The organism is Kribbella sindirgiensis (assembly GCF_004331435.1).
GTDB lineage: Bacteria > Actinomycetota > Actinomycetes > Propionibacteriales > Kribbellaceae > Kribbella > Kribbella sindirgiensis.
Genome location: NZ_SJKA01000003.1, coordinates 1 through 55687, shown reverse-complemented (window position 1 = coordinate 55687; position 55687 = coordinate 1). Strand labels below are relative to the sequence as shown.

The window sequence follows — 55687 nt, the reverse complement described above, 5'->3', positions numbered from 1 at the left end:
GGAACACGCGGGTGGTCGAGGCGCTCGGTTGGCAGGAGCACCTGCGGTTCCTGGACGCGACCATCGAGGGTGCGGAGCTGGACGTCCGGCCGGACGTCGTGCTGGCGCTGCACGCCTGCGACACCGCGACCGACGACGCGCTCGCGCGGGCCGTCGGCTGGGAGGCCTCACTGGTGCTCGCGGCCCCATGTTGTCATCACGACATCCAAAAGCAGCTGAAGAGCGTCACACCACCGGCGCCTTATGCGCTGATGACGAGATATGGCATCGTTCGTGAGCGGTTCGCCGACGTCCTGACGGACTCCCTGCGGGCGGCGGTGCTCCGACAGGTCGGTTACCGGGTGGAGGTCGTGCAGTTCGTGGACAGTCAGCACACGCCGCGCAATCTGTTGCTCCGCGCTGCGCGGACCGGTGCCAAGCCGACCGCGGACCTGCAGGCCGAGTACCGGTCGATGGTCACCGAATGGCAGGTGACGCCGCGGCTGGCCGAACTCCTCCTGCCGGCCGGGGAGCCCTCGGCCGCCGAGGTGGTCTCGTGAGACACGTCCGGACGGCGCTCGCTCTGCTGGGGGCGACGCTGTTCACGCTGGCGGGCGTGGCGCTGCCCGCGTCGACGGCCGCGGCGAGCCCGGACGCGGGGCCGACGACACCGGCGCCGAAGAAGCTGTTCACGATCCGCGACGAGCGGATCCAGGAGTCCTCGGGGCTGGCGAAGAGCGTCAAGCACTCGGGGATCTACTGGACCGTGAACGACTCCGGTGACACCGGGCGGGTGTTCGCCGTGGACGGCACTACCGGCAAGGTGAAGGCCGTCCTGCGGTTCGGCGCGAAGGTCACCGACGTCGAGGCGCTCGGCGTGGACCGCGACGGCACGATCTACATCGCGGACATCGGCGACAACAGGCAGAACCGGGAGCAGATCGAGATCTACACGATCCCGGAGCCGGAAACGCTCGAGGACGAGTCGAACGTCAAGTACCACCGGTTCGACTTCAAGTACCCCGACGGTGCGCACGACGCCGAGACCCTGCTGATCGAGCCGGGGACCAGCCAGCTCTACATCGTGACGAAGGCGCTCAAGGGCACCGGCGCGATCTATGCGGCCCCACCCGCACCGTCTCGCGAGGGGACGAACGACCTCACCAAGCTCGCCGCGGCGCCGACCGGGGTGATCACCGACGGGACGTTCCTGCCGGACGGGCAACGGGTGGTGCTGCGTACGTACGCCGACGTGACGACGGTCGCCTGGAGCGAAACGCCCAACGCCATCGCCCGCGGCACCGCGCCGCTGGGCCAGGGCGAGACCGTCGCCGTCGGCCCCACCGACGGGACCGTCCTGGTCGGCAGCGAGGGCGCGAACTCGGGCGTCTACCAGGTCCAGGTGCCCGCCAAGGCGGCCGCCTCCACGCCCCCCAAAGCCAGCGCCACCCCCAAGCCTGCCACCACCGGCGACAGCAGCAACGCCGACTCCGGCAAGAGCCACAACTTCCGCTGGATCATCATCGGCGCCGCCCTGTTCGCGCTCATCATCACCGTCATCACCTTCCCCCCAGGCCGCCGCGAACGCCAAGACCGCCAGGCGGAAAACGACCGCCTAACCGGCCAATCCCCACCCACCCCCCACCGCCGCCAACACTCCTAACCACACCGCACCAGCCCAATTGCTGGGTGGGCCAGGCAATTTGGTGGGTGGGCCAGGCAATTTGGTGGGTGGGCCAGGCAATTTGGTGGGTGGGCCAGGCAATTTGGTGGGTGGGCCAGGCAAATTGGTGGGTGGGCCAGGCAAATGCGGGGTTCCGGACCCTCGTTCTGGGTGGGGAACCCCGCATTTCGCTGGCTGACCCACCAGATGCGTGGGTACGAGACAGCCGCCGGCCCCGGGGTGGGGACGGCGGCTGTCGGTGGGGTTACTTGAGGTTTTCGACGACGTAGTCGATGGATTGGGTCAGCTTCTCGACGTCGTCGGGGTCTACCGCGGGGAACATGGCGACGCGGAGCTGGTTGCGGCCGAGTTTGCGGTAGGGCTCGGTGTCGACGATGCCGTTGGCGCGCAGGGTCTTGGCGACGGCGGTGGCGTCGATCGCGTCGTCGAGGTCGATGGTGCCGACGACGAGCGAGCGGGCGTCGGGGTCGGTGACGTATGGCGTGGCGTAGTCGGACTTCTCGGCCCACGTGTACAGGCGGGTGCTCGAGTCCGTCGTACGCGCGACGCTCCAGTCCAGACCGCCCTGGTTGTTGATCCAGTCGGTCTGCTCCGCCATCAGGAAGAGTGTGGCGAGCGACGGCGTGTTGTACGTCTGGTTCTTGCTGGAGTTGTCGACCGCCGTCGCCAGGTCCAGGAACGCCGGGATCCACCGGCCGGAGGCGGCGATCTCCTCGACCCGCGCAAGCGCGGCCGGGCTCATCAGCGCGATCCAGAGGCCGCCGTCGGACGCGAAGCCCTTCTGCGGAGCGAAGTAGTAGACGTCGGCCTCGTTGAGGTCGACCGGCAGTCCGGCCGCGCCCGAGGTGGCGTCGATCGCGACCAGCGCGCCCTCGTCGGCGCCCTCGACCCGCTTGACCGGCGCCATCACGCCGGTGGAGGTCTCGTTGTGCGGCCACGCGTACAGGTCGACGCCGGCCTCCGCGACCGCGACCGAGCGGGTGCCGGGCTCGGCCTTCACGATCGACGGGTCGCCGAGGTGCGGCGCCAGCTGCGAAGCCTTCGCGAACTTCGAGGAGAACTCACCGAAACTCAGGTGCTGGCTCTTCTCGCGGATCAGCCCGAACGTCGCGACGTCCCAGAACGCGGTCGAGCCGCCGTTGCCGAGCACCACCTGGTACCCGTCCGGCAGCTGGAAGAGCTCGGCGACGCCTTCCTGAACCCGCTTCACCAGGTTCTTCACCGGCGCCTGCCGGTGGGAGGTGCCGAGCAGCTTCGCGCCCTCGGTCGCCAGGGCGGCGACGGCTTCCGGGCGGACCTTCGACGGCCCGGCGCCGAAGCGGCCGTCGGCGGGCTTGAGCTCTTCAGGAATCCGAATTTCGCTGGTCACCAGCGTGTCCCCTTCGTCGTCTGCAACTAGAAGGCCGACGACGCTGTCAGCGCGCTCCATCTTCGCACATCCCGCCCAACCACCCACGCGGGGTCCACTTTGAGCACCCACCAACCAGTTTTCCGCGAGGAACGTGGTTGGTGGGTGCTCAAAGTGTGGCTACTCGTGTTTGCGGGTGGTGCGCTCGGTGCCGGTGAGGAGGGCGACCGGGCCGTCGGGGGTGTCGGTCCATTCGCCGCAGGCACCGCCGCCCTCGGCGACCTCGAGGGTGAGTTCGGTCCCGTCCATCCGCAGCGCCGGGTGGTAGTACTGCGCGACCCGCTCCGCCTCGCCCTCGATGTAGTGGCCGATGAGCGCCCGCCGGAACCGGTCGGTCGTGACGTTCGGGTTGCTGCCGTGGACCAGTGCGCCGTGGAAGAACAGCACGTCACCCGGCTCCATCTCGACGGGTACGGCGCCACCGTCCGATGGGAGCGGGACCGTGACATCGGTGAAGCTGACCGTGGTGTCGGCCTTCTCGGTGCAGAGGATCGGCCAGCGGTGCGACCCCGGGACGACCTCGAGGCATCCGTTCGCCTCATCGACCCGGTCGAGCGCCATCCACGCCGCGATGCAGGTCCCCGGATCGGCCTTCAGGTAGAAGTTGTCCTGGTGCAGCGCCTGCCCGCGGGAGCCCGGCGGCTTGAAGTAGAGCATCGTCTGTACGGCGTACGGCGACCTGCCGAGCAGTGCCGTCATCACCCGATCGATCCGCGGGTCGGTCAGCCACTGCCGCGACGTGTCGTCCCACCGGTGCATCTGCGCCAGCCGCGGGTACCGCTTGAGCGGGTCGCGGTCGGTCGACGAGTGGCCCGCGAACTCGTGCGCCTGCGGCCCGCGGCGCCGTACGTCCATGTAGTGGTCCCGCAGGCGCTCGGCCTCGTCCGTGGAGAACAGCCCCCGCACCAATGTGTACCCGGTGCGCTCGAACTCTTCCTGGTGTACGGCGACAACATTGGATGAAACGCTCATGCACGGCTCCCGCGAATCTGCCCTATTCTTCCGGTGAACCCCATTTTCCTGCGGATGCACCGCAACGGACCACGGACGATCCACGCGAGGACTTGAACTTTTGTTGCACCGACTCCGGCTCGAGCGAATGTCCGCCCCGACCTTCTGGCGCTGCGAACCCAGCTGGTCCTGGACATCGCCCGTGCTGCAGGATCACCTGCTCTGGTGCGTCGTCGACGGCCGCGGCGCCCTCGAACTCGACGGGGCCCGCCAGGAACTGCGCCCCGGTGTCTGCGCGGTCTTCCAGCCCGGCGACACCCCACGAGCCACCCATGACCCGCACCGAAGGCTCCTGGTCTTCGGCATGCACTTCGAAACCGGTACGACGGCCGCACCCGATCCGCGCTGGGGCGAGGTACTCGATCGCGAGCTGCTCGGCGTCCTCGCGCGGACGAGCGACGCGTCGTACCGCCGCGGTGACGCCCTCGGCCGGTACCAGGCCGAACTGTGCCTCGAGCAACTGGTCGCCCTGATCTGGGACGCAGTCCACCATCCGGGCCGCAGCGTCACCGACACCGCGGTCGACGAGATCGCCCGGCAACTCCGACAGGACCCCGGCCGGGACTGGACCGTGGCGGAGATGGCCTCCAACGCGTCCCTGAGCCGGGCCCAGTTCACCCGTCGCTTCGTCGCGCAGTTCGGGATGTCGCCCGCGCAGTACCTGATCCAGGCGCGGATCGACCGCGCACACCAGTTGCTCACCGAGAGCGGCATGACCGTCACCGCAACGGCCGCCGCCCTCGGCTACACCGACGTCCCGTACTTCAGCCGCCAGTACAAACAACGCACCGGCCGCTCGCCAAGTCAGGACCGTTAGGCGCTAAGCCCAGTTGGGGTTCCAGCCCTCGACGGAGTCGGCCGGGCGCGAGGCAGGACCGGAGTAGATCGCCGACGGGCGGATCAGGCGGCCGGTGCGTTTCTGCTCCAGGACGTGGGCGCTCCAGCCGGCGGTCCGGGCGCAGGTGAACATCGACGTGAACATCGGCGGCGGCACCTCCGCGAAGTCCAGGACGATCGCCGCCCAGAACTCCACGTTCGTCTCCAGCGCCCGGTCGGGGCGCCGCTCCCGCAGCTCGGCCAGTGCGGCCTGCTCCAGCGCCTCGGCCACCTCGTACCGCGGGGCGGCCAGTTCACGCGCCGTACGGCGAAGTACCCGGGCGCGCGGGTCCTCGGCCCGGTACACGCGGTGCCCGAAGCCCATCAGCCGCTCGCCGCCGTCCAGCAGACCCTTCACGTACGAACGCGCGTCACCGCTGCGCTCGACGCCCTCGATCATCGTCAGCACCCGCGCCGGTGCGCCGCCGTGCAGCGGCCCGGACATCGCACCGACCGCACCGGACAGCGCCGCCGCGACATCCGCCCCGGTCGATGCGATCACCCGTGCGGTGAACGTCGACGCGTTCATGCCGTGTTCGGCCGCGGACGTCCAGTACGCGTCGACCGCCCGCACGTGCTTCGGGTCCGGCTCGCCGCGCCAGCGGGTCATGAACCGCTCGGTGATCGTCGTGGCCTTGTCCACCTCGCGTTGCGGCACCATCGGCTGCCCGATCCCGCGCGCCGCCTGCGCGACGTACGACAGCGCCATCACGGCCGCCCGGGACAGGTCCTCACGGGCCTGCACGTCGTCGATGTCGTACAGCGGCCGCAGACCCCAGGCGGGTGCGAGCATCGCGAGCGCGGACTGTACGTCGACCCGCACGTCGCCGGTGTGCACGGGCAGCGGGAACGGTTCCGCGGGCGGCAGGCCCGGCGTGAAGGCGCCGTCGACGAGCAGGCCCCAGACGTTCTCGAACGGCGCGCGGCCGACCAGGTCCTCGATGTCCACGCCGCGGTAGCGGAGCGCCGAACCTTCCTTGTCCGGCTCGGCGATCTGCGTGTCGAACGCGACCACACCCTCCAGCCCGTGCTGCACCTCGGTCCTCGGATCAGACATGCGACTCCCTCGTCCTCGTGTCAGGACGCGAGCCCACCAGGAGAGCCCGCGCACCCTGGGCGCTCAGGCAGCATATGTCTCAGTGTCGACGCTCGGACAGCTTTGTGACCGGTTCGGAGGTTCGGGGGGTGGACCGCACGCAGGTCTAGTCTCGGTGCATGACAAAGCCTCTCCCCGCCCTCGGGCTCGTGATCGGCGTCATCGTCACCTATGTCGCCGTGGGTACCTCGTCCTATGCGACGCCCCGGTTGATCCGGCGCCTGCAAACGTTCCGCGAGGACCTCGGCGATTCGCTGCCCTGGCTCGCGCTGCTGGTCGTCATCGCGGTCGTGCTCGGCCTGCTGATGATGGCGCCCGCCATCGGCGCGGGGGTGACCACCGGGTCCGGGCTGCTGCTGACCGCGGTCGGCGTGGCCACGATGGTGCTGCCGATGCGGCAGTCGTTCGACCTGATGAAGCTCTTCGAGTTCCCGGGGGCGCCGCGTTTCGGCGCGTCGTACTTCCTGTTCGACGGGTCGATGATCCTGCTCGGCATACCGCTGTTGCTGGTCGGTATCCGGCGCTGGGGCCAGGAGGCCAAGCTGGCCAAGCTTCCGCAGCCGCCGGGGTTGGGGCAGGGCGGCAGCGGCTACCAGTCCACCTACCCGCAGCAGACCCAGCAGTGGGGAGGCTACCCGGGCCAGCAGCCCTACCAGCCACCCCAGACACACAGCCAGCCACCCCAGACACACAGCCAGCCGCAGGACCGGCCGCAGTCCGGCCAGCCCCCGCAGTACCCGGGCCAACAGCAATAACTTTCCCAGCGGAGCCTGCATCAGGCTCTGCATGGAAACGCTGATCGCCTACAACTTCGCGCACGAGAGCACCGCGCGGGCCGCCGCCGGCCGTGCCCGTGTGGAGGCGTACTACGGCGGTCTCTGGGGACACGAGGCCAAGCACCAGGGGTACGACGGCCGCACGGTCGGACTGCACATGTGGGACCGCCACGACGGCACGTGTCTCTGGCCGTCCTGGCACGACGACGGCGACGTCCGCGTGGCCAGCGTGCACGCGCCGCTCGGCTACCAGCGCGTGATCGGCGACATCAAGCCGGCCGATGCCCCAGCCCAGCTGGCAAAGGCAGTACGGCGTACCCCGGCAAGCTTCCTCGAACTGGCGCCGCCGTTCACGATGGCGCTCCTGGACCCACAACAGGAACGCCTGGACCTGTTCACCGACTCGATCGGTGTCGGACGGCTGTTCCAGCTGCGTCTGCCGGACGGGTGGGTTTGGACCAATCGTCCCGCGGCTGCCCTCCTCTTCGCGGGCGTTCCCGCTGTGGCAGCGCCGCGTGGCTGGAACTTCGCCGCGGCGTGCGGCTGGTTCATGGACGACACCACGCCGTACGACGGGGTTCTGACGGTGCCCGGTGCGACGCATGTCGTTGCCGACGGCCACCGTCAGCAGCGGACCGTCAGCCGGATCGAGACGACCAGCGTGTGGTCGACGGACAACGCGGACACCGCAGAGGAGACCGCCGCCGCACTACAGGACGTAGCGCGGTCGGTGGGCCGCTTGTGGCCGGGACAGCCGACTGTCGACCTGAGTGGCGGCCGCGACTCACGCGTCGTCGCAGGTGCCTTTCTCGCCGCAGGTGTCGATCTGAAGCTCAACAGCTACGACGCGGTCCCTGGTGAGGTGGAGGTCGCGGAGTCGCTGGTGCAACTGCTGGAGCAACCAGTCGAGCACGTGGTGAGTCGGAAGACCCCAGGCAAGCCGGTCGTGGCCAAGCCGACCATCAAGCCGCAGCCGCTGGAAATGGTCAACCGAGCACTCCGCTGGCACCGGTACGCCGAGGGCCTGCGCCCGGCCAGCTACCTCTTCCACACACCGCCCGCAACGCTCGCTGGTGTTGCGCACCTCGCGATCGGAGGCGCCGGCGGTGAGGTGGCACACGGCCACTTCTACCCGCGCGACGTGCTGCAACTCGACGCGCTACCGCTGCCGAGCAAGCTGAATGCCTTCAGCAACCACCTCCAGACCCGTCTGGTCGCAGCGGCGGGACCCGCGGACGAGGCCCGCGCCGCTGTCGGTGAGCAGGTCGAGCGCGTACTGCGGACCGCGGTCCACGGCGGCATCGAGAACGCGACCATGCTCGACTACTTCTACGTCGTCGAACGCCTCCGCCGCTGGGGTACGACGGGGGAGCGCGCCGGCGTCGTCTCGCCCCTCCTGATCCCAGCATTCGTTCGGTCGGCGTTCGCCCTCGACCCCGCGCAGCGCGTCGACAACGCACTGCACCGCGAGCTGGTCCGGCGGCTGGTGCCCGCGTGGGGCGACGTACCGTTCTTCAAGCCCAGTCCGACCGTCAGCACGCGCAGGAGCCCGGCGAAGGTCCGCTGTCTGGCCGACGCCGCCGACCGCGACCTGATCGAGCAGCTCCTCCGAGACGTCGAAGGCTTCGAGTCCCTCGACACCCTGTGGGCGGCCTCCGTCGCCGGCGCCAGCTCGGCCGCAGGTGAAGCCACGCTCCGTCAGGCGCTGTGGCGAGCCACCTTCGATCAGCACCTCGACGAGATCAACCAGCACCTCCCGAGCGCACCGGCTCCCAAACCTCAACAGCAACCAGCCCCTAAGCCGCCAATAGCACGCCGCAGCCCACTGGTTCGCAGGATCGGGCGTACCAAGGTGTGGCGGGCCTATCGGCGGAGCAGGTTCGGACGTAAGTAGGCTCGAAGCGTGGACCTTGCGGAGATGCGGCGTACGTACGGGCTCGGTGAGCTGCTGGAGAGCCAGGTGGCTTCCGACCCGGTCGTGCAGTTCCAGACCTGGCTCGAGCAGGCGAGGGGAGCCGGCCTGGCCGAGCCCAACGCCATGGTGCTCGCAACAGCCGACCAGCACGGGCGTCCGTCGGCGCGGACCGTGCTGCTGAAGCGCGTGGACGAGCGTGGGCTCGTCTTCTACACCAACCAGCAGTCCCGCAAGGCCGACGACCTCGCTGCCAACCCGCACTGCGCCCTGGTGTTCCCGTGGCACGCGATGGAACGGCAGGTCCGCATCGAAGGCACGGTTGCGAAGCTGCCCGGCGACGAGGTCGACGAGTACTTCGCCAGCCGTCCGCGGGAGTCACAGCTCGGCGCGTGGGCGTCGCAGCAGAGCCAACCGGTGGAGTCCCGCGAGGAGCTGGACCTGCAGTACGAGTCGTACGAGCGGCAGTGGCCGGACGGCACCGAGATCTCCACGCCGTACTTCTGGGGCGGCTACCTGGTGGCCCCGGAGGCGTTCGAGTTCTGGCAGGGCCGCACCGGCCGTCTGCACGACCGCTTGGCCTACCGCCGGACCAGCTCCGGCGGCGACTGGGAGCTCTCGCGGCTCCAGCCCTGAGGCTCCTCCCGGAAGCCGTGTGACTTCCACCAGCGCGCCAGCGGCGCCGGCGCCCACCAGTTCGCGCGACCCAGGAGCCGCATCGTCGCCGGCACCAGCAACGCCCGGACGATCGTCGCGTCCAGCGCGATCGCGATCACCAGCCCGACGCCGATCATCTTCACGAACACGATGCCCGACGTGGAGAACGCCGCGACCACGATGATCAGCAGCAACGCCGCGCTGGTGATGATGCCGCCGGTCCGCTGCAGCCCGAGCGCGACGGCCTGGGTGTTGTCGCCGGTCCTGTCGTACTCCTCCCGGATCCGGCTGAGCAGGAACACCTCGTAGTCCATCGACAGCCCGAACAGGACGGCGAACAGCAGCACCGGGTTGGTCGCGTCGAGGAACCCGGCCGGCGTGAAGTCCAGCAGCCCGGACAGGTGCCCGTCCTGGAAGATCCACACCATCGCGCCGAACGCCGCCGACAGCGACAGCACGTTCATCAGCAGCGCCTTCGCCGGCAGCACGAACGAGCCGAAGGCAACGAACAGCAGCAGGAACGTCACCACCACGATGAATCCGGCCATGTACGGCGCCCGCTCCTTCAGCACATCGAGCAGGTCGATCACCGCCGCCGTCTCACCCCCGACCTGTACGTCGGTCCCGGACGGCGCAGGCACCGCACGCACCCCGTGGACGACGTCCCGCGCCGGCAACTCCTGTGCGGTGAAGCGAGTGTGTACGACGACCGATGCGACGCCGTTCTCGTACCCACCGAGCCGCACGTTCTCGACGTCGCGCACCTGCTGCAGTCCGGCGATGTACGGCGCCAACGCCGCCGAAGGATCACCCGGGGCAGAGGAGAACCGCACCGCCGCGTAGATGTCCGACCCGCCCGCTCCCGGGAAGTCGCGCTGCAGCGTTTCGGTCACCGTCCGCGAGGTGGCGCCGGAGGGCAACGACCGGTGGTCGACCCCGCCGAGTTGCGCGCTCAGGAACGGAATGCCGAGCACGAGCAGCACCGGGACGAGGACGACGACGTACCGCACCGGGCGTTTCATCACACTGTGCGCCAGCCGATACCAGGCACCGTGCTCAGCAGCCGAACGCCGGGGCTTGAAGATCCGCAGGTTGTTCACCCGGTGGCCGAGGACCGCGAGCAACGCCGGCAGCGCGGTCAGGGCCGCGATCATCGCGATCGCCACCGCGGCGGCGCCGCCGTACGCCATCGACTTCAGGAACATCACGGGGAACAGCACCAGGCTGGTGATCGCCACCCCGACCGTCACGCCGGAGAACGCCACCGTCCGCCCGGCCGTCGCCATCGTGGTCGCCAGCGCCGTCTCGACGTCGTTGCCGCGGGCAAGTTCTTCGCGGAACCGGGTGACGATGAACAAGGCGTAGTCGATGGCCAGCCCGAGACCGATCATCGTGACGATGTTGATCGAGAAGATCGACACGTCGGTGATCGCCGACAGGCCGCGCAGCAGCACGAACGAGCCGAGGATCGCGAGCGCCCCGACGAACAGCGGCAGCGAGGCGGCGACCAGGCCGCCGAACACCACCACCAGCAGGATCAGCACGATCGGCGTCGAGATCGTCTCGGCCTTCACGATGTCGTGCTCGGTCTGCGTGTTCACCTCGTCGAAGACCGCGACCTCGCCGCCGACCTTCGTGTCCAGACCGGCCGGCCCGGAACGGACCTGTGAGGCGATCTTGTGGAACGTGTCCAGCCGGTCCTCGGGCGTCGCACCGGCGAGCGTGAGGACGGCGTACGTGCTGTGCTGGTCCTTCGAGACGAACACCGGCGACTTGGTGCTCCAGTACGTCGACACAGCGGTCACGTCGGCGGTCGGCAACGCGGCCAGGTCGCCCTCGACCGCTTGCCGGAACGACGGATCGGCCACGGTCCCAGACGGGTTGCGGTAGAGCACGATCACGTCGGTGCCGGTGCGGCCGACGTTCTGCTCGATGGTCTTGACGGCGTTCGCTGCCTCGGTGTCCGGCGCGTCGAAGCCGCCGTTGGCCAGCGAGCCGAACACGCCGGTGCCCCAGACGACGCCGAGGGCGACGAAGACACCGGTCAGGGCGAGCACCAGACGGCGCCGCCGGTAGGCGAAACGGCCGAGCGTCTCGAACACGAAACTGTCCCCCAGGGCGTAGATTGAGCGGCAGGAGCTGGAGTGAACAGCGTTAACTGTTAACGGTGTTCACTCTACGGTCGTGCCCCGTGGCAATGTCAAGGAGAGTTTTCGGTGGAGTTCGGTGGGAGCCGGGACAGGCGGCGAGCGGCCACGGTCGCGGAGATCAAGTCGGCGGCCCGCCGGCTGCTGGTTTCCGGCGGTACGGCGGCCGTCGGTCTGCGGGCCGTCGCGCGGGAACTCGGCCTCACGCCGCCGGCCCTCTACCGGTACTTCCCGAGCCACGAGGCCCTGATCGGCGCCCTGATCGCGGACCTGTACGACGAACTCACCGCGGCCCTGATGGACCTGCAGACCACCGACGACGAGGACGTGGATCTCGGCGCCCGGCTGTACCTGCTCGCCAACGGACTGCGGGACTGGGGACTGACGCACCCGGCGGAGTTCGCGCTGCTGTTCGGTACGGCGGTGCCGAGCCCGGACGCGGCGGACCACGAGGAGACCCCGGGCCATCAGGCGGCGATGCGCTTCGGGTCGGTGTTCAAGGAACTGGTGGCGCAGATCTGGCACTGGAAGCCGTTCCCGTACCCGCCCGACGAGGTCCTCGGGTCCGAGCTGGTGGCCCAGCTCACCCAGGAGTCGGAGCACTTCGGCGGGATGCCGGCCGGTGCGATCTACCTGTCGCTCACGTACTGGACCCGGCTCTACGGTCTGATCTGCATGGAGATCTTCGGCCAGCTGCACTGGGTCCTGCCCGACGCCGCGGCGTACTTCGAGGCACAGCTCTACGAGATCGGCCAGGCGCTCGGGCTCGACTGCCCGGCGCCGGAATAAGAGAAGCCTGCGGGCGCTTCCAGAGACACGACCGGGTGGCCGAACTCAGGGTCAGGCGGACTACCTGACTGCCCGCAGGCCCGGTGGCTGGCGTTGGTTTCGGCCGACCACTTGCCCACTTAACTGTGGTTGGCGGTTAGCCCGCCGCCACCTCACGAGTCCGATAGCAATTCATGCGTTGGACCACCTCCCTTCGCGTGTACTGCGAACTTACTGCCACTCGCTGGAGCCTTCAACAGAATTTCGCGCTGAGATGAACCACAATCGACGGCATGATCAGACTCGGACTGCCGGCGATCGTGTTGCTGATCGGTGCCGCCTGGTTCGCGTGGTCCTCGTACCGCCGGGCCGTCAGCGCGGAGCGGGCACTGGCCACGCTGAACGCCGAACATCGGGCGCTGATGCAGGAGGTCAGGGCACTGGAGCGGGCAGTCGCGGCTGCGGAGCAGGGTCTACGTACGCTCAGCTCGCATCCGTCGGTGCCGCGGGACGTCGCGGTCACCGCCGACCTGACCCTCGCCGACGTACGGCGACTGGTGGAGAAGCACAAGGAGCTCGACGACTGATGGCAAAGCTGGGGAACGCTGCTGCGGCGCTCAAGCCCAAGGGGGGCGGCAAGGCGAAGGTGATCGGGATCCTGGTCCTGATCGTGATCGGGATCATCATCCTGTTCAACATCTTCAACTTCGCGAACACCGACGCCAACCGGATCGGGCTGCACTACGGCGGCGGCGTGATCGAGGACAAGAAGTTCAAGTCGGTGATCCCGCCCGGCTCGACGAACAAGCTGATCGGGCCCGGCGACACGCTGTACACGTACCCGACCGACCAGCGCTCGTACATCATCGGCGGCGACGGCGCCGACACGGACGCCGCCGACGAGGTCACCGTGGTCAGCAAGGACAACGTCCGGCTCGGGGTCCGCGTCCAGGTCTACTTCACGCTGAACCGCAACAAGGACGTGCTGAAGTCGTTCCACGAGCGGATCGGTCTCAAGACCGAGGCGTACGAGGAGAGCGGCTGGAACGAGATGCTGCAGAGCTACTTCCGCCCGCAGATCGACCGGGCGCTGTCCGCGGTCGCCACCAACTACGGCTGGGCGGAGCTCTACAACAACGAGAAGATGAAGTCGGCGTTCCAGTCCGCGGCGGCCAAGGAGTTCACCCGGCTGCTGCCGGCCGCGGTCGGCGGCGACTACTTCTGCGGCCCGGGCTACAACGGCAACAACGACTGCGGCGAGCTGTCCTTCACGGTCCAGAAGCCGATGCCGCTGGACAAGGGCATCATCGACGGCCTGGAGGCCAAGCAGCGCGCGGAGCTCGCGAAGGCGACGCAGGAGCAGAAGAACCAGCAGGTCAACGTCGAGCTGCAGTCGGTCAAGCAGCAGGTCGCGATGCTCGGGGCGCAGGGTTACCTGCTGAAGACCGCGATCGAGTCGGGCAAGATCCAGTTCATGGTCATCCCGCAGAACGGCAATGTCAGCATCCCGGTGCCGACCACAGCCACCACCCAGCCCACGACACCGGCCCGGTAGCTGGATGAGCGCGTTGCCGTCCCACCTCGAGCTGGTGCAGGGCGTCGTCCTGCCCAAGCCGGTCGGCGCGCATCCGGTGCTCGACTTCGTCAACACCCGGTCCGAGTGGACCACCCGCGGCGCCGCCCGGACCGAGTGGCTGACGTCGTACGAGGCCTTCCTGATCTGGAGCTCGTACGTCGGCCTGGTGCCGCCGGCGACCGTGTTCCGGCTGATCGAGCGGGCCGGGAGCAGCCCGGCCGAGGTGGGACGGCGGCTGCGGACCACGCTCGATTTCCGCTCCGAGCTGTACGACGTACTCACCGGGCAGGCGACTGATCACACCTTCGAGGCGGCGGCCCGGCTGATCGAGAAGGCCTCCGCGCGGCGGCACCTCGTGCGCGCGGCGGAGGGGCCGGTCTGGGAGCTGCCGGAGGATCCGGAGCTCCCATTGCACAAACTCGCGTTGCTCGCGGGCGAGCTACTGACCGGCTCGTCACGCGAGCACGTGCGGACCTGTCCGTCGTGCGGCTGGCTGTTCCTCGACGCCCGGGGCCGGCGTCGCTGGTGCTCGATGGCCACCTGCGGCAACCGCGCCAAGGTCCGCGCCCACGCCGCCCGCGCCCGCTAGTTGAAGGCTGCCGGGTCGACCGTGATCCAGGTGTGCTTCGCGCGGGCGAGGACCCGGCCGTCGGCGTCGTACAGGGTGCTCGCGGTGAACGTCTTGCGGCCGTCCTCGCCGAGGTAGCGGCCGAGCGCGACGCATTCCTCGCCGGCCTCCGGGCGCGCGTCGACACACGCGGTCAGCTGGCCGAGCACCGACGGGCGTCCTTCGAGGTCGATCGTCCAGCCGCCGGGGCAGTCGAGCGCGGCCCACAGGAACACCTCGTCGACCAGCCCATCGGTCGCGAGGTCCGCGGCCGGCGTCCAGGTGCACGCAGTACGGCCGCCGCCGATCGGGCCGGGTTGCAGGCGCAGACCGTGCTGGTTCGCCGGCCCGCACACGAAGCAGCTCGGGAACGGGTGGTCGTGCAGCCCGCGGTACGACGCCTCGGCCGCGCGAGCCTCCTCGGGCAGCACCGGATCGATCGTCGCGTCGGCGAGGAACTCACTGTCGACGGGCACCGCCTCTGCCACCACAGCGTCACCGTCCGTCAACCGGCCGGCGGCCAGTTCGAGGTCCTTCTCCAGCGGCGGAGGCATCCGCAGAGTCACCTTCGGCACCGCCTCCGGCCCGAGACCGGCAGCCAGCGCGGTCCCGACCAGACCGGCGACGTACCCGCCGTTGCCCGACCTCTCCGGCCCCTGAAATCGCCGCTCGACCCGCACGAAAGTCATGGCCCAAGACCCTAAAGCACTCACGGGAATCACTCGTTTGCGTACGGGCTGTGGCGGAGGTGTGAACGCGCAGGGTGATGGGAAGAAAGGGGTTTCAGAGAAATCTGAGGATTTCTCGGAGACAACTGAGCTGAGCCCTCCAGTTCAAACGACCGTTTGAACTATGCTGACTGCAGGCTACTGCGCGTGAGCAGGTGGGGTGCCTGCGCGAGCAGTAGCTGGGGGGAAGGAGAACTCTGTGGAGACACCGGTCGAAACGACCCGGGAGAGGTTGCTCAACGTCGCCGAGCAACGATTCGGAGAAGGGGGTTACGAGGGGACATCGCTGCGCGCCATCACGGTCGCCGCGGCAGCCAACATCGCGGCGGTCAACTATCACTTCGGCTCGAAAGAAGCCCTGCTCCGCGCCGCCGTGGCGCGGGCGATGGCGCCGGTCAACGCCGAAAGGCGGCGCCGGCTGGACCAGTTGGAGGCGGGCGCTCCGCCGACGCCGGAGGCGCTGATCCGGGCCTTCGTCGAGCCCGGACTGGATCTCGTACTGCGCCGCGGTGAACGCGGCGCGCTGATCGCACGGTTCATCGGCCGGATCGCGTTCGATCCGAGCCGCCGGATCCGTGAGTTGTACGCGGTCGAGTCCGAACCGATCGAGAGTAGGTACCTGGCGGCGCTGCAGAAGGCGCTGCCGCAGGCGTCACCGGACGCGGTCGCGTTCGGGTACGTGAACATGCTCGGGCTGCTCGCGCTGCATCAGTCGCAGGCACTGTCCCCGACGCCGGGTGCCGCCGGCGTTCAGGACACGGCGGACCCGAGCGAGCTGGCCGAGAACCTGGTCACCTTCCTGGTGGCCGCGTTCGACCACGGCCTGCGTTCCTGACAGCTGGGAACCGTGGATTCCCTGCCCACGGTTACCGGTCAGCGGCTGGGACCAGATCGGACCAGATTGCGCACTGGGCCGTGTGAGTTTGTCCGGATTCTGCTCATGGATGTTCGGACTGCCAGGTAACGCTGCATAATGGCGCTCCGTGGACCCCTGTGAAGTCGTGGTTGCCGTCGACCTCGGTGGAACCCGGATGAAGTGCGGCCTGGTCGCCGCCGACGGTGCCGTGCTGCACCGCGAGACCAGGCCGACGCCCCGGGCCGACGCCCGGGACGGTGGCCGTGCCGTGCTCGACGCCCTGCTGGAGACCGTCGTCGAGCTCAGCCAGAAGGCGACCGCGGAGGGTCATCGCGTGCGTGCGATCGGTGTCGTCGTCCCCGGTGTCATCGACGCCGAGCACGGCACGGTCGGCGCCGAGAACCTCGAATGGACCGGTACGCCGGTGCTCGCCGAGCTGAAGGCCGCGGTCGGCGACGGGGAACCGATCGTGCTCGCCCACGACGTCCGCGCCGGCGGGTACGCGGAACTGCGGCACGGCGCGCTGGCCGGCACCACGAACTCGATGTTCCTCCCGCTCGGCACCGGAATCGCGGCCGCGATGATCGTCGACGGCTCGCTGGTCAGCGGCGACGGGTACGCCGGTGAGCTCGGCCACTCCAAGTTCATCCACGGCGACGCCGCCGAACTCTGCGCCTGCGGCCAGTGGGGCTGCCTCGAGACGGTCGCGTCCGCTGCAGCGCTGGCCAGGCGGTACGCCGCCCGCACCGGACGGACCGTCGACGGCGCCCGCGAGGTGATGGAACTGCTCGCGGCCGGGGACCCGGACGCTGCCCAGGTCTGGCACGACGCGCTGGCCGCCCTGGTCGACGCGCTGGTGCTCTACACGACCCTGGTCGCCCCGACCCGGATCGCGATCGGCGGCGGTCTGGTGGGTGCCGGCGAGACCCTGCTGCAGCCGCTGCGCGAGGGCGTCCACGCGCGCCTGACGTTCCAGCGCGAACCTGAGATCGTGGCGGCGGTGCTCGGCGAGGAGGCAGGCATGCTCGGCGCCGCGCAGATGGCCTGGGACCGTGCAGAGGAGGATCAGTGACCACGTACCGCGTGGGCCGGGTGGTGACACCCGACGAAGTGCTGGAGAACGCCTGGATCCAGGTGGAGGGCGAGGACATCCGCGCGTTCGGGCGGCGCTCCGAGGGGATGCCGGCCGACGGCAAGCGCCCCGAGGACCTCGGTGACGTGACCGTCGTACCGGGCTTCGTCGACGTCCACACGCACGGCGGCGGCGGGTCGTCGTACTCGACCACCGATCCGGACGAGGCGCGCAAGGTCGCGGCCTTCCACGCCAAGCACGGTACGACGACCTCGCTCGCCAGTCTGGTGACAGCGTCGCTCGACGAACTGGTCGACCAGACCGCATGTCTGACGGAGCTGATCGCCGACGGCGTCATCGCGGGCGTGCACCTCGAAGGACCCTTCCTGTCCGAGGCGCGCTGCGGCGCGCACGAGCCGTCGTTGCTGCGGCCGCCGCTCAAGGACGATGTCGCCAAGGTGCTGAGCGACGCGGTCAAGATGGTGACGATCGCGCCGGAGCTCGAGAACGGGCTGGACGCGATCCGCCAGGTCGTCGACGCCGGCGCCATCGCCGCGCTCGGGCACACGGATGCGACGTACGAGCAGATGATCGCGGGCGCCGACGCCGGCGCGACCGTGGCGACGCACCTGTTCAACGGGATGCGGCCGTTCCACCACCGCGACCCGGGTCCGGTCGGCGCCGCGCTGAACGACGAGCGGCTGCTGCTCGAGGTGATCAACGACGGCATGCACCTGGATCCGCAGGTGGTCCGGGTCGCGCTCGCGGCGGCCGGAGTGAACCGGATCGCGCTGATCACCGACGCGATGGCCGCGACCGGGATGCCGAACGGGCGGTACCTGATCGGGAGCCTCGAGGTCGATGTCACGGACGGTCTCGCGACGCTCGTCCACGGCTCCCACTCGATCGCGGGCAGCACGCTCACCATGGATGTCGCGTTCCGGAACGCGGTGACCGCCGGGACGTCGCTGGTGGACGCGTCGCGGATGGCGTCGACGACGCCGGCGCAGACGTTCGGCTGGTACGACGTGGGCTCGATCGAGACCGGGAAGCGGGCGGACCTGGTGCTGCTCGACGACGAGTACGCCGTCCAGAAGGTGATGCGGGCCGGGTCGTGGCTGGACTGATCGGGACCGTCACGCTCAACCTCGCGCTGGACGTCACGTACGAGGTCGACGAGCTGCGGGTCGGCGGGAGTCATCGCGTCGACCGGATCCGGCGGCGCGCGGGCGGGAAGGGCGTGAACGTCGCGCGGGTGGCGGCGACGCTCGGTCACCAGGTGCTGGTGCTCGGATTCGTCGGCGGGGTCACCGGTGAACTCGTTGCCGAGGAACTGTTCGACGCCGGGCTGACCGCGCTGCTCACCCCGATCGTCGGCGAGACCCGCCGTACCGTTGCCATCGTCAACGATGTGGACGGGGACGCGACGATCTTCAACGAGGCCGGGCCGACGGTGACCGCGGACGAGTGGCGTGCGTTCGGCGACCGGATGCCGTGGGGCCGGCTCGGCGTGCTCGCGTGCTCGGGCAGCCTGCCGCCGGGACTGCCGGCCGACGCGTACGCCGAGATCGCGGTCCGCGCCCGCCACCACGACGTACTGACGGTGATCGATGCGGGCGGTGCTGCGCTGAACGCCGCCGCGCGAGCTGGTGCGATCGTGCGTGCGAACTCCGCCGAACTGCGGGCCGCCGTTGGCGACGTAGAGGTCGAGGAGGGCGCGTCGGAGCTGGTCGCGCTCGGTGCGACCGCGGCGGTGATCACCGACGGCGCGCGCGGAATGGTTGCCGCTAGCAAGAAGGGTGTCTGGCGGGCGTCGCCGGTCGAGACTGTCCGCGGCAATCCGACCGGGGCGGGCGATGCGTGTACGGCGGTCGTCGCCGCGGCGATCGCGGAGGCACCGGAGCCGGACTGGTCCGTCGTACTCAAGTCCGCTGTCGCCGCGTCCGCTGCCGCTGTGCTGACACCCGTTGCCGGAGACATCGACCTGGCCGCTTACCGACGGTGGCAGCCTCAAGTGACTGTGAACTAGGAGGACTCATGCCGTTGGTATCCGGTGCCGAGGTCGTGCTGGCCGCGGCCAAGGCCGGTCGTGGAGTCGGCGCGTTCAACGTGATCCAGCTGGAGCACGCGATCGCGCTGATCGCCGGTGCCGAGCAGGCCGGCGCGCCGGTGATCCTGCAGATCAGCGAGAACGCGGTGAAGTACCACGGCGCGCTCAAGCCGATCGGCGTCGCGACCCTCGCCGCGGCGGCCGCCGCCACGGTGCCGGTCGTCGTCCACCTCGACCACGCGATGGATCGGGACCTGGTCACCGAGGCTGTCACGCTCGGGTTCACGTCGGTGATGTACGACGCGTCCAAGCTCGAGTACGCCGACAACGTCGCGGCGACCACCGAGGTGACGGCGTTCTGCCACGATCACGGTGTGTTCGTCGAGGCCGAGATCGGCGAGGTCGGCGGTAAGGACGGCGTCCACGCGCCCGGCGCGCGTACCCGTCCCGACGAGGCCGTCGCCTTCGCCGAGGCGACCGGTGTGGACGCGCTCGCCGTCGCGGTCGGGTCCTCGCACGCGATGACCGAGCGTACGGCGACGCTCGACTTCGACCTCATCACCCGCCTCCACGAGGCCGTCGCCGTACCGCTGGTCCTGCACGGCTCCTCCGGCGTCGCGGACCCCGACCTGACCCGCGCGGTCGAGGCCGGCATGACCAAGGTCAACATCGCCACCCACCTCAACAACGTCTTCACCGACAAGGTCCGCCAGATCCTCGCCGACAACCCCAAGTTGGTCGACACCCGCAAGTACCTAGGCCCAGCCCGCGACGCCGTAGCCACCGAGGTCGCGCGCCTCCTCACCGTCCTGAAGGCGGTCTAAGGCTGGGAGACATCGCGCGGGTGCAGGTCTATCGTTGGGGCGACGGTTCGGCCCACTTCCACGTCTGACTCCCCGAAGCCCCCAAGGAGAACGTCGCCAATGCCGAAGCCAAGATCGCGACGTCCATGGCGCAAACCAACTGACATGAACACACAACAAGCGCAGTTGGCGCGGCGGTTGGGCGTGGCGGATGCGGTGGTCATTGGGGTTGGGTCGATGGTTGGGGCCGGCGTGTTTGCCGTGTGGGCGCCGGCTGCGCAGGTGGCTGGGTCTTGGCTGTTGGTCGGTCTGCTGATAGCGGCGATCGTTGCCTACTGCAACGCAGCGTCGTCCGCGCAGCTGGCTGCGGTCTACCCCGTGTCGGGCGGCACCTATGTCTACGGGCGTGAGCGCCTAGGCGAGTGGTGGGGCTTCGCAGCCGGCTGGTGTTTCGTGATCGGCAAGACTGCTTCCTGCGCCGCGATGGCACTGACCTTCGCAACCTACGTCACCGACATCAACTGGCTGCGGCGCCTCATCGCCCTCGCAGCGGTCCTCGCACTGGCAGCCGTCAACTACCGAGGCGTGACCAGGACGGCACGCCTCACCAGAATCCTCGTCACCTGCACCCTCGTCGTACTGGCCCTAGTGCTAATCGTCCTCTTCACAGCCACCCCGCAGCACCACGAGACGGCAAGCACCTCGCCGTACGGCGTTCTGCAGTCGGCCGGACTGTTGTTCTTCGCGTTCGCCGGCTACGCGCGGATCGCCACCATGGGCGAGGAGGTCCGGGAGCCGGCGAAGACCATCCCGCGGGCGATCCTGATCGCCCTGGTCATTGCCATTGGCATCTATCTAGCGGTCGCGCTGGCGCTGCTGCGGACCGGCGACCCCGCGTCGACCACGGCGCCCCTCGCGTCCGCGGTCGACGGGGTCGGTGCGGTCTGGGCGGTACCGGTCGTCCGGATCGGTGCCGCCCTCGCCAGCCTCGGCGCCCTGCTCGCCCTGATCGCCGGCATCGGCCGCACCGCGCTCGCCATGGCCCGCAATCGCGACCTGCCCACCTGGCTGGCCGCCGTACATCCCCGCTACCAGGTCCCGCACCACGCCGAGCTCGCGCTCGCCGCGGTGGTCGGGATCCTCGTGCTCACTACCGATCTGCGCAGTGTGATCGGCTTCTCGTCGTTCGGTGTCCTGCTGTACTACGCGATCGCGAACGCGTCCGCCTTCACGCAGCCGGCCGATCAGCGTCGCTGGCCGCGCGCCGTCAACGTGATCGGCCTGACCGGATGCGTCGTCCTCGCGGTCACTCTCCCGTGGACGTCGGCGGTCGTCGCCGCGGCCGTCCTCGCCGTAGCCCTGCTGGTACGGCGTCTTACGAGAGGTCGCGCCGGATCCGCCAGAAGCTGAATCCGCTGAGCAGCACCGCGAGCGCCAGGAAGAACCCGAACTCACGCCACTGCAGCGCCCAGAAGGTGTCCGCGGTGAAATACTTGACGTGCTGCCGGTAGCCTTCGTCCGCCAGTCGCTGGAAGCAGGCCGTCCGCGTCGCGTCGGACGTGTGTTCCTGTGACACACCGGGAGGCGGTGCCGGCGCGCAGTCCATGGCCCAGTCCGGCAGCGTGCTCACTTCCGCGCCCGACTTGTCCACGGTCCGGTCGTAGAGCTTCCAGGCGCCCACCGACCCGCTTGCGACTTCGATCTGTTTCACCCGCGCATCGCTCTCCGGTCCGCTGAGCATGAATCCGCGGACGTTCTCGGCGGACGCGACGAGGTACTTGTCCGTCGGTGCCATCAGGTGCGGCCGGATGAACGTCGGTGCGAGGACCTGCACCAGGATCACGACCGCCAGAGTGACGGCGAGCGCGACCACGGTACGGCGTACCACCAGTCCGACCGCGACACCGAGCGCGAACGCGAACGCGGCGTACCCGACCGGCACCAGCCCGCGGGCGCCGAACGTGACCGGGAACATCCGCGGCAGGTAGATGTTGGAGTCCTGGCCGGCGTTGATCGCGTCGTCGATCGGGTCCGACCACCACGTCACCGCGAGGCTGAGCAGGCCGGTGACCGCGACCGCTCCGAGACCGGTGAGCCCGAGCTTGACGGCCAGCCAGCGCCGCCGCGAGATGCTCTGGTTCCACACCAGCCGGTGCGTGCCGGTCTCCAGTTCGCGGGCGATGAGCGGCGCGCCCCAGAAGGCGCCGACGACCGGCGGGACGACATACGGCAGGACGATGCCGACCTGGTATAGCAGCGGGTCGAGTCGTTCGAGGGCGAGGTTCTTGATGAAGTTGTCGGCCAGTCGACGGTAGTCGTCGAGCAGGCCCGGGCCCGTCACCGCCAGGACGATCGCGGCCGCGACGATCACCGACGCGACCACCAGGAACTGGACGCGGAACTGCCGCCAGGTCAGCCAGATCATCGCTGCACCTCCAGGACCGGTCGCTCGGGCTGGACATCGCGGCCCATGTAGGCCAGCACCAGGTCCTCGAGCGTGAGTTGGGTGACCGTCCAGGCCGGATCCAGGATCGGCTGGCCGGTGCGGATCAGGTACGTCGACTGCCGGTCGGTGTGGCTCGCCGTCACCACGTGCTGGTCGCGCGGCAGGTCCTTCTGGTCCCGGCGCGGGCCGGTCAGCCGGAAGTGCGTCGCCAGCAACGTGTCGATCTCGCCGCTGACCTGGACCCGCGAATCCACCAGCACGATCAGGTAGTCGCAGGCCCGCTCGACGTCGGAGACGAGGTGCGAGGACAGCAGGACGCTCAGCTCCTGCTCGGCGACCGCCTCCATCAGGTCCTGGAGGAACTCGCGCCGGGCGAGCGGATCGAGCGCCGCCACCGGCTCGTCGAGGATCAGCAACTCGGGGCGCTTGGCCAATCCGAGCGTGAGCGCGAGCTGCGCGCGCTGACCACCGGAGAGCTTGCCCGCTCGCTGTTTCGGATCGAGCTTCAGGTGTTGGATCCGCCGCTGTGCCAGGGATTCGTCCCACGCCGGGTTCAGCCGTCGACCGAGCCGCAGGTGGTCCGCGATACTCAACCGCGCGTACGTCGGCGTGTCCTGCGCGACGTACCCGACCTTCGCCTGCTGCGCGCCCGCCGGCGCGCCCAGCACCTCGACGGTCCCCGCACTGGGCGTCAGCATCCCCACGGCCAGATTCAGCAACGTGCTCTTGCCGGCCCCGTTGGGCCCGACCAGCCCGACCACATGCCCGGCCGGAACCTCCAGATCACAATCGGTCAGCGCCCAGCGCCGACCGTATTTCTTCCCCAGCCCGTGGGCCTGCAGAACTGTGTTCACGCTATGTCCTCCTGAGCGGCGGACCGAAAGGTTGTCAGGAACAACGCCTCGATGCTTTCGTCGTCGAGGCCGGCTTTGCGGGCCTTGGTCAGCCAGCGACGGAGGTCCTGGCGGAGCGGGCCGTGCGCGGCGAGCGTGTTGTCGGTGAGGGTGCGGGTGACGAACGTGCCGCGGCCGGGCCGGGCCTGTACCAGGCCCTCGTGCTCGAGCTCGCGGTACGCCTTGAGCACGGTGTTCGGGTTGATCGCCAACGCCGCCACGACGTCTTTCACTGTCGGCAGCTGGTCGCCCTCCCGCAGCAGTCCGAGCCGCAACGCGTTCCGGACCTGCTGAACGATCTGCTGGTACGGCGAGACCCCCGACCGGCCGTCCAGATGGAACTCGATCATCCATAACCCCATTCATCTAGTTACCTAGCACTATAGGGGTATGAACAAGTGCTGCGTCAAGAAGGCGGTGGATCAGCGAATCGCGTCGTACCTGCGCAGGGACTCGCGGCGGGCCTCGCCGTGGTCGACGATCTGGTCCGGGTAGCCTTCGGCGCCGCCGTGCTTCCACGGCTCGTGCGCCGCCTTGCCCGCAAGGTCCCGCAGCTCGGGGATCCAGCGCCGGACGTAGTCACCGTGCGGGTCGAACTTCAGTCCCTGGGTGATCGGGTTGAAGATCCGGAAGTACGGCGCGGCGTCCGCACCGCAGCCGGCCACCCACTGCCAGTTCAGCGAGTTCGACGCGAGATCGCCGTCCCGCAACGACTGCATGAACCAGCGCGCGCCGTACTTCCAGTGCACATGCAGATCCTTGACCAGGAACGACGCGACGACCATCCGGACGCGGTTGTGCATGAACCCGCTGCCCGCGAGCTGCCGCATGCCCGCGTCCACGAACGGGAAGCCGGTGCGGCCCTCGCGCCAGGCGTCGAACAGTTCGTCCGGCTCGTCGTACTGCATCTTCTCGAACTCGGGCCGCAGCGGCTTCCACGCCGCCTCCGGGTTGCGCGCGAGCAGGTCGGCGCAGAACTCCCGCCAGGCGAGTTCACGCGCGTACGCCTGCGCACCGTCACTGCGCTTGTGCGCCAGATCGGCAAGCATCGTGCGCGGGTGCAGTTCGCCCCACTTCAGCGGGATCGACATCCGCGACGTGCTGTCCAGGTCGGGACGATCGCGCTGGTCGTCGTACTCGCCGACGCTCTCGAGGTAGTCCGCCCACCGCTCGCGCGCCCCCTCCTCGCCCGCACCGTCGGCGTCACCGTCCGGCAGTTTCTCGCCGTCCGCCCGCACCCACGTGATCTTCGACGGAGCCTCCACCGGCTGGCGCCATCCGTGCTCCATCCAGGCTTTGTAGTACGGGGTGAACACCATGTACGAGCGCCCTTGCTGGTTGAGCACCCGGCCCGGAGCGATCGCGTACGGCGAACCCGTGCGTACCAACGGGCACTTCAATGAGGCTTCAACTTCTTGATCGCGCTGCTGTCCGTACGGCGCATAGTCGGACGCGACGTGCACACTCGCAGCGTCGACCTCTTTCGCCACCGCTGAAATGATCTTCGCCGGATCGCCCTTGCGCACCACCAGCCGCCCGCCCATCGACTGGGACAGGCTGCGCAGCGACGCCGCCAGGTGTTCGCGGCGTGGATCGCCGGACCGCTCCCAGAGCACCGGATCGAGCACGAACACGCCGAGCACCTGCCCGTCACCCGCCGCGACCGCATCCAGGAGCGCGGGGTTGTCGGTCAGGCGGAGGTCACGCCGAAACCACATCACTGCTGTGTTCATTGCTACATCCTGTTGCCCACCTGGTTGAAAGCAAACTGAAAGCGATCGCTTGTTTGATGATTGCCATGAACAAGCAACGGATGATCGGGATCGCCGCCGCCGGAGTACTGGCCGCCGGTGGAGTGACCGTCGTGACGACCATGACCGGCCCGGCGCCCGCCAGCGCCGCGGACAACTGCCACTACGAGCCGAGCGGCAACCCCTGGAAGCACGTCTGCCTGAAGGGGCCGCACCGCTTCAAGTCGCAGTGCAACATGATGCGCAACGACATGATCCGGCGCGGGTACGGCGTACTGTCGTGCCGTTGGGAGACCTACAACGCCGGCAGCGGCTGGTACTTCTGGTACGGCAGCAACTGAGGCGGGGCGCCGGCCGAATTGGGTAAGGCTTGCCTCAATAGGTGAGAATGGTTGTCGTGACCGACCTGATCGATACCACCGAGATGTACCTGCGGACCGTCTACGAACTGGAAGAAGAAGGCATCGTGCCGCTGCGGGCGCGGATCGCCGAGCGGTTGCACCAGTCCGGGCCGACGGTCAGTCAGACGGTCGCGCGGATGGAACGCGACGGTCTGATCAAGGTGGAGGGCGACCGCCACCTGGAGCTCACCGACGTCGGCCGCAAGCAGGCGACCCGGGTGATGCGCAAGCACCGCCTGGCCGAGCGGCTGCTGGTCGACGTGATCGGGCTCGAGTGGGAGGACGTGCACGCCGAAGCCTGCCGTTGGGAGCACGTGATGAGCGACGCGGTCGAACTGCGCCTGCTCCAGCTCCTCGGCAACCCGACCGAATCGCCGTACGGCAACCCGATTCCGGGCCTGGAGGAGCTGCAGAAGGACCACCAGGCGAGCGACATCGGGGAGTTCCGGGTCGGGGTCGAGCCCCTGGACCAGGTGCTCGACGCGGCCACCGGGGAGAGCGTGCGGGTGCTGGTGCGGCGGATCGCCGAGCCGGTGCAGACCGACGACTTCGCGATGGCGGTCCTGCGCCGCGCCGGGGCACTGCCCGGCCGTGAGGTCGACTCCACCCTGGACGCCGAGGGCGTCCTGGTCGGGAGCCGCGAGGCCGGCGGTGTGATCACCGACGAGACCGCGGGTCACATCTTCGTCAGCCGCGTCTGACAGTTCAACTCTCTGTTAACGCAGTGCACCCGATGCGGTACATCGGGTGTGCTGCCGGTAGCGTCGGGCCGCGATGTCTGAGAATCCTGTCGACTGGCCGCAGTACCTGCGGGAGTTCCATACCGCCGCCCCGGGCAGCACCGAGGCGTTGCTGTCCCGTGCGGTGGCCGGCGATCACACGCCGTACCGCTGGCTCGTCCGTGCTGTCTCGGGCGAGGCGCGCAGGGTGCTCGACCTGGCCTGCGGCAACGGGCCGGTGGCGCGGGAGCTGTACGGGCGGTGGGTCGTGGGGGTCGACAACAACGCGGCCCAGCTCGCCGGTGCGCCCGGTCCGCGGGTGCAGTCCGACGCGCGGCACCTCCCGTTCGCGAACGAGGTGTTCGACGTCGTCACGTGCTCGATGGGCCTGATGGTCCTGCAGCCGCTGCCGGACGTGCTCGCGGAGGCGGCACGGGTACTGCGGCGGGGCGGCGTACTGGCCGCGATCGTGCCCGCCGTCCGGCCGCTGCGGCGCGGTGACATCCGCACGCTCAGCGGTCTGACCACGAGGCTGCGGTCGACGCCGCAGTTCCCGGCCGGTGGTGAGATCACCGAGCTGAAGGATCAGCTGAAGCACGCCGGGTTCGACGTGATGGAGAGTCAGCGCGAGCGGTACGTGTACATGATCCACAGCCGCGACGACGCGATGCGGCTGGTGAACGCGCTCTACCTCCCGGGTACGCCGGACGTCCGCCGGGACACCGCGGCGGCCTGGCTTGCGGACCGTGCCGAGTCCAAGGACGGGCTCGAGGTCGCGATCCCGATCCGCCGGATCACCGCGATGCGGACCAAGGTGGCGCTGACCACGTCCTGATCCGCGCGCCCAGGAATCGGTCCCGGCTCGGTACCGTGTGCCTGTGAGTGCGTTGCGCTGGTCCATCCGGACGCTCGACCGGGCGCTCGACGGTGAGACTGTCTACCGCGAGCTGCTGGCCGCCGAGCCGGTCGCGTACTGGCTCGACGGCAGCCTGAGTATCACCGACCGCGCACGGCGCCATCCCCCCGGCCGAGTCTCGATCCTCGGTACGACGACAGACGACGTCATCACCCGGGACGTGACCGACGGCGACGTGTTCGCCGAGCTGAACGAGCTGCTGGGAGCCCGCGCCGCCGAGCCGCCGCCCGAGCTGGACGGGCTGTTCTGCGGTGGGTACGTCGGGTACTTCGGCTACGAGCTGAAGGCGCTGACCGGGGGAGCGGCCGCCCACGAGGCGCCGACGCCGGACGCGCTGTGGATCTGGGCGAACCGGTTCGTCGTCATCGACCACGACCACGACCGCACGTACCTGGTGGCCCTCGGCGACGGCGAGGACTGGCTGGACCGGGCTGAAGAGGCCGCGTCGAACTGGTGGATGGGCAGCGTCGACGCCCCCGCGATCTCCCGGCTCGACCTCGAAGCGCACCTGGAGCAGGACCGCGCGACGTACCTGGCCGGAATCGCGCATGTCCTGGCGGAGTTGGAGGCCGGCCAGACGTACGAGGTCAACCTGACGAACCGGGTCCGCCTGCCCGCGGTCCAGGACCCGTTCGAGTTCTTCCGCTGGCAGCGATCCGCGAATCCGGCGCCGTACGCCGCCTTCCTGCGGTCCGGCGATCTCGCGGTGGCGAGCTCGTCGCCGGAGCGGTTCCTGACCGTGGACGCGGACGGCTGGGCCGAGTGCCGGCCGATCAAGGGGACCGCGCCGCGCGATCTCGACCCGGCGCAGGACCAGCTCGCGGCGAAGGCACTGGCCGAGGACGACAAGACCCGCGCCGAGAACCTGATGATCGTCGACCTGATCCGCAACGATCTCGGGCGGGTCAGCGTGCCCGGGACCGTGAACGTGCCGCAGCTGATGCAGGTCGAGAGCTATCGCACCGTGCATCAGCTGGTGACGACCGTTCGCGGGCGGCTGCGGTCCGGGGTGACCGCGGTGGACGCCGTCCGGGCGTGCTTCCCGCCGGGGTCGATGACGGGCGCGCCGAAGATCCGCACGATGCAGATCATCGACGCGTTGGAGGAGAGCGCGCGCGGGGTGTACTCCGGTGCGCTCGGCTACCTGACCGTAGACGGGCGGGCGGACCTGAGTGTGGTGATCCGGACAGCGGTACTGACACCGGACGAGACCGTGATCGGGGCCGGGGGTGCGATCGTGCTCGATTCCGACCCGGTCGCGGAGTACGACGAAATGGTGCTGAAGGCAATGGCTGCCGTCGGCGGACAGAGTCGACAAGGAATGGGTGGGGGAGCATGACGGAACTGTTGGTGGCGGATTCGTTTCTGGTTGCCAATGGCAAGGTTCGCGGTCCGGAGCTGCACCGGGACCGGTTCGTCCGGTCGTGTGCCGCGGCCGGGGTGGCCGCGGAGCGGTTCTGGGACGAGCAGATCGGGCGATTGCCCGGGTTCGGGCGGTGGTTCCCGCGGTTCGAGCTGAAGGCGCCGGGGGAGCTGGCGGTGCAGTTGCGGCCGGCGCCGCCGATCGGTGGCCGGGTGCGGGTCGCCGTACACGCCGGACCGGACCCGCGGACGGCTCCGCGGGTGAAGGGGCCCGACCTGGAGCTGCTCGGCAAGTTGAAGGAATCCGCGGCCGACCGCGCCGACGAGATCCTGTTGCTGGACGCCGACGGGACGGTGCTCGAGGCGGCGTACTCGGCCGTCGTGTGGTGGGAGGACGACACCCTCTGCTTCCCGGAGCCCGACCGCCCGCTGCTCCCTTCGGTCACAGCCCAACTGCTCCGCCGAATCGCCGCCGCCCAGGGCGTCAAGGTCTCCGAGCACTCGCTCACCCCCGAAGCCCTGCAGAACACCACCGAGGCCTGGCTGGTCAACGCCCTCCACGGCATCCGCCCCATCCACGCCTGGGGCCCCTCCGCCATCGACCCCCTCCCGAACTCCCACTCCGCCCTCTGGCAGTCCCACCTGGAATCGCTGGCCACCCGCCTGCCCTGACGTCCCGCATTTCGTGGGTTGACGTCCCAGATGCAGGGTTTGCGTCCAGGATCCCGGACGCAAACCCTGCATCTGATGGGTGGACCCACGAGAGGTGTCTTGTAAATGTGATATCACTTTGCTACCTTGGAGCAATTCGAGAGGAGCTTGTGATGGTGGATGTCGCGGTGGAGATGCCGGCGCCGAAGGTGACCGAGCGCGTGGGGCGGGAGCTGAACGGGTGGCCGATCGCGGCGCTGGCGTTCGTGCTCACGGTGGTTGGTGTGCTGGTGTTCGTGGTCGGCGCCGGGAACAGCAACGGCGTACTGATCACGCTCGGGATCCTGGTGTTCCTGGCCGCGCTGATCCTCGCGGCGGGACTGACCCCGGTGTCGCCGGGGCGGGCCCGGGTGCTGCAGATCCTCGGACGGTACGCCGGGACGATCCGGACCGACGGTCTGCGCTGGGTGAACCCGATCTCCTCGCGGCGTGAGGTCTCGACCCGGATCCGCAACCACGAGACGGCCGTTGCCAAGGTCAACGATGCCGACGGCAACCCGATCGAGATCGCCGCGGTCGTGGTGTGGCAGGTCGAGGACACCGCGCAGGCGATGTTCGAGGTGGACGACTTCGTCGAGTTCGTGGCGATCCAGACCGAGACCGCCGTCCGGCACATCGCCAACAGCTACCCGTACGACGTACACACCGACGAGGGCGGGATGTCGCTGCGGGACAGCACCGACGAGATCACCGAGACGCTGTCGGCGGAGATCGGCGCCCGGGTGCAGGCGGCCGGTGTCCGGGTGATCGAGTCCCGGATCACGCACCTCGCGTACGCGCCGGAGATCGCCCAGGCGATGCTGCGCCGGCAACAGGCCGGTGCGGTCGTCGCGGCCCGGCAGCGGATCGTCGAAGGGGCGGTCGGCATGGTCGAGCTGGCGCTGGACCGGCTGTCGGAGCACGAGGTCGTCGAACTCGACGAGGAACGCAAGGCGACGATGGTCAGCAACCTGCTGGTGGTGCTGTGCGGCGATCGCGACGCGCAACCGGTGGTCAACGCCGGCTCCCTCTACCAGTGAGTTAGCGGTGCCTGTCGAACGGAAGAAGATCCTGCTTCGGCTGGATCCCGCGGTGCATGACGCGCTCGCCCGGTGGGCGGCGGACGACCTGCGCAGCACGAACGCCCAGATCGAGTTCCTGCTCCGCCGTGCGCTGGCCGACGCCGGTCGGCTGCCGAGCGGTGTGACGAAACAGCGTGGTCCGGGCCGCCCGTCCAAGGAGGACAACGATGAGTAGAGCTGTGGTGACGCCGCTGCGGCGGCCGGAACGCTCGGCGTCGGCCCGGCAGCCGGCGCGGCCTCGGAAGACAGTTGCGCTTGGCAACGCGGCGGCCCCGGATTCCTTGGCGGCAAGGCTTTTTCTGCTGGCCTACGATCCGGAGCGCGGACGGCTGACGGCCCGCTCGAAGCTGGGGAAGCTGCTGCGCGCGGCAATCCTGGTCGACCTGCAACTCAGCGGCCACCTGGAAGACGACAACGGCCGAGCCCGCCTCACGACGCGTGCGTCGGCCCCGGTGGATCCGGTGGTTGCTGGGGTGCTTGCGGAGTTGCGGGCGGTGGGGCCTCGGCGGTGGCGGCGTTGGATTGATCGGCGGGGTGGGGTGACCGTTCGTCAGGTTCGGGACGAGCTTGCCCGGGCGCATCTGATCAGGGTCGAGCCGTACCGCGTGCTCGGCATCTTCCCATCGGCCCGCATCACCCTGCGCCACCCGCTGGTACGCCGCCACATCCTGCAGAGCGCCCGCGATACCCTCCGACCGTCCCGCCTCGTCTCGCGCGTCGACCTCCGCGACGCCGCCATCGTCGTACTGGCGTCCACAGCGGATCTCCGCACGGTCGTCACGAAGGACCAGCGGACCCGGCACAAGGACCGCCTGGCCCAGCTCGCAGTCCGCGTCGGTCCCGTCGTACCGGCCCTGAAGAAGTCACTCCAGCAGGCCCAAGCCGCTGCCGGAGGCTGACCCGCCAAGGGTGCTATGGTTCGTTACTCAGGTAACGAACCAAGGAAGGGGGTGGGATGGTGTTCGACGACCGAAGCCCGATCTACCTGCAGATCGCCGAGCAGATCAAGAACGACATCGTGACCGGCGCGCTGGCCGAGGACGAGCAGGTGATGTCGACCAACCAGTACGCCGCCTTCTACCGGATCAACCCGGCCACCGCGGCCAAGGGATTCGCCCAGTTGGTCGACGACGGCGTCCTCTACAAGAAGCGCGGGATCGGCATGTTCGTCGCGCCGAACGCCCGCGACCTGCTCCGCACCGGCCGCCGCGACTCGTTCTTCGCCGACGTCGTCGACCCGATGATCCGCGAGGCCAAGGCGATCGGCATCCCCCTGAAAGACATCCTCCAGCACATTCGTTCTTGGGGCGGGGACTGATGGCCTCTCGCCTACTGCGCGGCACTCGGCACGGCGCCTCGCCGCACTGGAGCAAAGGCCACGATGAAACCACATCGAGGCCTTCACTCCAGCACGCCGAGCCACCGCACCGAGCACCTGCTCGCTACGGCGAGAGTCCACCAGACCCCACCCACGGAGAAGCCTGATGACCGCCGCCCTGACTGTGAGGACCGAGGATCTTTCGGTTCGGTTCGCCGGTGTGCCTGCGCTGGATCGGCTCGATCTGCGGCTCGCGCCGGGGAAGATCCACGGGCTGCTCGGCCGGAACGGGTCGGGTAAGAGCACGCTCGCCGCGACGCTGGCCGGTTTCCGGCGGCCTGACGAAGGGCGGGTGCTGATCGAGGGCGGCGACCTCGGCGCGGCGCAGGAGCCGTACGAGAACGCGGTCGTGACGAGCCGGGTGTGCCTGATCCGCGAGGCCGGTGACCGTCCGGACGCCGTCCCCGTGAAGTACGCGGTCGGGCTCGCCGCGGCGCTGCGCCCGTACTGGGACGCCGACCTCGCCGGCGACCTCCTGGACCGCTTCGAGGTCCCGCTGAACAAGAAGATCCAGAAGCTCTCCCGCGGTAAGAAGTCCGCGCTCGGCGTCGTCCTCGGCCTCGCCAGCCGCGCCCCGCTGACGATCTTCGACGAGAGCTACCTGGGGATGGACGTCCCGTCCCGGAACCTCTTCTACGACATGCTGCTCGCCGACTACGCCGAGGTGCCGCGCACGATCGTGCTGTCCACTCATCTGGTGAGTGAGGTGAGCGCGATGCTCGAGGAGGTCGTGATCCTCGACCAGGGCCGCCTCGTCACCCAGTCCCCGGTGGACGCGCTCCGCGGCCGTGGCGCCTCGATCGTCGGTCCGGCCGCGGCTGTCGACGAGTTCACCGCCGGCTTCACGGTGCTCGCGGAGGAGCGTCTCGGCGGCACCAAGTCGACCACGGTCCTCGGCGACCTCGACCCGGCGCTACTCGCGCAGGCGACCGCTGCCGGTCTGGAGATCGGTCCGGTCGGCCTGCAGGATCTCTTCGTCCACCTCACGGGGGTCAAGTCATGAGTACGGCGGTCCAGACCAGGGCGCTGCCCCGTGGAGTCACCGACTGGCATCGGCTCAAGCATGTGCTGTGGTCGCTGCTGATCGGTCTCCGGCCGATGCTGCTCGGGTACTGGGCGGTGATGGTCGTCGCGCTGTTCCTGATCGGGGTCGTGTTCCAGCTCCTGTCCAACGGCGTCACCACCAGCGCGTGGGACTACGGAACCCAGTCGCCGAAGTACTTCTCGATGGCCCTCGGCATCACCGTCACCCCGGCGTACTTCGCGCTGCTGATCTCCCAGGGCATCACCCGGCGGATGTTTTCAGTTGCCGCAGGCATCTATCTCGCGGGCGCGGCGGCGGCCACCTCGCTGGTGTGGGTGCTGGTCTACCAGGTGGAACACCTGCTGTACGCCTGGCAGGACTGGCCGGACAAACTGACCAACCCGCACCTGTTCACGAGTACGTCGCAGGTCGATCTGGTGTTCGCGGAGTTCTTCCTGATGATCGTCGCCCACGAGGTGACGGGCTGGCTGCTCGGCATCACGTTCGTCCGGTTCGGTGTCTGGCGCGGCATCCTGCTGCTGCCGCTCGCTCTCGTGCCCGCGGTGGCGGCCGAGTTCCTGCTCGTCGCGCAGTGGCTCGCGGACGCGCTGAGCAACATCGGCTACCACCGTCCACCACTCGCGGTCGCCGTACCCACCGTTCTTGTGGTCAGCGTGCTCGGCGTGTACACCGGGTACCGGCTCCTGCACCCGATGGCAGTCAAACCGCCCAAGGGTTGAGGGGTTATGCACAGGGGGTGTGCATAACCTGGACGGTTTCTGTGGATGGTTGCGGTAACACTGTGGACGACCGAAACTGTTGCCTGGAAAGGGTTGTGCCGGGCCTGCCGACAGCGGTAGAAATGTCGACACGCTGCTTCGATCGGAGCGGCGGGTCGAACGGAAACCGAGGGCCCTCGCGGTGGGGATCCCCACCGAGGTAGACCGGTGACGGGGTCTGCCGGCCTCCACGGACCCGTATCGGGAAGCTGGAGACGTCACCTTCCTTCAGCTGTGCGGGCCCCTCCGACTCATACTCGGAGGGGCCCGCCTTCTCGTTTCACCAAGACTGCGCAGTACCGAATTCCGGGCATGACGAACCGGCCGGTGCGCGGAACGGTTGCGCACCGGCCGGGGGGTCCTCAGGTCACTTGAGAGTGATCGTCAGTGACGTCCGCGCACCGCGCGCCGCCACCTGGACCTCTGTTCCACGACTCGTGGTCACGAGCTTGTACTGCGCTGCGTGACCGTCGATCGTCACGCTGTGCACCTGGGCACCGGTCGGCAGTACGGCGCCGACCGTGAGCGCCGCGCCGACGCCCTTCGCGGTGACCTCGGTCGACAACGCCTTACCTGTAAGGCGAGCCGACACGTCGACCGATCCGCGACCGACCCGGATGTTGCTACCGGCCACCTTCTGCTGGCCTTCCGGGAGCTGCGGTACGACGGCGATCCGCCTGTGTCCCAGATCGGGATCGACGCCGAGTTGCTGGTGCACCACCGGCCAGAGGATGCCGTACGCGCCCCAGGCCTGCAGCGTCATCGAGCGGTCGTAGAACGGCCGGCCGATGTTCGCGGGGGAGTCCGGCGACGGAGCGATCTCCGGCATCGCACCGGGTGTCTCCCAGACGGACGGGTCGAGCTGGATGCGGGCGTTGGCGGTGGTGTACCGCTGCTGCTGCATGGTTCCCAGCCGTCCGAAGTTGCCCTCCGCAACGGCCATGATCGACGTGTTCAGACCGAACATGGCGCGCTCGCTCTGGACCGTCGACACCACCGAGTCACACGAGTCGCCACGGTTGCCGCCCCCGGCGGATGTCGGGCCGGTACCGGTGTGGTACAGGCCGAATTCCCCTGTGTAGCAAGAGGTTTCGCGTTGGTCCAGCGCGGTCTTCGCGTGCTCGGCCGACGCCAGCGGCGAGGTCTGGCCCGGACGGGTAAGAACCGCTTCCATCGGCGTGACGCCGATCCAGTGCCGCTGGAAGATCGGCGTGTTGTCGTTCGCCGGGTTGGCCGGGTCGTCGACCGAGTCGGCGTACCCCTTCGCGGCCGGGACCCACCACTGTGCCTCGAACTTGGACTCGAGGTCTCCTGCGCGGCCGGTCGCCCACTGCTGCACCTTCGTGTCGTGCTTGGACGCGGCGAGGTCGGCGAGGTCGCGCAGCCCGCGGGCGAGGTACACGGTGCTGTCGAGTTTCTCGACGCCCATCCCCGCGCGCTCGACGTTTGCCAGACCTTCGGGCCAGCCGTCGCTGTCCTTGTCGAGGGTCTTGTAGATGTACTGCAGGTTCCGGACGCTGAAGTCGTACATCTCGTCGCGGAACTTGTTGTCACCCGTCCAGCGCCACAGCAGTGCGACCGTACTCGGGAACTTCACCGTCTCGTCGGTGTTGCCCGCGCTCTGGTTCGAGCCGAAGTACACGTCGCCGGTCGGCGTCACCTCGTGCGCGACCTTGCCGCTGCGGTTGTTCAGCAGATCGCTGACATCGCGAAGAGCCCGCAGGTGTTCCTTCACGGTGTCGAACTGGCCGGCGGCGACGGCGGCGAACGCCGTGTACTCGCCGTCCGTCGCGAACAGCCACGGATAGTCCGGGAAGCCGGCGCCGAACCAGCGGGCGGTCGGGACCGTCCCGACCGGTGCCGGGTAGTCCTTGCCTTCGTTCACGTCCCGGATCTGCAGGTTGCGCGCCTCCTGGACGGAGTCCGCGAGGTTCTGCTTGCTCCACTCGACGCTCTGCTGCAGCAGACGGTCACCAGGAAGGTCCACTGCGGACTGCGCGTCGACCTGTTGCCGCGCGGCGGTCTTTGCCCGCAGCAACTTGTCCGGGTTGCTCAGCGCCTTGCCGTACTCGCGTTCCGCGGCCCGGCTGCCCTGGTCGGATCCGGCCACGGCGAACCAGATCGTCTTCGACTGACCGGCCGCCAGCGGTACGTCGTACGTGAGCCGGCCGCCGGTGCCCTTCCCGACGAGCGAGTCGTCGCAGCGCGCAGGCGTCGTACCGTCGGCCGGGCACATCACCGGCGGGCTCTGCGGTCCGCGGTGGTCCGCGCCGAGCTGGTGACCCGTCGGACGCAGGGACGATCCGACGAACGCGGCGTAGTCGTGCGCGGTCGCGTTCGGGTATGCCGGGGTGCCCTGCTCGCGGAAGCGGAGCGCGCCGTCACTGAAGTCGCCCGTGTCGGGCAGGTTCGCCTCGGCGGCGGTCGGTTTCGTCCAGCCCCACGGGTACGGCTGCATCAGCTCCGAGTGCGCGTCGACGTCGAGCTTGACCGTCCTCGCCGTACTCGAGCTGAGGGTGAGCCCGACGAGCGTCGCGCGGATGCCGTCGGGGACGAAGTCGGTACGCCGGACGTTCACGGCGCCGCCGTAGTCGATCCGGCTGTAGCCGTGGCCGCTGGTGTACTTCGCGGCGGGCACTTGCTTGCCGAGCCAGTTCCCGTCGAGGCCGAACCAGATGCCGTCGAGGAGTTTGATCGGCTGCGACCAGAAGCCGCCCATCTCACCGCGGATGTGCCACCCGGCGGCCGGGTAGAGGCCCGACTCGTCACCCATGGCGTAGGCGCGGTCGCCGACGACGAGCGAACGACGATCGGTGAGTCGGGTGGTCTCGGACAGCTCGGACGCACCGGACGCGGCGACCGGAGAGGAGGCGGTCGCCGAGGCGCCGGTGGTCGAGGGGCCGGCGAGGGCGGACGCGGCGCCGGCGAGCAGGGTCGCGGTGGTCAGCAGGACGACGCCGGCGGTCCGGCGTACCGGTCTGCGGGCGGTTCTTCGGTTGGTGGGATAGGGAGTCATGGCGGTTCCTCCTTCTCGCGGCGCCCGGGGAGAAGCGCCGAAAATCAGCCAGGGGCCGAGCTGCCCCTGATCACCAGTTCTGGTTGCAGCAGACGTTCGACCGGGCTTCCGTTGGCGGCGCCGGTCAGGATCGTGATCAGCTCTTCGGCGATCTGGTCCATCGGCTGCCGGAGGCTGGTCAGGCCGGGGGAGACGACCTCGGCGAGCGGGGAGTCGTCGAACCCGGTGACGCCGACGTCGTGGCCGGGGGCCAGGCCGCGGCGGGTGAGTTCGCGGAGCGCGCCGAGCGCGAGAATGTCGCTCAGGGCAACGATCCCGTCGACGGTGCGGCCGCCGTCGAGCAGCCGCGCGGTGGCGCGGGCGCCCTCCTCGATACTGTCCTCGCGACACCGGACAGCCAGCCCGGCGATCGGCAGGCCGAGGTCCTTGCACGCGTCGCGCCAGCCGCCGACCCGGTCCTCACCCAGCCCGGACGATTTCGGCCAGCCCAGGAAGGCGATCCGGCGGCGGCCGCTCGCGTACAGGTGCCGGACCGCCATCGCGGAACCGGCCGCGCCGTCGACGTCCACCCACGCGCCGGGCTGCGTGGTCTGCTTCCACACCCGGCCGAAGCTGACGAACGGGATGTCCTGTTCCTTCAGCCAGCCGTGCCGCGGGTCGTGTGTCTCGGTCTGCGACAGAACGAACCCGTCGACCATCCGGCGGGCATGCAGGTCGTCGTACGTCGGCATCCCGTCGACGCCGCCCGGTGCGGTGAAGAGCAGGATGTGCCGGCCGGTGCGTTCGGCCGCGGCGCAGAGGGCGTGCAGGAACTGGTCCATCACCAGGTGCGTCTGGTTGGGCCAGCTGGGCACGCAGTACCCGATCAGCTCGACGGCGCTGGTGCGCAGACTGCGGGCGTTACGATTGGGCCGGTAGTTGAGCAGCTCGATGGAGCGGTTCACCCGTTTGAGCGTGTCCGCACGCAGGCGGTGCGGGGCGTTCAAAGCGTTCGACACCGTCTGCACGGAGACCTCGGCGTGGGCGGCGACCTGCTTCAAAGTAGCCACAGCGACCTCCCACGGACGTTTTGAACGTTAAAAACAATCCGCAGTCTCTCCCGAGGCTGCCGCGCTGTCAACGGGTCAGAGCTGGATCGGTCGCGCGCCGCTCGGCCTCGGAGCCGGTCAGGTTGCGGGTCAGGTCGGCGGGCCTTGGCGGACGATCGCCAGCGTGTCCTCGAGCGGCATCGGCGCGATCCACCGACCCCACCACGCCGCACCCGCCTCCGCGAACGCCCCCGGATCTCCGCCACTGACCTTCACGTCGAGGTCCCGCTCGGCAAGCAGCCCGCGGACGTCGTCCGGTGTGATCTGCTGCGGTGCGTCCGTACTGCCTTTGTAGGCACACGATCCGTCCCACCGGAGGATCCGCCGACGGACGGCCGGCACGAGAAAGTTGCCTCCTACCCAGATCGGGATCCGCGGCGCCTGCACCGGCCGAGCCGTCAGCTGGACGTTGTCGAGCGAGTAGTGCTTGCCGCTGAAGGTCACGGGCCGGCCCGTCCACAGTTCGTCGATGATCGCGAGCCCTTCGTCGAGCATCTCCGCGAGCACCCGCGGGGTGCGGTTCTCCAGGAACGGATCGCCCGGGTCCCCGATCCCGACGCCGAGGATCATCCGCCCGCCGGACAGATGATCCAGCGCCACCGCCTCCGCCGCGACCTTCCACGGCCGGCGGCGGGGCAGTGGCGTGACGGTCGTCCCGATCCGGATCCGCTCGGTCGCCATCGCCATACCGGCCAGACAGATCCACGGATCGTACGTCGGCTGGGTCACCTCGCCTCCTGGGGGTTATCCCCTGAGCCGGTGGGTTGCCCACTGAGAATCTGAGGGGGCAAGGCACCAACTCGAGGGATAACCCCTCAGACGCCTGGGCGCGCTCGGGTCAGGCGGTGTGGCCGCCGTCGATGGTGAGGGCGGTGCCGGTGATGTAGGTGGCGTTCGGGCCGGCCAGGTAGGTGATGGCGGCCGCTACCTCGGCGGTCGTGCCGAAGCGGGGGAGGGACAGGTTGGTGATTTGGGCGGCGGCGAAGGGGCCGTCGGCCGGGTTCATGTCGGTGTCGATCGGGCCGGGGTGGACGACGTTGGACGTGATGCCGCGCGATCCGAGTTCGCGGGCGAGGCTCTGGCTCAGGCCGGTCATCGCGGACTTGCTCATCGCGTACAGCGTCATCCCCGGCCCGGGCACCCGCCCGGTCACGCAGCTGCCGAGGTGGATCATCCGGCCGCCGTCGGACAGTTCCGGTACGGCGGCCTGCGCGGCGGCGTAGGCCCCGCGGACGTTGACCGCGATCACCCGGTCGACGTCCTCCAGCGACAGTTCGCCGATCGGAGCGATCGCGCCGACGCCGGCGTTGTTGACCAGGATGTCCAACCCACCAAGGGCTTCCGCGGCCCGGCGTACGCCGTCACCGACCGCCACCGCATCGCCCGAGTCGACCGCGTACGCGAACCCGCGCCGCCCCAGTGCCTCGATCTCCTTCACCACCGACGCCGCGGCGTCCGCGGACGAGTTGTAGGTGATCGCGACGTCCGCGCCACCCTCCGCCAGGGCGACCGCGGTCGCCGCGCCGATCCCGCGGCTGCCGCCGGTCACCAGTACCTTCTTGCCAAGCAGTTCGTTCATGCTTCAAGTTCATCGGCGCGACGGCGGCGAAGCTGGCGAGAATCCGCCACCGGTTCCTCCCGTCGCATTTCCGCGACCCCGCCCCTGTCCACCCCAAAGCACAGCCGGATCCGGGGGCGTTGAACAGGCACTGGTGGCGTTGCACCGGGAATAACCTGTGCGACGCCACCGGTGAGGGTGCACCGGCCGGTGCCGCTCACCTCCATGTCGCAAATTCGCTAGGAACTGTCGGTGGCGGCAGGGATGCTGGAGGGCGTGTACGAGTGCAGGGAGCGATGTGTCCGGGCGGTGCAGTCCAAGGACGCGCGGTTCGACGGGTGGTTCTTCACGGCGGTCCTGACCACCAAGATCTACTGCCGGCCTAGTTGTCCGGTGGTGCCGCCGAAGGTCGAGAACATGCGGTTCTACCCGAGCGCCGCGGCCGCCCAGCAGGCCGGGTTCCGCGCCTGCAAACGGTGCCGTCCCGATGCGAGCCCGGGCTCCCCCGAGTGGAACGACCGCGCCGACCTGGTCGCCCGGGCGATGCGCCTGATCGCGGACGGCGTCGTCGACCGCGACGGCGTACCGGGGCTGGCCGGCCAGCTCGGGTACAGCGTCCGCCAGGTGCAACGCCAGCTCCAGGCCGTGCTAGGCGCTGGGCCGCTCGCGCTCGCCCGGGCGCAACGAGCGCAGACCGCGCGGCTGCTGATCGAGACGAGTGAGCTGCAGATGGCGGACGTGGCGTTCGCTGCCGGCTTCTCCAGCGTGCGGACCTTCAACGAAACCGTGCAGGAGGTCTTCGCGCTCGCGCCGACGGAGCTGCGCCGCCGAGCCCGTCGAGGTACGACGTCCACCGCGCCCGGCACGATCTCGCTCCGGCTCCCGTTCCGCGCCCCGTTGACGCCCGACAACCTGTTCGGTCACCTGATCGCCACCGGCGTACCAGGCGTCGAGGAGTGGCGCGACGGCCACTACCGCCGCACTCTGCGGCTCCCGCACGGCCACGGTGTCGTCGCCCTGCGGCCGATGCCGGACCACATCGCCTGCCAACTCTCGCTCACCGACCAGCGCGACCTCGCGATCGCGATCAGCCGTTGCCGCCGGATGCTCGACCTCGACGCGGACCCGGTCGCGGTCGACGACCTGCTCGGCGCCGATCCGGTGCTCGCTCCGCTGATCGCGAAGGCACCCGGCCGCCGGGTCCCGCACACGGTCGACGGCGAGGAGTTCGCCATCCGCGCGGTGCTCGGCCAGCAGGTGTCGACCGCGGCGGCGCGGACGCACGCGCATCGCCTGGTACTGCAGCACGGCGAGCCGATCGAGGACGCGGCCGGTGGGCTCACACATCTGTTCCCGACGATGCAGGCGCTCGCCGAGCTCGACCCGGAGACGCTGGCGTTCCCGAAGTCCCGCCGTACGACGCTCACCACGCTGATCGCGACGCTCGCCGCGGGGGAGATCGATCTGGGCGCCGGCGCCGACTGGGACCGCGCGCGGGAGCAGCTGGCCACGCTGCCCGGCATCGGGCCGTGGACCGTGGAGTCGATCGCGATGCGCGCGCTCGGCGACCCGGACGCCTTCGTGGCCAGCGATCTCGGTATCCGGTACGCCGCCCGTGACCTAGGCTTGCCCGAGGCCCCCAAACTCCTGACCGACCACGCCCGCGCGTGGCGGCCTTGGCGTGCGTACGCCGTGCAGTACCTGTGGGCCACCGGCGACCATGCGATCAACAAGATCCCCACGGAGTGACGATGACCGAACTGACCACCGACCGGCTGCTGCTGCGCAACTGGCGCGACTCCGACCGGGAGCCGTTCGCCGCGCTGAACGCGGATCCGGCCGTGATGGAGCACTTCCCGGCGCCGCAGACGCGGGAGCAGAGCGACGGGCTGATCGACCGGAGCATTCCGATGATCGACGAGCGCGGCTGGGGACTGTGGGCGGTGGAGGTACGGGACACCGGTGAGTTCATCGGGTTCACCGGGCTGTCGGTGCCGAGTTTCGAGGCGCACTTCATGCCGGCCGTGGAGATCGGCTGGCGGCTCGCGAAGGGGGCCTGGGGCAACGGTTACGCGACCGAGGCGGCCCGGGCGGCGCTAGCGCACGGGTTCGGTCCGGGCGGACTGGACGAGATCGTGTCGTTCACCGCCACGCCGAACGTGCCGTCGCAGCGCGTCATGCAGCGGATCGGCATGGTGCACGACGAGCCCGGTGACTTCGACCATCCCCGGATCGCGGACGGCCACCGGCTGCAGCGGCACGTGCTCTACCGGATCGATCGCGCGCAATGGGAGTCCACCCGGTGACGTACGCCGTCGTCGACAGCCCGCTCGGTCCGCTCACCCTGGTGGGCACCGATGCGGGCGAGTTGACGGGGCTGTACATGGACCGGCAGCGCTACCGCCCGGAGCAGGCGGGATTCGGTGAGCGCGACGACTCGGCCTTTCCTTCGGTCGCCGTGCAGTTGGACGAGTACTTTCATCACGGCCGCACGAGCTTCGAGGTGCGGCTGCGGCTTGCCGGTACGCCGTTCCAGCGGGAGGTCTGGTCTGCGCTGCAGGACATCCCGTTCGGGACGACCACGACGTACGGCGGTCTTGCGGAGGTGCTCGGGTTGAAGCCGGGATCGGCGCGGGCGGTTGGGCTCGCGAACGGGAAGAACCCGGTGAGCATCATCGTGCCGTGCCATCGGTTGGTGGGCTCTACCGGGAACCTGACCGGGTACGGCGGTGGGATCGAGCGGAAGCGGGCGCTGCTCGATCATGAACGGGGAGAAAAACTGCTCATTGGGTGAGCACTTATTCGGCGCATGCTGGTGGGCATGGAGAGCTTGAGCTGTGCGGATGTGAGCGAGTGGCGGGGCTGGCTGGAGGCCAACGGGCGGACCGAGCGGTCGGTCTGGTTGGTGGTGCATCGGGAGCGGGACGGGCTCAATCTGGCGGCTGCGGTGGAGCATGCGCTGTGTTTCGGGTGGATCGACAGTAAGACGGTTCGGCGGGACGAGCGGACGACGTACCAGTGCTTCACGCCTCGGAATCCGCGGAGTACCTGGAGCAAGGTGAACCGCGAGCGGGTCGAGCGGCTGACGGCGGCGGGGTTGATGAGGCCGGCCGGGGCGGAGCTGGTGGCGCACGCGCGGAGCACCGGGACGTGGGATCTGCTGGCTGACGCGCAGAACCTGATCGTTCCGCCCGACCTGCGGGCCGCGCTGGCGGCCGACCCGCGGGCGGACGAGAACTTCCGCGCCTTCCCGCCCTCGGCCCGCCGAACGATCCTCGAATGGATCACCCTCGCCAAACGCCCTGAGACACGCGAACGCCGAATCGCCGCGACGGTCACACACGCCGCCAACGGCAACCGCGCTCGCTGACGGGCGGACGCCCAGCACTCACCAATCACCGGTTTGCGAGCCGGACCACGCTCAGACCCGGCCGCAATCGGGGCTCAAGCGGCGATTGGTGAGTGCTGGAGGTCCGCCAACTGCTCAGGTAGTGGGCGACGACGGCGCCGTGGCTGTGTCGTCGAGGCGCTCGGCAGCCGGCTCAACCGGACCAGGCGGCGAGGCCGGCCCGTGTGGCTTGCGGGTGAGGCGGCGGGCCAGGGGCTCGGTGTAGCGGGCGGCGATCGGGCCGAGGATGACGAGGATCAGCACGTACGCCGTGGCCAGCGGACCGAGCTTCGGTTCGACGCCGACCGCGAGGCCGGCGATGACGATCGAGAACTCGCCCCGCGCGACCAGCGTCCCGCCAGCACGCCAGCGACCCGCGGTCGAGATGCCGGCGCGCCGAGCGGCGTACCAGCCGGTGGCGATCTTGGTGAGCGTGGTCAGCACCGCCAGCCCGAAAGCGATCGCCAGCACCGGCGGGATCTTCGCCGGATCCGTGCTCAACCCGAAGAACACGAAGAACACCGCCGCGAACAGGTCACGCAGCGGACTGAGCAGATTACGAGCACCGTGCGCGACCTCACCCGACAACGCGATGCCGACCAGGAACGCGCCGACCGCCGCCGACACCTGTAGCTGCTGCGCGATCCCCGCGACGAGCAGCGTGAGACCGAGGACGACGAGCAGCAGCATCTCCGGGTTGTCCGAGGAGACGGCCCGGCTGATGACCCGCCCGTACCGGAGCGCGATGAACAGCACCACGCTCACCGTGCCCAGTGAGATGAGGAGCGTCACGCTCCCGCCGGCCAGCCCGACGCCGGCGAGCAGCGCGGTGAGGATCGGCAGGTAGACCGCCATCGACAGGTCCTCGAGTACCAGGATCCCCAGGATCACCGGCGTTTCCCGATTACCCAGCCGGCCGAGATCCCCGACGACCTTCGCGATCACGCCGGACGACGAGATCCAGGTGACGCCGGCCAGTGCGACCGCCGCGACCGGGCCCCAACCGAGCAGCAACGCGACCGCAGCGCCGGGCAACGCGTTGAGCAGGAAGTCGACCGCCCCGGAGACGTACTGCGTCTTGAGCGTGCCGACGAGATCGGACGCGGTGTACTCGAGCCCGAGCAGCAACAGCAGCAGGATCACGCCGATCTCGGCGCCGGTCGCGACGAACTCCTCACTCGCTGCCAACGGCAACAACCCGCCGTGCCCGAACGCGAGACCGGCCAGTAGATAAAGGGGAATCGGCGAGAAGCCGAGCCGGCCGGCGATCCGGCCGAGGATGCCGAGGGCAAGGATGACCGCGCCCAGCTCGATCAGCAGGGCGGTGATGTTCTCGTGCATCCTCAGCCCCCGGCGATCAGGTCGGCCACGGCGTCGACGCCCTCACGGGTGCCGACCACGACCAGCGTGTCGCCGATCGCGAACCGGAAGTCCGGCGTCGGCGACGGGGTCGCCCCGGTACGCCGCAGGACCGCGACGATCGAGGCTCCGGTCCGGCTGCGGGCCTGGGTGTCGCCGAGTGTCCGGCCGGAGTACGGCGACTTGGCGGTGACCGGGATGTGCTCCGTGACCAGGTCGATCTCGATCTCGCCGCGGACCGGGTCGAGCGGCTCGGGGATCAGCAGTTGCGCGAGCGCCGCCGCCTCGCTCTGGCCTAACGGGACGCTGGCCTGGCACTCGTCGTCGTCCTCGGGATTGTGGAACCCGAGGAACCGCCGGCCGTCGTTGTGCACCACCACCGAGACATGCTTGCCGGCATCGGTGACCAGGTCGTACCGGACCCCGATCCCGGGCAACGTCGTCTTGGTCGGGTGCTGGTTCATGAATGCTCCGATCAATAGATGGCGTCTGCAACCATTCTCTCAAATCCGGCCAAGCTTGTTCGGACAAGTGGTGTGACCTGGGATGCAATCAGGTGCAGTGCAACGAGTTGCATAGGTAGCCTCGGGGCATGGCGCTGGAGCACGCGATTCTGGTTTCGCTGACCGAGCGGGCCGGGTCCGGGTACGAACTGGCCCGGCGGTTCGACCGGTCGATCGGGTACTTCTGGCCGGCCACCCACCAGCAGATCTACCGGGTGCTGCGGCGGATGGACGAGGCGGGCTGGGTGAAGCACACCGAGATCGCCCAGGACGGCCGCCCGGACAAGAAGGTGTATCGGGTCGCGGCGGCCGGGCGTGCGGAGCTGTCACGCTGGCTGGCCGAGCCGGAGGATCCCGCCGTACTGCGGGACGGCCTGGGAGTGAAGCTCCGCGGCGCCTCGCTGGGCTCGGTCGACCTCGTGCTCAAGGAGATCGAGCGGCACCGGGCCGAGCACGCGACGCGCCTCGAGGTGTACCACGGGATCCAGCAGCGGGACTTCCCGAAACCGTCCGGCCTGCGCGGCCGCGAACTGCACCAGTACCTCGTACTGCGCGGCGGCATCCGCGCTGAGGAATCCTTCGTCGCCTGGTGCGACGAAGTGATCGAAGCCCTCCGGAAGGACAACCGATGACTGCCTATCCGCACCTGCTGGAGCCGCTCGATCTCGGCCATGTCGTGTTGCCGAACCGGGTCATCATGGGGTCGATGCACACCGGGCTCGAGGATCGGTTGAGCGATCTGCCCAAGCTGGCGGCGTACTTCGCGGAGCGTGCGCGCGGCGGCGTCGGCCTGATGGTGACCGGCGGCTACGCCCCCAACCGCACCGGCTGGCTGACACCCTTCGGGTCGCGGCTGACCAACCGCAGGCAGGCGCGCAAGCACCGGCTGCTCACCGATGCCGTGCACGCCGAGGGCGGCCGGATCGCGCTCCAGATCCTGCACGCCGGCCGGTACTCGTACCACCCGTTCAGCGTCTCGGCCTCCGCCCTGAAGGCCCCGATCAACCCCTTCAAGCCGCGCGCCCTGTCCGACCGCGGCGTCCGCCGGCAGATCCAGGCGTACGTCGACTGCGCGGCGCTCGCCCGCGAGGCCGGGTACGACGGCGTCGAGATCATGGGGTCCGAGGGGTACTTCATCAACCAGTTCCTGTCCGGGCGGACCAACAAGCGGACCGACCGCTGGGGCGGCAGCCCGGAGAACCGGCGCCGGCTCGCGGTGGAGATCGTCCGGCGGACCCGGGAACGCGTCGGCGACGACTTCCTGATCATCTACCGGCTGTCGATGGCCGACCTGGTCGAGGGCGGGCAGACCTGGGACGACGTGGTTGCGCTGGGCAAAGAGATCGAGGCCGCCGGGGCGTCGATCATCAACACCGGGATCGGCTGGCACGAGGCGCGGGTGCCGACGATCGTCACGTCGGTGCCGCGCGCCGCGTTCACGAGCGTGACCGCGGCGTTCAGGCCGCACGTGAAGATCCCGGTCGTCACCTCGAATCGCATCAACCTGCCGCAGGTCGCGGAGGAGGTCCTCGCGCGCGGTGACGCGGACCTGGTCAGCATGGCGCGCCCGTTCCTGGCCGACCCGGAGTGGGTGCTCAAGGCAACGACCGATCGGGCCGACGAGATCAACGTCTGCATCGCCTGTAACCAGGCGTGTCTGGATCATGTGTTCGCGAAGAAGAAGGCGAGCTGCATGGTCAATCCGCGGGCGGCCCGGGAGACCGAGTTGCAGTTGCTGCCGACCCGGCGTACCAAGAACATCGCTGTCGTCGGCGCTGGGCCGGCCGGGCTGGCGGCGGCGGTGACGGCGGCCGAGCGCGGGCATCGCGTCGAGCTGTTCGAGGCGGACGCGGAGATCGGCGGACAGTTCGGGATCGCCCAGCAGATTCCCGGCAAGGAGGAGTTCGCCGAGACGATCAGGTACTACCGGCGGCGGCTCGAGCTGGCCGGCGTCAAGCTGCACCTCGGCCGCCGCGCCGGCGCCGACGACCTGGCGAGCTTCGATGAGATCGTCCTCGCGACCGGCGTCGTCCCGCGGGTGCCCGCGATCCCCGGCATCGATCACCCCAAGGTGCTCTCGTATGTCGAGGTCGTCCGTGAGCGGAAACCGGTCGGGGACACGGTCGCGGTGATCGGCGCGGGTGGGATTGGGGTGGATGTCAGCGAGTTCCTGACCACCACGACGCCGGATCTCGCCGCGTGGAAGGCGGAGTGGGGTGTCGGTGATCCGACGCAGCTCCCGGGTGCGCTCGCCGTACCGCAGCCGGAGCCGTCGCCGCGCAAGGTGTATCTGCTGCAGCGCAAGGCCGGGAAGATCGGCGCCGGGCTCGGGAAGACGACCGGGTGGGTGCACCGGGCCGCGTTGAAGAACAAGCAGGTCGAGCAGTTGCGCGGGGTGAACTACGAACGCATCGACGACGAAGGCCTGCATGTCACGTTCGGCCCGAAGCGGGAGAAGGCGCGAGTGCTGGCAGTCGACAACGTGGTGATCTGCGCCGGCCAGGAACCGCTCCGCGACTTGGCCGACGCCCTGCCTGGACGCTCGGTCCACCTGATCGGCGGCGCCGACGTCGCGGCGGAACTCGACGCGAAACGGGCCATCGAGCAGGCGACCCGGCTGGCCCTCACCCTCTGAGGCGGACCGCCACCACTCATCAACCGGCGCGCTGCGGCAGGCACCACGCTCAGCCCGGGTCAGGAACGGCCGACCGGCAGTGCTTGGTGAGTGGTGGCGGTCCGCCGCGCCTAGTGCACCTCACGCTGGTGCACTAGTGCGCGCTGGCATCATCCCTCTCGCCTAGTGCACTGTACGGCGTACGCGCACTAGTGAGAGGGAATGGGATATGAAGACTGTGCTGATTTCCGGTGGTGGGATCGCGGGGCCGGCGGTGGCGTTCTGGTTGCGGCGGTTCGGGTTCGCGCCGACGGTGGTCGAGATCGCGCCGGGGCCGCGGCCGGGTGGGCAAACCGTCGACCTGCGCGGGGTGTCGCGGGTGGTGGCCGAGCGGATGGGGCTGATGCCGGCCGTCGTCGAGCGGCAGCTGCACGAGCGCGGGCTCGCGTACGTGAAGGCTGACGGGCGGCAGGCCGCCGCGATGCCCGCGGAGCTGCTCGACGGGGCCGGGCCGGTCGCGGAGATCGAGATCCTGCGCGGCGATCTCGCCGAGATCTTGGTCGGCGCCACGAGCGAGGTGGAGTACCTGTACGGCGACTCGGTGGCCGAACTGACGCAGGACCCGAAGGGCGTCGACGTGACGTTCGCGAGCGGGATGCGGCGGCGGTTCGATCTCGTGATCGGCGCGGACGGGGTGCACTCCCGGGTCCGGCGGCTCGCGTTCGGACCGGAGGAGGAGTTCGTGCACCACCTCGGCGGCTACATGTCGTACTTCACGATCGATGCTCCGGAGGACCTGAAGCACTGGATGAAGATCCATACCGCTCCGGGCGGGCGCTGGGTCGGCCTGCGGCCGGATCACGATCCGCGGTACGCGAAGGCGCTGCTGAGTTTCCGGTCGCCGGTGCTCAGCTACGACCGGCGTGATGTCGAGGCGCAGAAGCGGCTGGTGCGGTCCCGGTTCGAGGGGCTCGGCTGGCACACCGCGCACATCCTGGACGGGTTGGACGCGGCCGACGACTTCTACGTCGACACCATCAGCCGGGTCGAGGTGCCGGAGTGGTCCCGCGGACGCGTCGCGCTGGTCGGTGACGCCGGGTACTGCGGTTCGCCGATGGCCGGCCACGGTACGGCGCTTTCACTCGTCGGCGCGTACGTCCTCGCGGGCGAGCTGGCCGCTGCGGAGGGCGATCACGTCCGCGCGTTCCCGGCGTACCAGGCCCGGATGCGGGCGTACGTCGAGCAGCGGATGGAGCTGCCGCCGGGCGGGGTCAAGATGGCGATGCCGATGAGCCGGTTCGGGATCGCCTACCGGGACCTCATGCTGCGGGTGATGACGTCGCGGCCGCTGGCCGGCGTACTGGCGAAGTCGGCCGTGGCCAACCCGGACGCGATCGACCTGCCCGCGTATTCAGTCGAGCGGGCTGACCCATTCCGGGTTGCGGCCGAGGAGGCCGAGTAGTTGGTCGAGGTCGGGGGCGGTGCCGGAGACCTTGACGCTGCGTTCGAACGCGTAGCCGGTGCCGCGGTTCGCGTCGGTGTCGGGGATGCGGCGCGCCAGGGTGAGTGCCAGGTCGACCATGTCGGGCGGCGGGTTGTACGGGACGTCGATCGCGCGGGCCAGGTCCCAGGCGTGCACGACGCAGTCGAGCTGGTGGAAGGTCAGCGCGATCCGGCGCGGGAACGAGCCGAACTCGCGGACCTCCACCAGCCGGTCCAGCGCGCCGCCGTCGGCGAACGCGTCCGCCACCCGCACGTTGGAGCGGCGGTAGGCGCCGGCCGGGTTGTCGCCGAGGCGGCCGCCGGTCCAGACGTGCACGGAGGCGGAGCCGTTCAGCGCGGCCGCGGCGAGACCCTCGTTCTGGCTGACGAGGTGGCGCATCAGCCCCCGCACCGTCCAGTCGGGGCACGGGGTGGGGAACCACAAGTGCTCGGGCCGTACCTGCATCACGACTTCCCCGAGAACTGCGCCGGCCCTACGATCCAGATCCCGGATGTCCATCCGCGTTCCTCCCGTCGGCTGCCCAGCCGAGCATAAGACGGGTACGCCGCCTCCCGCAGAAAACCCCGTGATTCACAAGGGACAACCCGCACGAAAAGCCCCGCCCTGCAACAGGTCGGGGGCAGGTGTCGCGGGAATCAGGCGCCGGCGGCTTGTTTCGCGGCTGCTTTGGCGGCTTTCTTGAAGTTGCGGACTTCGCCCAGCGAGGCGGCGTCCGTCACGTCCGCGATGGAGCGGCGGGACCCGCGATCGCCGTAGCTGCCCGCGGCCTCCCGCCAGCCCTTCGGAGCCACGCCGCGCTGCTTTCCGAGCAGGGCCAGGAAGATCTTCGCCTTCTGCTCACCGAACCCAGGCAGCGACTTCAGCCGCTTCAGCACCTCGGCCCCGTCCGGCTTCGGCCGGCCGGAGAGCCAGATGTTCTCGGTCTCACCGTCGTACTTCTCGATGATCTCCTGCGCGAGCGCGTGCACGCGGCGGGCCATCGACCCGCCGTACCGGTGGATCGCCGGCGGAGTGACGCAGAGTTCGACGAACGTCTCCAGGTCGGTCGCAGCGATCTTGTGCAGGTCGAACCCGTCCATCCGGTTCGCGATCTTCAGCGGACCCGAGAACGCGTGCTCCATCGGGTACTGCTGGTCGAGCAGCATGCCGACCAGCAGGGCGAACGGGTCGTCGTTGAGCAACTTGTCGGCATCCGGATTGCCGGTGAGGTGCAGTTCGCGCAGCATGCGCCCCATCTTGACACGGAGGTCAGCGCTCCGGCACCCGCGTTCGCCAGAGTAGATAGACGAAGTAGGGCGCGCCGATCAGGGCGGTGAGGAGGCCGGCGGGGATCTGGGCGGGGGCGAGGACGGTGCGGCCGAGGCTGTCCGCGGCGCTGACCAGGATCGCGCCGAGGAGCGCGGCGACGGGGAGGATCCGGGCGTGCCGTCCGCCGACCAGGGCGCGGGCCGCGTGCGGAGCGACCAGGCCGACGAAGCCGACCACGCCGATCGCGGACACGGCCGCTGCCGTCAGGAGTGCGGACGCTAGCAGTGCTAGCAGACGGATCCGCTCGAGTCGTACGCCGAGGATGCGCGGCACGTCGTCGTCCAGCGCGAGCAGATCGAGCTCCCGCCGTACATGCACGACGAACGGCGTGAGTACTAGCAGTGCTAGCGCGACAGGTGCGACCTGCGGGAGCGTCCGGCCGTAGGTGCTGCCCGAGAGCCAGGTCATCGCGAGGCTCAGGTTCCAGGGGTCGGTGGCGACGATCAGCAGCGTGATGATCGCGGTCGCGGCCGACGAGACGCCGACGCCGATCAGCACCAGCCGGTCGGAGCTGAGCCCACCGCGCCACGAGATCAGGTAGACGAGGCCGAACGTGACGACCGCGGCCGCCGCGGCGACCCCGGAGAGCAGCCAGATGCTTGCTGACGGCAACAGGATGAGGGTGGCGATGGCGCCGACCCCGGCGCCGCCGGTGATCCCGAGGATGCCGGGTTCGGCGAGCGGGTTGCGGCAGACGGCCTGCACTGTCGTACCTGCGATCGCGAGCGCGGCGCCGCACAGTACGGCGGAGACGACGCGCGGGAAGCGCTGGTCGAGGACGTAGGTGATCGCCCGTCCGGAGCGGCCGTTGATCCAGTTCGCGAGGTCGCCGGTGCGCAGGAACGCGTCGCCGGTGAGCATCGCGGTCAGCATGGCCGCGATCAGGAGAACGGCCAGTCCCGCGGCCACGAGCAGGAAGGTCCGGCGGCTGCGGAGTCCGCTGCCGGTTCCGGCGGGGGAGCGGCTCGGCCCGGAGTCGCGGTGCCGACGGGCCAGCCAGATCAGAACGACCGCACCGACCACCATCGTCATGATGCCGGTCGGGATCTCCACGCCGGCCTGACCGCCGAACGCGGCGCGCAGGACGACGTCCGACGTCAGTACGACGAGAACACCGGCGAGCCCGGACAGCGGGAGCAGGACGCGGTGCCGGAGCAGACCGGGGATGAGCGGGGCGAGCAGCCGGACCAGAACCGGAGCGACCAGGCCGACGAAACCGACCGGTCCCGCGACCGTGACGGCTGCCGCGGAGAGCAGCACGGTGACGAGCGTGATGAGTACGCGCGTCCGGCGTACGTTGACGCCGAGGACCGAGGCGGTGTCGTCGCCGAGGGTGAGGACGTCGAGGTTCGCGGCCAGGAGGAACGCGCCGACGATGCCGACGGCAACGACCGGGGCCATCTGGGTGACCGCGTTCAGATCGGTCTGGACGAGCGTGCCGGCGCCCCACGCGAAGGTGCCGACGGTTTCCTCGCGGAAGAGCAGCAGCATCAGCGTCGTCACGCCGCCCAACGCCATCGCCACCGCCGATCCCGCGAGGATCAGCCGCGTCGGCCCGGTCGCGCCGCCGGCGGACAACGCCAGTACCAGGCCTGCTGCCGCGAGCCCGCCGACGAACGCGACCGCGCCGGCCGGCACCACCGGCAACGACACCCCGAACGCCGCCACCACCACGACGGCCAGGTAGGCGCCGGCGTTCACCCCCAACGTGTCCGGCGAGGCCAGCGGGTTCCGGGCCAGCGACTGCAGCCCGGCCCCCGCGACCCCCAACGCGACACCGACGAGCACCCCTGCCAGCAACCGCGGCAGCCGAGAGGCCACCAGGACGTTCGCCGCGTTGTCGGTCGCCTGCCCGAACACCAGCCGCACCAGGTCGCCTGCGCCGACCGATGAGGTCCCCTGAGTCAGGTGCACAGCAGCGAGGACAACGATGGCGACGCACGCGAGCGCGAAGACGCCGGCGACCCGAATCCTGCGTACCGGCTGCCGGAGGCTTTCGACCTCCGGCACCGGCGCCGTCAACTGGGTCAAGACGTGACTGCCTGCACTGCGGCGTCGATGAACTGCTCGGTGGACTTCGGGCCGCCGAACATCCAGATGCCGTCGGGCAGGCGGTGCACCTGGTTGGACTTCACGAACGGAAGGTTCTTCCAGATCGCGTTACCGGCCAGGTCGCCGCCGAAGACGTCGCCGCCGTCGTTCTTGTTGGCGATGTAGAGGAACGCGCCGTCGGGCAGCTTCGTCAGGCCCTCGAGGTCGGTCTGCGCGAGGCCGTAGTCCTTGTCGCCCGCTCCGGTCCAGCCGTTCTTCAGACCCAGTTCGGTTGTCACCGCGCCGAGCAGCGAACCGGTCGTGTACATCCGGATCGAGATCGTGCTGCCCTGCTTGTAGCCGTCGGCCATCGTGAAGCCGGTGCCCGCCTTGCCGGCGTCGGCGATCTTCTGCTTGCCGTCGGCAACCGCTCTGTCGAAGTCGGCGGTCAGTTGCTTGGCCTGCTCCGACTTGCCGACCGCCTGCCCGATCAGGTCCAGGTTGGTCTTCATCTGCGGGATCGCGTTCGCCGCGTCCGCGCCGCGGATCACCAGCACCGGCGCGATCTTCTCGAACTGCGCGATCGAGTTGGCCGCCTCGTCGGTGGTCGTGATCACCAGGTCCGGGCTGAGCGCGGCGATCGCGTCGACGCTGGACTCACCGCGGGTACCGACGTCCTTCACGGCCGTGTCCAGCTTGGCCGCGGTGACCCAGTTCGTGTAGCCCTTGGTGTCCGCGACCCCGACCGGCATCACGCCGAGCGAGATCAGGTTCTCGGCCGCGCCCCATTCCAGTGCGACCACCTTGGTGGCCGGCGCCTTCAGGTCGAGCTTCTTGTTCCGGCCGTCGGTCAGCGACACCGGCTGCGCGGCAGCCTCGCTGGTGTCGCTCGACGCGGCCGGTTCACTGGTACCGCAGGCCGTCAGGCCGAACAGGGCAGCAGCGATCAGGGCGATGGCGGTTCGTCTCATCAGGATGACCTCAGATAGTTGTGACGCGGGTCAGGTGTTTGCCGATCGGGCGGGTGCTGACCAGCCCGGTGGCCGGATCGGTGCCGACCTCGATGGTGATGCCGTACGTCGCGGTGAGCGCGTCGGCCTGCAGGACCTCTTCCGGTGTACCGGTCGCGCGAACCCGCCCCTGATCGAGCAGCGCGATCCGGTCCGCCACCGCGGCGGCCTGGTTCAGGTCGTGCAGGACGACGCCGACCGCGACCCCGTGCTCGTCGGCGAGTTCGCGCATCAGGTCGAGAATCTCGATCTGGTAGCGCAGGTCGAGGAACGTGGTCGGTTCGTCCAGCAGGAGTACGCCGGTGTTCTGCGCGAGGCACGTGGCGAGCCAGACCCGCTGCAGTTCGCCGCCGGAGAGTTCGTCGACGCCGCGCTCGGCCATCGCGGTGACCCCGGTGACGCTCATGGCGTGCTCGATCGCCCGCGGACCGTCCGCGTCGTCGTTGCGCCAGCGGCTGCGGTACGGATGCCGCCCGTACCCGACGACGTCGCGGACGCTGACGCCGTTCGGCGTCGGCCGGGACTGCGACAGCAACGTCACCTTGCGGGCGAACTCCTTCGCCGACAGGTCGAGCGCGTTACCGCCGCCGGGGAAGGTGATGCTCCCGGCGTCCGGGTGGTGCAGGCGGGCGAGGGCGCGCAGCAGCGTCGACTTCCCGCTGCCGTTCGGCCCGACGAGCGCGGTCACGCTCGCAGCCTCGATGTGCAGCGAGGCGCCGTCGACCACCTGGCGGCCGTGATACCCGAGCCGCAGGTCGTCGCCTGTCAGCCCTACCGATTCCTGCATGGCGCTGAGGATAGCCTTACCTTAACTGACGTGTCAGCAGCGGGTCTCGATCTGAGATAGTGCGCGTACGGCGTATGTGCACTAGGGTGGATCAATGTCCGAACCGCCGTACCAGGTGATCGCGGCCGAGTTGCGCCGGCGGATCGAGACCGGGGAACTGCTGCCGGGGGACCGGGTGCCGTCGACGCGGGCACTGGTCCGCGACTTCGGGGTGGCGATGGCGACCGCGACGAAGGCGTTGCAGGTGCTGCAAGGCGACCAGTTGGTGCACGCCGCGCCAGGGGTCGGGACCGTGGTGGGTCCGCCGCCGCGTTCCCGGCGTACGGCGGTCGCTCCTGATGGACTGCCGGACCTCAATCGCGACGAGGTCGTGCGGATGGGGATCGCGATCGCGGACGCCGAGGGGCTGGCGGTGTTGTCGATGCGGCGGATCGCGGCCGAGCTCGGGGTGTCGACGATGGCGCTCTACCGGTACGTCGGGGGCAAGGACGCGCTGGTCGTGCAGATGGTGGATACGGCGCTCGGCGAGTTTCCGCTCGGGGAGGTTCCGGCGCACTGGCGGGACGCGATGACGGCGGTGGCGCGGGTGCACTGGGCGGCGTACCGGCGGCATCTCTGGCTGGCGAGTGCGATCAGTCTCAGCCGGCCGCAGTTGGTGCCGCGGCTGCTGCCGCACACGGACGCGGTGCTGCGGGCGTTGCGCGGATTCGAGAAGGGTGCCGCGTTGTCGACGACGATCAGCCTGTTCGCGTACGTGCGCGGGATCGCGTTGGTGATGGAGTCCGAGGCACAGGCCGAGCAGGACACCGGGGTCACGGCCGACGAATGGGCCACCCGGCAGGGCGACCAACTGGCGGCGATGATCGCGACCGAGAACCTGACGGCTTTTCAGGAGTTGCTGGCCGACGACTTCGACTACGAGTACGACCTGGACCAGTTGTTCGAATTCGGGCTCGGGGTCTTCCTCGATGGGCTCGCCACGCGGCTACGCTGAGTGCTGACGACTTCTCCGGAGGTGGCGATGGAGCCTGTGTTCGCGCCGGGTGTGCCTGTTGGCGTGCGGCGGTTGTACGAGCACCGGCCGGAGTTGTTCGTGGCGGCCGATGCGCCGCGGCCGAAGCGGCAGACGTCGTGGTCGGTCGCGCCGGGCAACACGTTCGGGACGTTGCTGGTGTGGATCGCGGTGTGCGTCGGTGGGTGGATCCTGGCGCTGATCATCATGGCGGCGACGCTGCCGACCGCGGTGGCGGCATGGGGCGCGGTCGGACTCGCCGGGGTCGCGGCGCTCGCGACCGGCGGGGTCCTGGTGAAGTCGGCGGTCGAGGACCGCGGGCACAAGGCGGTCCGGATCCAGCACGGGAAGTACCTCCTCCCGGAGGACTTCGACGAGCCCGCCGCACGGATGCTCGGCCGGGCGCAGCGGGCCGTAAAAACGGTGCTTGAGGCAACAGTTACCCGGCGTGGTCTGCTGGACGACGTGCAGAACGAGCTCGTGCTGCCGGAGCAGTTGTGGGACATCGCGCAGGTCCTCCGCGAGCAGACCGTCCTGCGCGCCCGGCAGCAGGACGTCGCGCGCGGTATGGCGACCGCCGAGCTCGACGCCGTACTGGGACCGCAACGTCGCGCACTCGCGCTCTCGGTGGACGCGATCAAGCGCAAGGTGGATCTGCTGGACCGGTACGCGGACCGGGTCCGCTCCGCCGACGCCGCGCTGCGGGCCGAGGCGGCGCTGGACGACGGCGACCGCTACATCGAGCTCCTCGCCCGCACCGAACCTGTCGGCGACACGTCCGTCGTCCAGGGCTTCACCGACGAGGCCAGTGCCCTGAAGGACACCCTCACCCGCTCCATCAACGCCGCCCGAGACGCCGGCCGAACCCTCGCCCTACCCGAGTAGTCCCTCCCCAGCCGCATTTGCTGGGTTGGCCAGCCAAGTTGGTGGGTTGGCCAGCCAAGTTGGTGGGTCAGCCAGGGAAATGAGGGGTTCTGCACCCGGAACCGCGGTGCAGAACCCCGGAGTTGGTGGGTCAGCCAGGCAAATTGGTGGGTCAGCCAGGGAAGTGAGGGGTTCTGC

At 69.4% G+C, this 55687-nt stretch carries 56 protein-coding genes (1 of these 56 cut by a window edge); 36 read left to right on the top strand and 20 right to left on the bottom strand.

Annotated features, from left to right (window positions below):
• Both E0H50_RS08695 and E0H50_RS43395 read left to right on the top strand, forming a co-directional pair.
• Positions 1-539, top strand: the 3' end of a protein-coding gene (locus E0H50_RS08695) for a class I SAM-dependent methyltransferase (protein ID WP_131286117.1). Its footprint begins 715 nt before the window's first position; 539 of the gene's 1254 nt are visible here — the last part of the coding sequence; the start codon falls outside the window, past its left edge; it ends in the stop codon at positions 537-539.
• On the top strand, positions 536-1642 hold the full coding sequence (locus tag E0H50_RS43395; protein ID WP_202868069.1) for an SdiA-regulated/phytase-like domain-containing protein: 1107 nt from the start codon (positions 536-538) through the stop codon (positions 1640-1642). The genes E0H50_RS08695 and E0H50_RS43395 overlap by 4 nt, the downstream gene beginning before the upstream one ends.
• A 265-nt stretch (positions 1643-1907) precedes the next feature.
• On the opposite strand, the gene serC is transcribed toward E0H50_RS43395, so the two are convergent.
• The gene (gene serC, locus E0H50_RS08680; RefSeq protein WP_337590368.1) at positions 1908-3092 is read right to left on the bottom strand and encodes a phosphoserine transaminase; all 1185 of its coding nucleotides are present in this window, start codon (positions 3090-3092) and stop codon (positions 1908-1910) included.
• 99 nt (positions 3093-3191) lie between these two features.
• Positions 3192-4043 carry a phytanoyl-CoA dioxygenase family protein gene (locus E0H50_RS08675; protein ID WP_131286116.1) on the bottom strand — a complete coding sequence of 284 codons (852 nt, stop codon included), beginning with the start codon at positions 4041-4043 and terminating at the stop codon, positions 3192-3194.
• A gap of 181 nt (positions 4044-4224) precedes the next feature.
• On the opposite strand from E0H50_RS08675, the gene E0H50_RS08670 reads away from it, so the two are divergent.
• Positions 4225-4899, top strand: a complete 675-nt coding sequence (locus E0H50_RS08670) for a helix-turn-helix domain-containing protein (protein WP_238150849.1) — start codon at positions 4225-4227, stop codon at positions 4897-4899.
• 3 nt (positions 4900-4902) lie between these two features.
• On the opposite strand, the gene E0H50_RS08665 is transcribed toward E0H50_RS08670, so the two are convergent.
• Positions 4903-6015: a citrate synthase 2 gene (locus E0H50_RS08665; RefSeq protein WP_131286114.1), complete on the bottom strand. Its 1113-nt coding sequence runs from the start codon at positions 6013-6015 to the stop codon at positions 4903-4905.
• Positions 6016-6173: 158 nt separating this feature from the next.
• Here E0H50_RS08665 and E0H50_RS08660 point away from each other — a divergent pair, with 158 nt between their 5' ends.
• Genes E0H50_RS08660 through pdxH form a run of 3 tightly spaced genes read left to right on the top strand, consistent with a single transcriptional unit; the run spans position 6174 to position 9378 of the window.
• The gene (locus E0H50_RS08660; RefSeq protein WP_131286113.1) at positions 6174-6809 is read left to right on the top strand and encodes a hypothetical protein; all 636 of its coding nucleotides are present in this window, start codon (positions 6174-6176) and stop codon (positions 6807-6809) included.
• A gap of 31 nt (positions 6810-6840) precedes the next feature.
• A complete protein-coding gene (locus tag E0H50_RS08655) occupies positions 6841-8724 on the top strand; it encodes a hypothetical protein (protein ID WP_131286112.1) in 1884 nt (627 codons plus the stop codon).
• 9 nt (positions 8725-8733) lie between these two features.
• Positions 8734-9378 carry a pyridoxamine 5'-phosphate oxidase gene (pdxH, locus tag E0H50_RS08650; protein WP_238150848.1) on the top strand — a complete coding sequence of 215 codons (645 nt, stop codon included), beginning with the start codon at positions 8734-8736 and terminating at the stop codon, positions 9376-9378.
• Here pdxH and E0H50_RS08645 read toward each other — a convergent pair.
• On the bottom strand, positions 9324-11501 hold the full coding sequence (locus E0H50_RS08645) for an MMPL family transporter (RefSeq protein ID WP_131286111.1): 2178 nt from the start codon (positions 11499-11501) through the stop codon (positions 9324-9326). The two genes, pdxH and E0H50_RS08645, sit on opposite strands and share 55 nt — an antisense overlap.
• 114 nt (positions 11502-11615) lie before the next feature.
• On the opposite strand from E0H50_RS08645, the gene E0H50_RS08640 reads away from it, so the two are divergent.
• The 4 genes from E0H50_RS08640 (at position 11616) to E0H50_RS08625 (ending at position 14479) form a co-directional block, all read left to right on the top strand.
• A complete protein-coding gene (locus tag E0H50_RS08640; protein ID WP_131286110.1) occupies positions 11616-12335 on the top strand; it encodes a TetR/AcrR family transcriptional regulator in 720 nt (239 codons plus the stop codon).
• Positions 12336-12607: 272 nt separating this feature from the next.
• Positions 12608-12901 (top strand): hypothetical protein, encoded by a 294-nt coding sequence (locus tag E0H50_RS08635; RefSeq protein ID WP_238150847.1) that lies wholly within the window; start codon positions 12608-12610, stop codon positions 12899-12901.
• On the top strand, positions 12901-13869 hold the full coding sequence (locus E0H50_RS08630; protein ID WP_131286108.1) for an SPFH domain-containing protein: 969 nt from the start codon (positions 12901-12903) through the stop codon (positions 13867-13869). The genes E0H50_RS08635 and E0H50_RS08630 overlap by 1 nt, the downstream gene beginning before the upstream one ends.
• A 4-nt stretch (positions 13870-13873) precedes the next feature.
• The gene (locus E0H50_RS08625) at positions 13874-14479 is read left to right on the top strand and encodes a CGNR zinc finger domain-containing protein (RefSeq protein ID WP_131286107.1); all 606 of its coding nucleotides are present in this window, start codon (positions 13874-13876) and stop codon (positions 14477-14479) included.
• Here E0H50_RS08625 and E0H50_RS08620 read toward each other — a convergent pair.
• Positions 14476-15186: a hypothetical protein gene (locus tag E0H50_RS08620; RefSeq protein WP_131286106.1), complete on the bottom strand. Its 711-nt coding sequence runs from the start codon at positions 15184-15186 to the stop codon at positions 14476-14478. The two genes, E0H50_RS08625 and E0H50_RS08620, sit on opposite strands and share 4 nt — an antisense overlap.
• A 238-nt stretch (positions 15187-15424) precedes the next feature.
• Between E0H50_RS08620 and E0H50_RS08615 the strand changes: the two genes are divergently transcribed.
• The 6 genes from E0H50_RS08615 (at position 15425) to E0H50_RS08590 (ending at position 21416) form a co-directional block, all read left to right on the top strand.
• Positions 15425-16060 (top strand): TetR/AcrR family transcriptional regulator, encoded by a 636-nt coding sequence (locus E0H50_RS08615; protein WP_131286105.1) that lies wholly within the window; start codon positions 15425-15427, stop codon positions 16058-16060.
• A gap of 148 nt (positions 16061-16208) precedes the next feature.
• Entirely contained in the window at positions 16209-17153 is a 945-nt protein-coding gene (locus tag E0H50_RS08610; RefSeq protein WP_238150846.1) for an ROK family protein, read from the top strand.
• Positions 17150-18280, top strand: a complete 1131-nt coding sequence (gene nagA / locus E0H50_RS08605; protein ID WP_131286104.1) for an N-acetylglucosamine-6-phosphate deacetylase — start codon at positions 17150-17152, stop codon at positions 18278-18280. Before E0H50_RS08610 ends, nagA begins: the two co-directional genes overlap by 4 nt.
• Positions 18268-19182 carry a 1-phosphofructokinase family hexose kinase gene (locus E0H50_RS08600; RefSeq protein WP_202868068.1) on the top strand — a complete coding sequence of 305 codons (915 nt, stop codon included), beginning with the start codon at positions 18268-18270 and terminating at the stop codon, positions 19180-19182. Before nagA ends, E0H50_RS08600 begins: the two co-directional genes overlap by 13 nt.
• Before the next feature lie 8 nt (positions 19183-19190).
• Entirely contained in the window at positions 19191-20027 is an 837-nt protein-coding gene (locus E0H50_RS08595) for a class II fructose-bisphosphate aldolase (RefSeq protein WP_131286103.1), read from the top strand.
• Positions 20028-20126: 99 nt separating this feature from the next.
• Complete coding sequence (locus E0H50_RS08590) at positions 20127-21416, top strand: APC family permease (protein ID WP_337590367.1); 1290 nt, start codon at positions 20127-20129, stop codon at positions 21414-21416.
• Here the strand turns inward: E0H50_RS08590 and E0H50_RS08585 are convergent.
• From E0H50_RS08585 to E0H50_RS08570, 4 genes are all read right to left on the bottom strand, one after another.
• Entirely contained in the window at positions 21382-22431 is a 1050-nt protein-coding gene (locus E0H50_RS08585; protein WP_131286101.1) for an ABC-2 transporter permease, read from the bottom strand. The two genes, E0H50_RS08590 and E0H50_RS08585, sit on opposite strands and share 35 nt — an antisense overlap.
• Complete coding sequence (locus E0H50_RS08580; protein WP_131286100.1) at positions 22428-23306, bottom strand: ABC transporter ATP-binding protein; 879 nt, start codon at positions 23304-23306, stop codon at positions 22428-22430. Before E0H50_RS08580 ends, E0H50_RS08585 begins: the two co-directional genes overlap by 4 nt.
• Positions 23303-23695 (bottom strand): GntR family transcriptional regulator, encoded by a 393-nt coding sequence (locus E0H50_RS08575; RefSeq protein ID WP_165547043.1) that lies wholly within the window; start codon positions 23693-23695, stop codon positions 23303-23305. The genes E0H50_RS08580 and E0H50_RS08575 overlap by 4 nt, the downstream gene beginning before the upstream one ends.
• A gap of 72 nt (positions 23696-23767) precedes the next feature.
• The gene (locus E0H50_RS08570) at positions 23768-25078 is read right to left on the bottom strand and encodes a cryptochrome/photolyase family protein (protein ID WP_131286098.1); all 1311 of its coding nucleotides are present in this window, start codon (positions 25076-25078) and stop codon (positions 23768-23770) included.
• Between the two features lie 65 nt (positions 25079-25143).
• Here E0H50_RS08570 and E0H50_RS08565 point away from each other — a divergent pair, with 65 nt between their 5' ends.
• From E0H50_RS08565 to E0H50_RS08515, 11 genes are all read left to right on the top strand, one after another.
• A complete protein-coding gene (locus tag E0H50_RS08565; RefSeq protein WP_131286097.1) occupies positions 25144-25437 on the top strand; it encodes a hypothetical protein in 294 nt (97 codons plus the stop codon).
• A gap of 47 nt (positions 25438-25484) precedes the next feature.
• Positions 25485-26198 carry an iron-dependent transcriptional repressor DtxR gene (locus E0H50_RS08560; RefSeq protein ID WP_131286964.1) on the top strand — a complete coding sequence of 238 codons (714 nt, stop codon included), beginning with the start codon at positions 25485-25487 and terminating at the stop codon, positions 26196-26198.
• A gap of 73 nt (positions 26199-26271) precedes the next feature.
• Positions 26272-27051, top strand: coding sequence for a class I SAM-dependent methyltransferase (locus E0H50_RS08555; protein WP_131286096.1), 780 nt, complete (start codon positions 26272-26274; stop codon positions 27049-27051).
• 43 nt (positions 27052-27094) lie between these two features.
• Positions 27095-28471, top strand: a complete 1377-nt coding sequence (gene pabB / locus E0H50_RS08550; RefSeq protein WP_131286095.1) for an aminodeoxychorismate synthase component I — start codon at positions 27095-27097, stop codon at positions 28469-28471.
• On the top strand, positions 28468-29166 hold the full coding sequence (locus E0H50_RS08545) for an aminotransferase class IV (protein ID WP_131286094.1): 699 nt from the start codon (positions 28468-28470) through the stop codon (positions 29164-29166). The genes pabB and E0H50_RS08545 overlap by 4 nt, the downstream gene beginning before the upstream one ends.
• Positions 29167-29318: 152 nt before the next feature.
• Positions 29319-30224 carry an SPFH domain-containing protein gene (locus tag E0H50_RS08540; RefSeq protein ID WP_131286093.1) on the top strand — a complete coding sequence of 302 codons (906 nt, stop codon included), beginning with the start codon at positions 29319-29321 and terminating at the stop codon, positions 30222-30224.
• 7 nt (positions 30225-30231) lie between these two features.
• Positions 30232-30441: a type II toxin-antitoxin system antitoxin gene (locus tag E0H50_RS08535; protein ID WP_131286092.1), complete on the top strand. Its 210-nt coding sequence runs from the start codon at positions 30232-30234 to the stop codon at positions 30439-30441.
• A complete protein-coding gene (locus E0H50_RS08530) occupies positions 30434-31165 on the top strand; it encodes a GOLPH3/VPS74 family protein (RefSeq protein ID WP_131286091.1) in 732 nt (243 codons plus the stop codon). Before E0H50_RS08535 ends, E0H50_RS08530 begins: the two co-directional genes overlap by 8 nt.
• A 56-nt stretch (positions 31166-31221) precedes the next feature.
• Positions 31222-31584, top strand: coding sequence for a GntR family transcriptional regulator (locus E0H50_RS08525; protein WP_238150844.1), 363 nt, complete (start codon positions 31222-31224; stop codon positions 31582-31584).
• A gap of 166 nt (positions 31585-31750) precedes the next feature.
• Positions 31751-32647, top strand: a complete 897-nt coding sequence (locus tag E0H50_RS08520) for an ATP-binding cassette domain-containing protein (RefSeq protein WP_131286090.1) — start codon at positions 31751-31753, stop codon at positions 32645-32647.
• Positions 32644-33408, top strand: a complete 765-nt coding sequence (locus E0H50_RS08515; protein WP_131286089.1) for a hypothetical protein — start codon at positions 32644-32646, stop codon at positions 33406-33408. Before E0H50_RS08520 ends, E0H50_RS08515 begins: the two co-directional genes overlap by 4 nt.
• A gap of 406 nt (positions 33409-33814) precedes the next feature.
• Here E0H50_RS08515 and E0H50_RS08510 read toward each other — a convergent pair whose 3' ends face one another.
• The 4 genes from E0H50_RS08510 to E0H50_RS08495 form a co-directional block, all read right to left on the bottom strand.
• A complete protein-coding gene (locus E0H50_RS08510; RefSeq protein WP_238150843.1) occupies positions 33815-36463 on the bottom strand; it encodes a glucosidase family protein in 2649 nt (882 codons plus the stop codon).
• Between the two features lie 44 nt (positions 36464-36507).
• Positions 36508-37512, bottom strand: coding sequence for a LacI family DNA-binding transcriptional regulator (locus E0H50_RS08505; protein WP_131286088.1), 1005 nt, complete (start codon positions 37510-37512; stop codon positions 36508-36510).
• A 129-nt stretch (positions 37513-37641) separates the two neighbouring features.
• On the bottom strand, positions 37642-38280 hold the full coding sequence (locus tag E0H50_RS08500) for an LLM class flavin-dependent oxidoreductase (protein ID WP_238150842.1): 639 nt from the start codon (positions 38278-38280) through the stop codon (positions 37642-37644).
• A gap of 109 nt (positions 38281-38389) precedes the next feature.
• Entirely contained in the window at positions 38390-39130 is a 741-nt protein-coding gene (locus E0H50_RS08495) for an SDR family NAD(P)-dependent oxidoreductase (protein ID WP_131286087.1), read from the bottom strand.
• 231 nt (positions 39131-39361) lie between these two features.
• Between E0H50_RS08495 and E0H50_RS08490 the strand changes: the two genes are divergently transcribed.
• The 4 genes from E0H50_RS08490 to E0H50_RS08475 are packed head-to-tail and all read left to right on the top strand — an operon-like array spanning position 39362 to position 42479.
• A complete protein-coding gene (locus E0H50_RS08490) occupies positions 39362-40858 on the top strand; it encodes an AlkA N-terminal domain-containing protein (RefSeq protein WP_272948493.1) in 1497 nt (498 codons plus the stop codon).
• A gap of 2 nt (positions 40859-40860) precedes the next feature.
• Positions 40861-41415: a GNAT family N-acetyltransferase gene (locus E0H50_RS08485; RefSeq protein WP_131286086.1), complete on the top strand. Its 555-nt coding sequence runs from the start codon at positions 40861-40863 to the stop codon at positions 41413-41415.
• Positions 41412-41903, top strand: coding sequence for a methylated-DNA--[protein]-cysteine S-methyltransferase (locus E0H50_RS08480; RefSeq protein WP_272948492.1), 492 nt, complete (start codon positions 41412-41414; stop codon positions 41901-41903). The genes E0H50_RS08485 and E0H50_RS08480 overlap by 4 nt, the downstream gene beginning before the upstream one ends.
• Positions 41904-41930: 27 nt before the next feature.
• The gene (locus tag E0H50_RS08475) at positions 41931-42479 is read left to right on the top strand and encodes a YdeI/OmpD-associated family protein (protein WP_131286084.1); all 549 of its coding nucleotides are present in this window, start codon (positions 41931-41933) and stop codon (positions 42477-42479) included.
• A 114-nt stretch (positions 42480-42593) separates the two neighbouring features.
• Here E0H50_RS08475 and E0H50_RS08470 read toward each other — a convergent pair whose 3' ends face one another.
• Complete coding sequence (locus E0H50_RS08470) at positions 42594-43838, bottom strand: cation:proton antiporter (protein WP_131286083.1); 1245 nt, start codon at positions 43836-43838, stop codon at positions 42594-42596.
• A gap of 2 nt (positions 43839-43840) precedes the next feature.
• Positions 43841-44320, bottom strand: coding sequence for a cation:proton antiporter regulatory subunit (locus E0H50_RS08465; protein WP_131286082.1), 480 nt, complete (start codon positions 44318-44320; stop codon positions 43841-43843).
• Between the two features lie 128 nt (positions 44321-44448).
• Here E0H50_RS08465 and E0H50_RS08460 point away from each other — a divergent pair, with 128 nt between their 5' ends.
• The 3 genes from E0H50_RS08460 to E0H50_RS08450 all read left to right on the top strand — a co-directional run bounded on the left by E0H50_RS08460 (position 44449) and on the right by E0H50_RS08450 (position 48435).
• Positions 44449-44991, top strand: a complete 543-nt coding sequence (locus E0H50_RS08460) for a PadR family transcriptional regulator (RefSeq protein WP_131286081.1) — start codon at positions 44449-44451, stop codon at positions 44989-44991.
• Entirely contained in the window at positions 44988-46994 is a 2007-nt protein-coding gene (locus tag E0H50_RS08455; protein ID WP_131286080.1) for an NADPH-dependent 2,4-dienoyl-CoA reductase, read from the top strand. Before E0H50_RS08460 ends, E0H50_RS08455 begins: the two co-directional genes overlap by 4 nt.
• Before the next feature lie 208 nt (positions 46995-47202).
• Complete coding sequence (locus E0H50_RS08450) at positions 47203-48435, top strand: FAD-dependent monooxygenase (protein ID WP_131286079.1); 1233 nt, start codon at positions 47203-47205, stop codon at positions 48433-48435.
• Here the strand turns inward: E0H50_RS08450 and E0H50_RS08445 are convergent.
• The 5 genes from E0H50_RS08445 to E0H50_RS08425 all read right to left on the bottom strand — a co-directional run bounded on the left by E0H50_RS08445 (position 48385) and on the right by E0H50_RS08425 (position 53613).
• Complete coding sequence (locus E0H50_RS08445; protein ID WP_131286078.1) at positions 48385-48975, bottom strand: TIGR03086 family metal-binding protein; 591 nt, start codon at positions 48973-48975, stop codon at positions 48385-48387. The genes E0H50_RS08450 and E0H50_RS08445 overlap by 51 nt on opposite strands.
• A gap of 137 nt (positions 48976-49112) precedes the next feature.
• A complete protein-coding gene (locus E0H50_RS08440; protein ID WP_131286077.1) occupies positions 49113-49703 on the bottom strand; it encodes an HhH-GPD-type base excision DNA repair protein in 591 nt (196 codons plus the stop codon).
• Positions 49704-49725: 22 nt separating this feature from the next.
• Positions 49726-51816: an iron ABC transporter permease gene (locus E0H50_RS08435; protein WP_131286076.1), complete on the bottom strand. Its 2091-nt coding sequence runs from the start codon at positions 51814-51816 to the stop codon at positions 49726-49728.
• Complete coding sequence (locus tag E0H50_RS08430) at positions 51813-52787, bottom strand: ABC transporter substrate-binding protein (RefSeq protein WP_131286075.1); 975 nt, start codon at positions 52785-52787, stop codon at positions 51813-51815. The genes E0H50_RS08435 and E0H50_RS08430 overlap by 4 nt, the downstream gene beginning before the upstream one ends.
• Before the next feature lie 10 nt (positions 52788-52797).
• Entirely contained in the window at positions 52798-53613 is an 816-nt protein-coding gene (locus E0H50_RS08425) for an ABC transporter ATP-binding protein (RefSeq protein WP_131286074.1), read from the bottom strand.
• 94 nt (positions 53614-53707) lie between these two features.
• On the opposite strand from E0H50_RS08425, the gene E0H50_RS08420 reads away from it, so the two are divergent.
• Both E0H50_RS08420 and E0H50_RS08415 read left to right on the top strand, forming a co-directional pair.
• Positions 53708-54607, top strand: a complete 900-nt coding sequence (locus E0H50_RS08420) for a GntR family transcriptional regulator (protein ID WP_131286073.1) — start codon at positions 53708-53710, stop codon at positions 54605-54607.
• 27 nt (positions 54608-54634) lie between these two features.
• The gene (locus E0H50_RS08415) at positions 54635-55510 is read left to right on the top strand and encodes a hypothetical protein (RefSeq protein ID WP_238150841.1); all 876 of its coding nucleotides are present in this window, start codon (positions 54635-54637) and stop codon (positions 55508-55510) included.
• Positions 55511-55687: the final 177 nt, after the last annotated feature.

Bases quoted from the DNA above. Each gene is read 5' to 3' on its own strand.
- serC (WP_337590368.1), bottom strand. From the start codon at position 3,092: ATGGAGCGCGCTGACAGCGTCGTCGGCCTTCTAGTTGCAGACGACGAA.
- E0H50_RS08675 (WP_131286116.1), bottom strand. From the start codon at position 4,043: ATGAGCGTTTCATCCAATGTTGTCGCCGTACACCAGGAAGAGTTCGAG.
- E0H50_RS08665 (WP_131286114.1), bottom strand. From the start codon at position 6,015: ATGTCTGATCCGAGGACCGAGGTGCAGCACGGGCTGGAGGGTGTGGTC.
- E0H50_RS08660 (WP_131286113.1), top strand. From the start codon at position 6,174: ATGACAAAGCCTCTCCCCGCCCTCGGGCTCGTGATCGGCGTCATCGTC.
- E0H50_RS08655 (WP_131286112.1), top strand. From the start codon at position 6,841: ATGGAAACGCTGATCGCCTACAACTTCGCGCACGAGAGCACCGCGCGG.
- E0H50_RS08635 (WP_238150847.1), top strand. From the start codon at position 12,608: ATGATCAGACTCGGACTGCCGGCGATCGTGTTGCTGATCGGTGCCGCC.
- E0H50_RS08630 (WP_131286108.1), top strand. From the start codon at position 12,901: ATGGCAAAGCTGGGGAACGCTGCTGCGGCGCTCAAGCCCAAGGGGGGC.
- E0H50_RS08625 (WP_131286107.1), top strand. From the start codon at position 13,874: ATGAGCGCGTTGCCGTCCCACCTCGAGCTGGTGCAGGGCGTCGTCCTG.
- E0H50_RS08620 (WP_131286106.1), bottom strand. From the start codon at position 15,186: ATGACTTTCGTGCGGGTCGAGCGGCGATTTCAGGGGCCGGAGAGGTCG.
- E0H50_RS08595 (WP_131286103.1), top strand. From the start codon at position 19,191: ATGCCGTTGGTATCCGGTGCCGAGGTCGTGCTGGCCGCGGCCAAGGCC.
- E0H50_RS08590 (WP_337590367.1), top strand. From the start codon at position 20,127: ATGCCGAAGCCAAGATCGCGACGTCCATGGCGCAAACCAACTGACATG.
- E0H50_RS08585 (WP_131286101.1), bottom strand. From the start codon at position 22,431: ATGATCTGGCTGACCTGGCGGCAGTTCCGCGTCCAGTTCCTGGTGGTC.
- E0H50_RS08575 (WP_165547043.1), bottom strand. From the start codon at position 23,695: ATGATCGAGTTCCATCTGGACGGCCGGTCGGGGGTCTCGCCGTACCAG.
- E0H50_RS08570 (WP_131286098.1), bottom strand. From the start codon at position 25,078: ATGAACACAGCAGTGATGTGGTTTCGGCGTGACCTCCGCCTGACCGAC.
- E0H50_RS08565 (WP_131286097.1), top strand. From the start codon at position 25,144: ATGAACAAGCAACGGATGATCGGGATCGCCGCCGCCGGAGTACTGGCC.
- E0H50_RS08560 (WP_131286964.1), top strand. From the start codon at position 25,485: ATGGTTGTCGTGACCGACCTGATCGATACCACCGAGATGTACCTGCGG.
- E0H50_RS08555 (WP_131286096.1), top strand. From the start codon at position 26,272: ATGTCTGAGAATCCTGTCGACTGGCCGCAGTACCTGCGGGAGTTCCAT.
- E0H50_RS08545 (WP_131286094.1), top strand. From the start codon at position 28,468: ATGACGGAACTGTTGGTGGCGGATTCGTTTCTGGTTGCCAATGGCAAG.
- E0H50_RS08540 (WP_131286093.1), top strand. From the start codon at position 29,319: ATGGTGGATGTCGCGGTGGAGATGCCGGCGCCGAAGGTGACCGAGCGC.
- E0H50_RS08530 (WP_131286091.1), top strand. From the start codon at position 30,434: ATGAGTAGAGCTGTGGTGACGCCGCTGCGGCGGCCGGAACGCTCGGCG.
- E0H50_RS08525 (WP_238150844.1), top strand. From the start codon at position 31,222: ATGGTGTTCGACGACCGAAGCCCGATCTACCTGCAGATCGCCGAGCAG.
- E0H50_RS08520 (WP_131286090.1), top strand. From the start codon at position 31,751: ATGACCGCCGCCCTGACTGTGAGGACCGAGGATCTTTCGGTTCGGTTC.
- E0H50_RS08515 (WP_131286089.1), top strand. From the start codon at position 32,644: ATGAGTACGGCGGTCCAGACCAGGGCGCTGCCCCGTGGAGTCACCGAC.
- E0H50_RS08510 (WP_238150843.1), bottom strand. From the start codon at position 36,463: ATGACTCCCTATCCCACCAACCGAAGAACCGCCCGCAGACCGGTACGC.
- E0H50_RS08495 (WP_131286087.1), bottom strand. From the start codon at position 39,130: ATGAACGAACTGCTTGGCAAGAAGGTACTGGTGACCGGCGGCAGCCGC.
- E0H50_RS08485 (WP_131286086.1), top strand. From the start codon at position 40,861: ATGACCGAACTGACCACCGACCGGCTGCTGCTGCGCAACTGGCGCGAC.
- E0H50_RS08475 (WP_131286084.1), top strand. From the start codon at position 41,931: ATGGAGAGCTTGAGCTGTGCGGATGTGAGCGAGTGGCGGGGCTGGCTG.
- E0H50_RS08470 (WP_131286083.1), bottom strand. From the start codon at position 43,838: ATGCACGAGAACATCACCGCCCTGCTGATCGAGCTGGGCGCGGTCATC.
- E0H50_RS08465 (WP_131286082.1), bottom strand. From the start codon at position 44,320: ATGAACCAGCACCCGACCAAGACGACGTTGCCCGGGATCGGGGTCCGG.
- E0H50_RS08460 (WP_131286081.1), top strand. From the start codon at position 44,449: ATGGCGCTGGAGCACGCGATTCTGGTTTCGCTGACCGAGCGGGCCGGG.
- E0H50_RS08455 (WP_131286080.1), top strand. From the start codon at position 44,988: ATGACTGCCTATCCGCACCTGCTGGAGCCGCTCGATCTCGGCCATGTC.
- E0H50_RS08450 (WP_131286079.1), top strand. From the start codon at position 47,203: ATGAAGACTGTGCTGATTTCCGGTGGTGGGATCGCGGGGCCGGCGGTG.
- E0H50_RS08445 (WP_131286078.1), bottom strand. From the start codon at position 48,975: ATGGACATCCGGGATCTGGATCGTAGGGCCGGCGCAGTTCTCGGGGAA.
- E0H50_RS08440 (WP_131286077.1), bottom strand. From the start codon at position 49,703: ATGCTGCGCGAACTGCACCTCACCGGCAATCCGGATGCCGACAAGTTG.
- E0H50_RS08430 (WP_131286075.1), bottom strand. From the start codon at position 52,787: ATGAGACGAACCGCCATCGCCCTGATCGCTGCTGCCCTGTTCGGCCTG.
- E0H50_RS08425 (WP_131286074.1), bottom strand. From the start codon at position 53,613: ATGCAGGAATCGGTAGGGCTGACAGGCGACGACCTGCGGCTCGGGTAT.
- E0H50_RS08420 (WP_131286073.1), top strand. From the start codon at position 53,708: ATGTCCGAACCGCCGTACCAGGTGATCGCGGCCGAGTTGCGCCGGCGG.
- E0H50_RS08415 (WP_238150841.1), top strand. From the start codon at position 54,635: ATGGAGCCTGTGTTCGCGCCGGGTGTGCCTGTTGGCGTGCGGCGGTTG.